The following is a 57,671-nucleotide window of genomic DNA, read 5'->3' on the forward strand; positions in this document are numbered from 1 at the left end:
CCATTAAATCTTTCCATGATTTCTGTATGATATGGAATTTCAAAATCAGGAACAACAGGCTCACCGTATCTGGTAATTTCAACATTTTCCGTATCATCCTTACCGATTGGAACACTGGGATCGATGATATTGGGAATTACCATCATGATCTTTGTTACCTTTTCTTCCAGTTTCTTTTCTTTCTCTTCCAGTTCTACCAGTCTCCTGGCACCTGCAGCAACCTCTGCCTTCCTGGCTTCGGCCTCCTCCTTCTTGCCCTGTGCCATCAATGCTCCGATTTCCTTGGAGAGCTTATTTCTGTTTGCTCTCAGGTCATCTGCTTCCTGCTTTGTCTTTCTGCTTTCCTCATCCAGAGCGATTACTTCATCAACAAGGGGAAGCTTACTGTCCTGAAACTTCTTCTTGATATTTTCTTTCACTGCCTCAGGATTTTCTCTTAAAAATTTGATGTCTATCATAATAAAGACTCCTCTCTATAAAATACGCTTTTAATATTGTAATGTTATTATGTAACCTATTTTTATTCAAGTACTTTTTCTACAAAAATGCTCGTTTTCTGCGTAAGATCTATGATTCTATCCTCTGCAGATCCATTATCACCCTGGCTTGCTTCCAGTCTGATCACCGGTCTATCCGGGAACCCTTTACTCTGCTTCAGTACTGTTCCCCTCTTTCCATTATTCAGAAGAACCTTGCTTCCTACCGGGTAAACGGCTACAAACTCCAAAAAAATATCTACGATATCTGAATCGAAAGAAACTCCTCTATATGCCTTCAGATATTCTACTGCCTGATAAACCTTTTCTCTCCGATAGCCAATCCCACAGATCATTTCATCAAAAACATCACAAACACTTACAATTCCAATTTCCTTTCGAACCTCTGCCGGTCTGATTGGAAATCCATTTCTGTCTTTTCTTTCATGATGATAAAGAACGATCTGTTTTACCAGACCTGAAATCCAATCCTCATCCTTCAGTGCCACATATCCATACACCGGATGTTTTCGATATTCTGCTGCTTCCGTTTCTGTCATCTCATGAACATTTCTGTTTACATAATTAATTGGAAGATACCTAAGTCCGATATCATGAAGAAGACATCCGGCAGCAATATCATGAACTGTACTTTTGTCAATTTTCATCCGAAGTGCTGTAAGTGTTGCAAGTGAACATACGTTCACTGAATGCTCATAGATATCTGAGCTTCTCTCCTTAATATCATAAATTTTTTCAACGATCCTGTTTTCTTCCAGCACACTCATAATAATATGATCTGCTGTTTCAGACAGTTTCATCAGTTCTTTATTTTTTGAATACAAATGTCTTTCCATGATATGCTTCACTTTATCATGGAACTCATTCTCCAGACTCGTCTTCAGAAGCAGCACTTCATTCTTCTCTTCCAGCTTTTCCTCAATATAAACCTCTGTGATTCCCAGACTGTTTATTTTTGCAATATACTCCGGTCTCAAAACAATCCCTGCTGAAAGAAGTACCTTAAGTTCTGATGTGAGAATATCCTTTGCCAGAATTTCTCCGCCTGTTAATTCTTGTATCTTACAAAGCTTCATCTTACCTCAATTACTCCGATTTACTCTGTTTTTTCCATTGCCATCTCTAATGCCTGTTTTTCTTCTTCACCAAGAGAGATTGCACATTCTCCGTTTATGATTTCTTTTGTATAGGAATAACAACCATCTGCACTGTGTACCGAATTCAGAACAAATCCGTTGTTATTCTCATCCAGAAGGGCAAGACTGAAGCTCAGCTTTCCACCCATCTGATTAAACGCATCATATTTAATTATTCCAATTTTCTGGAAGGTTGATTCCATTCTCTTATATAAAGTATGGATATCTTTTTTATTTTTTTCAATGGATGATTTCAGAAACCGGTTATCCTCAAAGAGACCTGATATTTCATCTTCAAGACTCTTCGCACTCTTACCTGTCATGAACCTTGCATATTTCTTTTTCATTTTAGAAATAGCCCGCATGTTTATAATATTCCATATGATCAACAGAATAATGACTATAAGCATGACAGTAATGACAATTCCCAGATCCAGATTTCCTAATCCCAAACTGCTTAAAAAGGAATTATTCATCTTCTTTTGTACCTTTCTCTGTCAATTTTTTCTGATATTAATTTTGTCTTGTGAGCATATCAACGAGCTTGTCCAGGTCATCATGGTTGTAGAATTCAATTTCAATTTTTCCTGCACCATTTCCTTTACCACTAATTGAAACCTTTGTACTCAGTTTTTCTTTCAGTCTGTCCTCAATATCCTGGTAAATAATTTCAAGACTCTTGTCTGTTTCATTTGGTTTTCTTAATTTTGTAGTTGATGGTTTACCAATATTCTTTACCAGCTTCTCTACGTCACGAACACTTAATTTCTCATCAAAAATTTTCTGTGCAATATTATATTGCTCTTCCGGATCCTCAATTCCAATTAAAGCTCTTGCATGACCGGTTGAGATCATGCCATTAATTATCATCTGTTGAACTTCGTCACAGAGTTTAAGCAGACGCATGGAGTTTGTAACAGCAGTTCTGCTCTTAGATACTCTGTCAGCTACTTCGTCCTGTTTCAGATTAAACTCCGTTAACAGTCTCTTGTATGCCTGTGCTTCTTCAATAGGATTCAGATCCTCTCGCTGAATATTTTCAATCAGGGATATTTCAACAATTTCCTGATCTGTTAGGTTCTTGATTATAACAGGAACCTCTTTTAACCCTGCTTTTTTTGCAGCACGCCATCTTCTCTCTCCGGCTATGATCTCATAATAGCTTTTCCTATCCTGTACAAGGATCGGTTGCAAAAGTCCAAACTGTTTGATAGATTCAGCCAGTTCTTCCAGTGCATCTTCATCAAAATTTTTCCTGGGCTGCTCTCTGTTAGGTTCCACCTTTGTAATATTTACAATCGTTTCTCCTTCCAGCTTCTCTGTCTTTTCCTGCCTTGCCTTTGGCTCTGCCTTTTTGGAACTGACACTACCGAGTGATTCCGGTATTAAAGCATCCAGTCCCTTTCCCAATCCCCTAGCTGCCATACTTTAATCTTCCTTTCTATTTATCACTTCTTCTGCTAAAGACATATATGCTTCTGCACCTGCTGATTTTGAATCATACATATTGATCGGTTGTCCATAGCTTGGTGCTTCTGCTAACCTGATATTTCTAGGAATCAATGTTTTAAAAACCTTTTGATTTAGATGACTTTTAACATTTTCAACAACCTGCATAGAAAGATTTGTTCTAGAATCATACATAGTAAATACAACTCCTTCCATATCCAGATCCGGATTCAGTCTTTCTTTAACCAGATTTACTGTATGTATTAACTGGCTTAATCCTTCCAACGCATAATACTCACATTGAATAGGAACAAGAACTGTATCTGCAGTTGTCATAGCATTAATTGTCAACATATTTAAAGAAGGAGGACAATCTATGATAATATAATCATAACTTTCTCTTATCCACTCTACTTCTCTCTTCAGTATAAATTCCTTTCTGTCTACACCTATCAATTCAATCTCGGCAGCTGCCAGATTTACATTGGAAGGAATAATTGATACTCCGGGAATAACATCATTTAAAATACATTCCTTGATAGAGCACTCACTTAAAATCAATTCATAGATTGTGTTATCAAGATCATTCTTTTCTACACCAAATCCACTTGTTGTATTTCCCTGAGGATCTGTATCTATTACCAGAACCGATTTTCCTTTCTCAGCCAGAGATGCTGATAAATTGATAGAAGTCGTAGTCTTTCCTACTCCTCCCTTTTGATTTGCGATTGCAATCACTCTTCCCATAATTAGCTTTTTGTCCTTTCTTTTGGTCAGAACTCTTCTCTCTTTTTCAATTTTTCGTACTTTATGATTATATCACTTCTTATTTTTTTATTCTACCGGATTTAAAAACTTGTATTTTTCAATTTTTTAACCCCTATATCTAGTATAGCGTTTTTGATAATAAGCTACATATAATCAATGTTTCACGACCTTTTTTCTTCTGTTTTTGATGTTTCACAGGTTCTTACTACTAGATTTTGTATTAAAATGTTTCACGTGAAACATTATCTTGTGTTTTCTTTTTTAGCTTTAGAAATGTTTCACGTGAAACATTATTATTAATCAAAATATCACTTAAAAAGGATCCGATCAATCAGGTCATTTTTCATATATATAGCAAAAAAGAGACATCTACCAGAACCCATGATAGTGTCTCTTCATTAATCATTATCTTCTATTATTAATTTTCATAAAGATTAACAATATTATTCCTGATAGCAAATACTGCAGCCTGTGTTCTATCCGAAGCATCTATCTTTTTAAAGATATTAGAGATATGATTCTTAACCGTTCTTTCACTGATATTCAAGTTCACAGCAATTTCTTTATTAAACATACCACAGGCAACCTGTGTAAGGATCTCTACCTCTCTTTTTGTAAGTGATGCAAGCTTTTCCCTATCCATATCCCTGTTGATCAATCTGGAATTAAGAGCAGGAATTAAATTAGGCTGGATATAAGATCCTTCATCAATAACAGCATTAATAGCCTGTTTTAACTCTGCAGATCCGGAATCTTTTAAAATATATCCATTAGCACCAATATCAACTGCCTTTACAAGGTACTCTACCTCACTATGTACTGTCAGTATTAAAACTTTGAGAGGATCATTCTTCTCCTTTAATTCCTTCAATACATCAATGCCATTCATATTCGGCATATTAATATCAAGAAGAAGAATATCGGGTTTTACATTCTTCAATTTTTCAAGACACTCAATTCCATCACTTGCCTCAGCAATTACTTTCATTGATCCATCAAATTCAAGCAGTTGTTTAATACCTTCTCTGATCAAAACATGATCATCTGCAAGCATTACATTAATCATATGTTTTTATTCCTCCAAGATAAGAAAAGCTAAAATTATTAAGATGAAAAATTATAAGGAAAAGAAATAAATATTCTTGTTCCTTCCCCAATATTAGAATTTATCTCAAAAATACCGCCAAGAAGAAATACTCTTTCCTGCATAACTGATATGCCAAAATGTTTATCTGCCGGACAGCCTTCTTCCTTAACGAATCCTTTTCCATTATCAATTACTTTGATAACCAGATGATCATCTGTTTTTTTAATAGATAATTCAACTTTGGAACCTTTGGAGTGTTTTACTGCATTTAACAATGCTTCATGAACTATCCTGTATACTGATACCAAAAATAACTGATAATTCTTCTGATCCTTTTCTACCTTTGTATCAAAAATATCAACATCAGATATAAAAGTAAATTCTGGGTTCTGAGTTTTCAGTGTATCAATCAGATTTTCTATACACTGATTAAAACCAAGATCATCAAAGGACATTGGTCTTAAATCAAACACCGTATCTCTAATCTCATCAATTGCCTTTTTTAGTGTCTGTGAACAGCTTTCCAATTCGAGTTTAGCCTGAATTGGATCTTTATCAATATATAAAGAAGATAATTCCAGACCATGAATTAAATGAGTAAGATTTTGAATAGAAGAGTCATGTAACTCCCTGGCAATTCTTCCTCTTTCCTTTTCCTGCATATCCAGGATAATTAAATGAAGATTACCCTTTGTCTTCTTATGCTCTTCGATTAAAAAAGAAATTCTTTCAATATCTCCTTCTATTTTTCCTATCTTTTTATAATAGGAATCATTATCGATTTCTAATTTATCTTTTTCCTCTCTGACTTCTTTGATTTCTTCCCTATGTAAACTTTCTGCTGTTCTTGGAGAAAAAACTTTAAAATCAGATGCTTCTGTCATAGAATCTAAGAAGGTATCAATTTCTTTAATACGGTTAAGATTTTTAGATAGTTCTTTTTCAATTTTCTTTTTTTCCTGAAGCCTATCTTTTAAAAGCTCATCCAAGGTCTTCAGTTGATCATCATTCATGAGATATTATCCTAATCTAAGAATATAAAAATAATATATTCTATCATATACTAATTTCGACAATAAGAAAAGAAAAATTTTTCTTATACTTACCACAGAACATATAATATGACATTAATGTCATATTTAAGAAATTGGTTCCTTTGAAGGCAGTCCTGCTTTTCTTGGATACTTTCCCGGTGTAGCTGATTTCTTTTTTATGATAAAAAGATTTCTGTAAATATCAGAATCTGGAAGTTCAAAGGTAACCTGATTTTCATACTCGCCGCCAAGAACAGAAATGGCTTTCCCCGAAACATCAAATTCTTCTGAAACCTTTTCTGACTTATAGGAAATAAATCGACCATTCTTTTTTACAAAAGGAAGACAATATTCTGACAGGGTAGCCAGATTGGCAACTGCTCTGGAAACACAGAGATCAAAGCTTTCTCTGTATTCTTTATTTTGGGCAAAATCTTCTGCTCTTCCATGCACGGCAGTAATGTTCGTAAGCTGCAGCTTACTAATCACTTCCTTCAGAAAATTTACTCTTTTATTCAATGAATCCAGGAGAACAACAGAAATATTTGGAAAAACAATTTTCAGAGGAATACCTGGAAATCCTGCCCCCGTTCCTATGTCGATCATTCTGTATTTTTTTTCTCCAAGATCCGGAATAGCACGGATCAAAGAAACACTGTCTGTAAAATGTTTCTTCAGTACTTCATCAAAATCTGTAATTGCTGTCAGATTCATAAAAGAATTCCATTCAATGAGCATATTGTAATATAAAAGAAACTGCTCTTCCATCTCTGCAGTAAGTTCTATTCCAAACTCATTCAAATCTTTTTTTAACTGTGAAAAATCTTTTTTCAAATTATTCTACCTTATCTTTCCTGTTATATTGTTCCAGATAAACCAGAAGAACAGAAACATCTGCAGGTGATACACCGGAAATCCGGGATGCCTGACCAATTGACATCGGATGAAAGCTTTTCAGCTTCTGTCTTGCTTCAATTCGAAGGCTCGGTACACTGTCATAATCGATATCAGCAGGAATCTTCTTTCTTTCCATCTTTTTAAACTGTTCTACCTGTCGAAGCTGACGTTCAATATATCCTTCATATTTAATTTCAATCTCTACCTGTTCAATTACATCTGCAGGAAGAGAAGGTCTGTCCGGATCAATTTCAGAAAGAATCTCATAGCTAAGCTCCGGTCTGCATACAAGCTCTGCCAGATTACTTCCTGTTTTCAATGTAGAGCTGTTATGTCTTATCAGAAAATCCTGATTTTCCTTAGAAGCACCTACCGTATGCTCCTTCATACGACAGATTTCTTCTTTTATCATCTGTTTCTTTTTCAGAAGTGACTGATACTGCTCTTTACTGATCAGTCCGATCTGATATCCTTTTTCCCGGAGGCGGAGATCTGCATTATCCTGGCGAAGAAGAAGTCTGTATTCAGCCCTTGAAGTCATCATTCTGTAAGGTTCATTATTTTCTTTTGTTACAAGGTCGTCGATCAGAACTCCTATGTAGGCTTCCGATCTGTCCAGGATGATCTGCTCTCTCGAAAGAAGAAACATGGCCGCATTCACACCGGCCATAAATCCCTGAACAGCAGCTTCCTCATATCCACTGCTTCCATTCAGCTGACCACCACTGTAGAGTCCTTCCACATCCTTGAAACGTAAAGTAGGATAAAGCTGCTTTGAATTGATACAATCATACTCAATCGCATAGGCATTTCTTACAATCTTGCAATGCTCCAGTCCCGGAACTGTCCGGTACATGGCAAGCTGTACATCCTCCGGCAGTGATGAGGACATACCTCCTACGTACATTTCATTTGTATGGAGTCCTTCTGGCTCCATAAATACCTGATGTCTTTCTTTTTCGGCAAATTTAACAACCTTATCTTCAATAGAAGGACAATATCTTGGTCCGGTTCCTTCTATAATTCCTGCATAAATAGGAGATCTGTCCAGGTTTGCCCTGATGATCTCATGCGTTCTTTCATTGGTATAAGTCAGATAACAGGACACCTGGTCAATCTGTACATCCTCCGGATTGGTAGAAAAAGAAAAGGGAACAACTCTCTCATCACCAAATTGTTCTTCCATTTTAGAAAAATCAATACTTCTTCGATCCATCCTGGCAGGTGTTCCTGTTTTAAACCTTCTCATCTCTATACCCATCTCTTCCAGAGAAGCTGACAGATGAGTCGCTGCCATCAGACCATTAGGTCCTGTATGAGTAATTGCTTCACCACAAAGACATCTTGCATTCAGATAAGTTCCTGTACAGAGTACCACTGCCCTGCATTCATAAATGGCACCAGTAAAGGTTTTCACACCGACAATCTTCTTCGTGGCATTGTCATCAGAATTTGTATTTTCTTCCCAGAGAAGCTCGCAGATTTCTGCCTGTTTGATAGTAAGATGATCCTGGTTCTCCAGAACCTTTCTCATAGCTCTGCTGTATTCTGCTTTATCTGCCTGGGCACGAAGAGAATGAACAGCAGGACCTTTGGAAACATTCAGCATTTTTGACTGAATAAAGGTCTTATCAATATTCTTACCCATCTCTCCGCCAAGTGCATCCAGCTCCCTGACAAGATGTCCCTTGGAGGAACCACCAATATTAGGATTGCAGGGCATCAAAGCAATACTGTCCACACTCACTGTAAAGATAACAGTCTCAAGACCAAGTCTTGCACAGGCAAGCGCTGCCTCACAGCCTGCATGACCGGCACCAACTACACATACATCAACTTTTTCTCTGATACCAGAAGTTTTTAACATGGAAATCTATATCCTCATTTCTTCCTGAAAACAAACTTGAAAACTATTTAACTTCAATGCAGGTAAAATCTTCATTTCTGCGGTTTACAGGCACAGCCCATCTTACTGCATTGGTTAAGATCCTCTGTATCTGCGGATTATAATAAGTAGGATATTCCTCATGTCCCGGCTGGAAATAAAAGATCTTTCCATTTCCTCTTAAAAATACACATCCGCTCCGGAAAACCTCCTGATTGGAAAACCATCCGAGAAATACAATATCATCAGGCTTTGGAATATCAAAATACTCTCCGTACATTTCCTCTTCCTCCAGAAATACAGGTTCTGTAATTCCTTCTGCAATAGGATGAGAGGGATTGATACAGATCAGCTTTTCCCTTTCACCATGCTTCCAGCGCAGTGTCATAGAAGTACCAAGAAGAAGCTTTAACGGTTTGCTGTAATGAGCCGCGTGAAGTGGAATGAACCCCATGCCATTCAAAACATGTCTTTTCACTCTTTCTGCATTTTCATCTGTTACCTTATCATGAGACTGATGGCCCCACCAGAGCAGTACATCTGTATTCTTCAGAATTTCTTCTGTCAGTCCCTGTCCCTCTGACTGCAGAGTCACACATCTGACCTGCATATCCTCATTTTTGGAAAGAAAATCTGAAAGACATACATGAATTCCATCCGGATAAATCTTTTTAACCTCTTCATACATTTTTTCTTCTTCAAATTCATTCCATATTGTTACTCTTATCATAACAGACAATCCTCACAATTTTATCTATTCTGACGGTCATAGGTCATAAACAGAAATTTTTTAAATAAGCTGCTGAGCTTTCCATATCTGATAACTGATCTAAGGATCCAAAATGCTCTATTGATAAATATCCATCATATCCACTTGCAATGATCTGATCCAAAATTTCCTTCATCTGGATACATCCACTTCCTACTGCACAGGAATACATTTTCTTTCCATCAACAGTTTCCTTCGGTTCCTCTCCTTCCTTTGCAGTGAAGCTTCTGTCCTTACAATGGACATGCCGGATCCTGTCAATAAACAGCGGAAGAACTTTCAGGGAATCTTCTCCGCTATAAAGAAAATTACCTGTGTCAAAGGCACAGTAAAGATCAGGAATTCTTTTAAGGAAAACAGAAAGCTGTTCTGCAGTGGCAAAAGGCGCTTCCTTTCCATCAAAATCTTCCAGTACGACCATGATATTTCTTCTCTTAGCATATTCACAGATATCCTTAAGAGCCATTATCATTTTATCTAATTTTTTCTGATAAAGAAAGGGGATAAACTCGACTTTCTTCAAAAAACCAGGAATCAGCATTATCCTTCTGATATCATGCTTTTCTGCAAAGTCAACCATTCTCCTTCCATCTTCCACTGTATTCCCATGAGCAAAATCAAAAAATCCATACATACAGCTTACAGAAAAATCTGCTTCCTTTAAATTTTTGAAAAGAGAAGCTTCCTCCTTTACAGCCCTTTCATAATCAAGCTCTACAGCATCTATGCCAAAGGATCTTACATTTTTATAAATGTTCTTTACTGGTTTAATATGATTCTGCCTTGCCGCCTCTTCAATATGATCATAAAAAACAGCTATTTTCATCTTTTTATCCTTTCTACTTACCCATACAGAATTTGGAAAATATTTCGTTTACAAGATCGTCTGAAACTTCTTCTCCAATAATAGATCCAAGAGAAGTATAAGCGCTCATCAGGTCAATGGAATAAAAATCTTCCGGCATATGATTTTCAATACTTTGCTTTACCTGCTTTAAGCTTTCCAGTGTCCGAAGCAATGCTTCCTTATGACGCATATTAGTAATGACCACTTCCTGATCCGGATTAATCTTTCCTGTGAAAAACATATCCTTTACATTATTTTCAAAAAGATCAATTCCTGTAGCATCCTTTGTTGAGGTTCTTATCATAACAGAATCCTTTCCTGTCATTTCGAGAAGATCATCCTCATTAATAACAGAAGGAAGATCTGTTTTATTCATAAGGATCACTGATTTTTTATCATGGATCATTTCAAAAATCATCTGGTCATTGCCGTCCAGGGGAACCGATGCATCTACTACATAAATAATAAGATCCGCGTCCATGGCTGCCTTTCTGGCTCTTTCCACACCGATTTTTTCCACAGTATCCTCTGTATCACGGATTCCTGCAGTATCAATCACATTCAGGCTGATTCCATGAAGATTGATATTTTCTTCCAGAACATCCCTTGTTGTTCCTGCAATATCCGTAACGATCGCTTTTTCTTCACCGGCAAGAATATTCAGAAGTGAGGACTTTCCGGCATTTGGTTTTCCAACAATGACAGTTTTGATCCCTTCCTTCATGATCCTTCCACTGTCTGCAGACTGTAGTAGGTTATCCACAGCTTTTATTAAAAAATCTGTTTTTATCAACAATTTTTCAGGATAATCATCAAGACTGATATGTTCAGGATCATCCAGTGCAGATTCTATAAATGCAATCTCATAAATAATATCAGAACGAAGCTGCTTTACCTTCTCTGATACTTTTCCCCGAAGCTGTCCTACTGAGCTTTTCAGTGCCATATCATTTTTGGAAGAAATCACATCCATAACTGCTTCTGCTTCTGAAAGATCGATCCTTCCATTTAAAAAAGCACGTTTTGTAAATTCACCCGGTTCTGCCAGTCTGGCTCCATTCGTTATCACAAGCTGCAATATCCTGTTCATCACAAGCATACCACCATGGCAGTTAATTTCTACTGTATCTTCAGTTGTGAAGCTTCTTGGACTTTTCATGACACTTACCATAGCTTCATCAACAGTTTCTTCTCCATCCTTAATAAAGCCATAATGAATCGTATGACTTTCTGCATCCTTTATTTTAATATTTTTATTTGCCGGTAAAAAAATTCTCTCAGCTACAGCAAAGGATTCTGATCCGCTGATCCTGATGATTCCAATTCCTGAATTTGTCATACCGGTTGCAATTGCCGCAATTGTATCTGAATTATACATTTTTTTCCTTTTCCATTTAAAAGAAAAAGCCGGGGCAAATATGATATCTGCCCCAGCTTTCAGCGTCTTATTTCTTTAAAGTAACAACAACTCTTCTGAAAGGCTCTTCTCCTTCACTGTGGGTTGTAACATATTTATCATTCTGAAGCGCTGAATGGATGATTCTTCTTTCATAAGGATTCATAGGCTCCAGAGATACACTTCTCTTTGTTCTCTTAACCTTATAAGCAATATTCTTTGCAAGATTTTCAAGAGTCTCTTTTCTTCTCTTTCTGTAATCCTCAGTGTCAACCTTAACTCTTATATATTCTTCAGAATCCTTATTTACAACTAAAGATACCAGATACTGCAGGGAGTCCAATGTCTGTCCTCTCTTACCGATCAGTACACCCATTTCATCTCCACTCAGCTCGATGTCAATGTTTTTATTCTCTTCATCGTATTTTACATCAACAACAACTGCCATATTCATGGCCTCAAATACATCTTTAAGGAAATCCTTTGCCACATCGGCTACAGAAGATTTTGCCTTTGCTCTGATGATAGCAGGTTTGGCACCAATTCCTAAAAAGCCTGAAGAACCTTCTTCTACTACTTCATATTCAAGTTTATCACTGGGAACCATCAGCTTCTGGCACGCTTCAGTGATAGCATCATCAACAGTTTTTGCAGAAAATTCAGTAAATTCCATATTTCCTTACCCCCTATTTATTATTCTTTTCGTTATAATCTCTTACCATATTGGCCTTGGCTGCAAGAGAACCAGGCTTTGCATTCTTTGCGTAGCTTCCTATACTGTCCTTTGCTGCCTCATTCTTTTCCTTATCTGAAACAGATTTTACAGCAGCCTTCTGTGTCATTGACTTCTTTGGAGCTGCATTTACATTTCTTGTATTGATCGTTGCATTTTTGTTTAATGTCTTAGGATCAATCCCTGCTTTTTTCAGCTTTTCTTCTCTCTTTGATTCATTTTTCTTAATAATCTCATCAATATCCATCTTATCAATGTGCTTATTGATCACTACCTGCTGGATACTTCTTACAACAGAACCCGCGATCCAGTAAAGTCCCATACCGGCAGGAAGTGTAAAGCAGAAAAATGCTGACATAAGAGGCATCATTGTATTCATCATCTTCATGGACTGTGCCATGGAATCCTGCTGTGCATTTCCACTTGTTCCTGTAGAAGCCTGTGGCATCAGCTTAGTGTTGATCCACTGTGTAAGTGCAGAAAGTACAGGAATGATCACTGCTACGATCAATCCAAGCCACTGAATTCCATCCGGATGATTCCATGCCTGGCTTACCATATAGGAAGGTGAGTTTCCAATATTGATACCAAGGAAATTATTATAAGTATCGATCAGACCTCTTGTGGAATCATTACTTAAGATCAGTTGTCCATTATAAGTAAGATCTGCAAGGTTGTAATGTGCTGAAATCTCACTCATGTCAGAAGAAGAAAGCTTATTCAGTACATCAATGATTCCATTGGAAAGGTTAGTATCCAGACTCTTACTGTACATCTTTACCGCACTGGAAATCGTACTTGTTTCTGAATTTAATAAAAAGCTTCCCTTATCTGTAGCAATAATCTGATCTGCCAGTACACGGAATGTATCTCCGATTTTTGTTACATAAGCAGGCATTGCATAGATAACACGATACAGTGCAAACAGGATAGGCATCTGAATCAGAAGCTGGACACAGCTTCCGGAAGGTGATACACCATACTTAGCATAAACTGCCTGAGTTTCCGCATTCATGGCCATCATGGAATCATTATCTTTTCTGTTCTTGTACTTGGCCTGGATTGCCTGAAGCTCAGGGTTCATCTTGGCAGAAAGCTTACTGAATTTCTGCTGCTTGATCGTAAGAGGCATTAAAAGAAGATATATAACAATGGTGAACAGGATAATGGAAAGACCTACATTGGGAATTCCAATCTTGTCCAGTACAAAGAAAATACCCTCCATAAGATAACCTAATACTTTGGCGATTGGTCCTAAAATAGCACCATCATATGGGGTTAATATAATTCCTGACAAAATTTGCTCCTCCTGATTTATTCTCCTATAGAAGCCTGTCCTTACGGAACCGGATCATAGCCTCCCTTTGAAAAGGGATTGCATCTGATAATCCTCCATAAAGCAAGAAATCCCCCCTTAAAAGCACCATATTTTTCTACAGCCTCAAGTCCATATTCCGAACAGGTAGGAAAGTAAGGGCATTTCGTACTTTTGAGAGGAGAAATATATTTTCTATAGAAAAGAATCAATAAAATCAATATTTTTTTCATTTCATTTTTCAAATATGCGGATCAACACCGTCTACTGCTTCCAGTTTCTTCATATTTATAATATGATGAAGCTTTGCAAGATGTAATAAAGCGCTTTCTGTCTCCTGATAGGTAATGGCAGAAGCACTGTTTCTGGCTATGACTACTATATCTAAACCACTATTAAATATATTTTCCTGTAGTCTGTAACTTTCTCTTATCAATCTTGTTATTCTGTGTCTTATAATACTGTTTCCTACTTTTTTACTGACAGATATTCCCAGTCTGTTTCTCTCTGAATTATTTTCCATTACATACATGACCAAATATTTGTTGGCATAAGATTTGCCATTTCTGTAAACATTCTGGAAATCACAATTTCTTTTTAATGATTCGGAAAACTGCATTATTTTTAAAGACCTCCGTGAAAAAAAAGGCCACATAATGCGGCCTTATGCTGATAATACTTTTCTTCCTTTAGCTCTTCTAGCGGCTAATACTTTTCTTCCACCGGGAGTACTCATTCTGGCTCTGAAACCATGAACCTTTGAACGCTGTCTTGTCTTAGGCTGGAATGTCATCTTCATTACGATACACCTCCTTTACGAAACCTTAATCTATTTTAAGGTAAACAAATATTTGGTTCTTGTGAAAATATCATTTAAGATTATATAAGAAGAAACTGCTTCCGTCAAGAAAAACAGCGCTTTTTTTATCCACAAAGTTATCAACAAAAAATATAGGATATCATCATATCCACAATTTGTGGATAAATTGTGGAAAACTTTGAGGATAAGATTCCCGATTGAAATTTAAACCCTTTTATATTAATATAGTATGTGAGGAAATTTGTTTCTACATTATTTTTATATGAGGGAAGTATTATGGATTTTATTGAAAAGAACTGGGATTTAATCAAAGAAACACTGAGAAATGAATATGATCTTTCCGATATTTCCTATAATACATGGGTTAAGCCTCTCTCCTTCCACAGTGTCAGAGATGATGTAGTAACGATCATGATTCCTTCTGATCAGGCACATGCCCTGAAATATATTTCTTCAAAATATAAGAGTTATTTTCAGGTAACCATCTCTGAAATGATGGATCATACCTATGATATTTCCTTTGTTCTGGAATCAGATGTTAATAATAACAATGATGAAATGATGTCCCAGCCGGGTACCGTTTACAATATCAACTATGAAAATGCCAATCTGAATCCAAAATACAGATTCGATACCTTTGTTGTAGGTAATAACAATAAATTCGCACATTCCGCTTCTCTTGCTGTAGCAGAATCACCCGGAGAAGCTTATAACCCTCTTTATTTATACGGAGGTCCCGGACTTGGCAAAACTCACCTTATGCATTCTATCGGACATTTTGTTCTTGATCAGAATCCTGATAGAAAGGTTCTTTATGTTACCTCTGAGCAGTTCACCAACGAAGTTATTGAATCTATCCGTAGTGGTAACGCTGCCAAAATGAACAAGTTCAGGGAAAAGTACAGAACAGTAGATGTGCTTCTGATCGACGACGTACAGTTCATAATAGGAAAGGAAAGTACACAGGAAGAATTTTTCCACACCTTCAATGTACTGCATTCCGCCGGCAAACAGATCATCCTTTCTTCTGATAAGCCTCCAAAGGAGCTGGAAACTCTGGAAGAACGCTTCCGTTCCCGCTTCGAATGGGGACTGATCGCCGATATACAGCCGCCTGACTATGAAACCAGGATGGCTATTCTGAAGAAAAATGCAGAGAATTATAATAAGGTAATAAGCGAAGATATATTTGACTATATTGCCACAAATATTAAATCAAACATAAGAGAACTGGAGGGTGCCTACAATAAAGTAATTGCCTATTCCAGGTTAAATAATGTAGAGATTACACTGGACAATGTAAAGGAAGCCCTGAAGGATATTATCTCACCGGATGCCTCCAGACAGGTAACACCTCAGCTTATTATTAATATAGTAGCAGAGCATTTTGGAATCAAACCGGAGGATATCGTATCCAAAAGAAGAAACTCTGAATTTGTTCTTCCAAGGCAGATCTGTATGTACCTTTGCCGTATGCTTCTTGATGAATCTCTGCAAAGTATTGCTAAATCACTGAATAAGAAAGATCATACGACAGTTATCCACGGAATTGACAAAATTACTGAGGATATCAAGACGAATGAAGAGCTTAAAAACAGAATTGATGTCATTATGAAAAAAATCAATCCTGCTTAGATGTGAATAATTAAGGGTTTATCCTCACCTTAAAAATGATTATCCCCACGGTTATCATTTCAATTTTTCCTGAAAAATAGTATAATAAAGAGGTTATACACATATTAGCATCTACTACTATTTATATTACTAAATTATTTATATATAAATAACTTAAAGCCTGTCACATTTATCAACATCTCTTGGAAAGGAAATTATACACAAATGAAATTAATATGCAGTAAATCTAATCTATTAAATGGAGTAAATATTGTAGCAAAAGCAGTTCCTAACAAAACAACGATGTCAATTCTTGAATGTATCCTGATCGATGCAACAGGAAGTGAAATAAAGCTTCTTGCCAATGATATGGAGCTTGGAATTGAGACTGTTGTTGAAGGAGAGATCCTTGAAAAAGGACAGATAGCACTTGATGCAAAGATTTTCCTTGATATTGTAAGAAAGCTTCCTGACAATGATATTACGATTGTTACAGATTCTTCTCTTAAGACAAACATTACATGTGAGAAAGCAAAATTTACCATTATTGGTAAATCAGGTGATGATTTCTCTTATCTTCCTTCCATTGAAAGAATTGATTCCATTGTATTATCTCAGTTCACACTTAAGGAAGTAATCAGACAGACGATATTCTCCATTGCGGATAATGATAATAACAAGTTAATGACAGGTGAACTATTTGAAATTGATGGTGATATACTGAAAGTGGTATCTTTGGATGGACATCGTATTTCTATCCGTAAGATTATTCTCAAGAATCATTATCCTTCCAGAAAGGTTGTTGTTCCGGGTAAGACATTGAATGAGATCAGCAAAATCCTTTCCGGAGATATGGATAAGGACGTTTCTATATTCTTTACAGGTAAACATATTGTATTTGAGTTTGATAAGACAGTTGTTGTTTCAAGACTTATTGAAGGAGAATATTTTAAGATTGACCAGATGCTTTCCAGTGATTATGAAACAAAGGTTACTGTGAATAAAAAGGAGCTTCTGGAATGTATTGACAGAGCAACTCTTCTCGTGAAGGAAGGGGACAAGAAACCTATCATCATCAGTATTTCTGACGGAAATATGGAGCTGAAAATAAATTCCACAGTAGGAAGCATGGATGAGGAAATTGATATTATCAAGCAGGGAAAGGATATAATGATAGGATTCAATCCAAAGTTTATGATAGATGCCCTGAAGGTCATCGAAGATGAGGAAATTGATATCTATCTTGTAAATCCCAAGGCTCCCTGCTTTATCAGGGATATCAAGGAGAAATATATTTATCTGATCCTGCCTGTCAACTTTACCACAGTTGCATGATCAGTAAAAGTTTAGGGTAAAAGAAAATGGAAATAATTAAATTAAAAGAAGAATATATAAAGCTTGGGCAGGCCCTGAAGGCTGCAGGACTTGTAGAATCAGGAGTAGATGCCAAGTTTGCTGTTCAGGATGGTCTTGTAAAGGTAAATGGTCAGGTCGAAACACAAAGGGGAAAGAAGCTTGTTGAAGGAGATATTGTAGAATACGACGGAAACAGTATCAAAATTACAGGTTAGGGAAAGACATGATCATAAAATCACTGGAGCTTGCAAATTTCAGAAATTATGAAGAGCTGAATATCAGCTTTGATAAGGGTACCAATATTCTTTATGGGGATAATGCCCAGGGAAAAACCAATATTCTGGAAGCTATTTATGTATCTGCTACGACGAAGTCCCATAAAGGAAGCAAGGACAAGGAAATTATAAATTTCGATAAAGAGGAAGCACATATCAGAACCTATCTTGAGAAGGAAAATGTAGAGACAAGGGTGGATATGCATCTTCGAAAAAATAAATCAAAGGGAATTGCCATTGATGGGCAGAAAATTAAGAAAGCCGCAGATTTAATGGGGCTTCTTAATGTAGTTTTCTTTTCTCCTGAGGATTTAAGCATCATCAAGGATGGACCGGCTGAAAGAAGAAGATTTGCTGATATGGAGCTATGCCAGCTCGATAGCTTTTATCTTTATAATCTGAATCATTATAACAAGATCATAGGTCAGAGAAATAAGCTTCTGAAGGATATGTATTTCCAGCCGGAATTAAAGGAAACCCTGAATATATGGGATTCCCAGCTTGTTTCCTTTGGAAGTAAGATTATTGAAAGAAGAGAACAGTTTGTAAAACAGCTTGGTGATATTATCTTTGACATACATAAAAAGCTGTCTGGTGGAAAAGAAGAGCTTGTGATTGCTTATGAGCCGGATGTCAGTATAGAAGATTTTGAGAAACAGATGAAATATAACCAGGATAAGGATATCAGGCTGAAGCAGACAACGACAGGTCCTCATAGGGATGATTTTTCTTTTGTTGTAAATGGAGTGGATATCAGAAAATACGGATCACAGGGTCAGCAGAGAACAGCTGCCTTATCTCTGAAATTATCAGAAATTGAACTGGTAAAGAAGATCAGCAAGGATACACCGGTTCTTCTGCTTGATGATGTATTGTCAGAGCTTGACAGTAACAGACAGAATTATCTGCTTAACAGTATAGGTAATATACAGACGATCATTAGCTGTACCGGTCTTGATGAATTTATTAATAACCGCTTCGAGATCAACAAGATCTTTAAGGTTACAAATGGAACAGTGAATTGTGAAAATTAGCGTAAGAACGCAGAATAGGAGTTCTTTTTATGAGTAATGAATACGGAGCTGATCAGATTCAGATATTGGAAGGACTGGAAGCAGTCAGAAAAAGACCGGGTATGTATATAGGTTCAACATCCGGAAGAGGACTTCATCACCTTGTTTATGAAATTGTGGATAACTCTGTAGATGAGGCACTTGCAGGTTATTGTGATACAATCCAGGTATTCATCAATAAAGACAATTCAATTACTGTTATAGACAACGGAAGAGGTATTCCGGTAGGGATTAACCACAAATCAGGAATTCCGGCTGTAGAGGTTGTATTTACGATCCTTCATGCCGGTGGTAAATTCGGTGGTGGAGGCTACAAGGTTTCCGGTGGACTTCATGGTGTTGGTGCTTCTGTCGTAAATGCGCTTTCTGACTGGCTTGAGGTAGAAATTTATCAGGATGGAAAAATATATAAGCAGAGATATGAAAAGGGACATGTATGTTATCCACTAAAGGTAGATGGAGAGTGTCCGGCAGATAAAACAGGAACCAAGGTAAGCTTTAAACCGGATGCTACTATTTTTCAGGAAACTACTGTTTATGAATTTGATGTTCTGAAGCAGAGACTTCGTGAAATGGCATTTCTTACCAAAGGACTTAAAATAGTACTTACCGATCTTCGTGTGGAAGAGGGAGAAGAGCCTGTTGTAAGAGAATTCCACTATGAGGGTGGAATCAAAGAATTCGTCACTTATTTAAATAAAAGCAAAACTCCTCTTTATCAGGATATTCTGTATTTTGAAGGAACAAAGAATGGTGTTTATGTGGAAGTAGCCATGCAGCATAATGATTCCTATACAGAAAGCTCTTACAGCTTTGTAAATAATATCAATACACCGGAGGGTGGTACCCATCTGGTAGGTTTCAGGAATGCACTGACCAAAACCTTTAATGATTATGCGAGAAATAATAAGCTTCTGAAGGAAAGTGAAACCAATCTTACAGGTGATGATATCAGAGAAGGTCTGACAGCTATTGTAAGCGTTAAGATAGAGGATCCTCAGTTTGAAGGACAGACCAAACAGAAGCTTGGAAATACGGAAGCAAGAAGTGCTGTTGATAATATTGTAAGTGAGCAGCTTACTTATTTCCTTGAGCAGAATCCAACAGTTGCCAAGCTGATCTGTGAAAAATCCATTCTGGCTCAGAGAGCAAGAGATGCAGCCAGAAAGGCAAGAGATCTTACAAGAAGAAAAACAGCGCTGGAGGGTATGAGTCTTCCCGGAAAGCTTGCTGACTGTTCTGATAAGGATCCTGCCAACTGTGAAATTTATATTGTTGAGGGAGATTCTGCGGGAGGCAGTGCCAAAACTGCAAGAAGCCGTGCTACACAGGCAATTCTTCCTCTTCGTGGAAAAATTCTGAATGTTGAGAAGGCAAGACTGGATAAGATTTATGCCAATGCTGAGATCAAAGCCATGATCACTGCTTTTGGTACCGGTATCCATGAGGATTTTGATATCAGCAAGTTAAGATATCATAAGATCATCATCATGACGGATGCCGATGTGGATGGTGCACATATTGCTACTCTTCTGCTGACCTTTATTTATCGTTTTATGCCGGAGCTGATCAAGCAGGGTTATGTTTATATGGCGCAGCCGCCGCTTTATAAGCTTGAGAAAAACAAGAAGGTATGGTATGCCTACAGTGATGATGAGCTGAATGCAATCCTTGCCGAAGTTGGACGTGATCAGAATAATAAGATACAGCGTTATAAGGGACTTGGAGAAATGGATCCGGAGCAGCTGTGGGAAACAACCATGGATCCGGAGAAGAGAATACTTCTCCGTGTTACCATGAACGAAGAAGCAGAATCTGAAATAGATCTTACCTTTACTACTCTGATGGGTGATAAGGTAGAGCCCAGACGTGAATTTATTGAAGAAAATGCTAAATTTGTAAAGAATCTTGATATTTAATTTTCTGCAGGCAAAGCAAGAAAGAAAGGTTTGAGATGGAAGATAATATTTTTGACAAGATACATGAGGTAGATCTGAAGAAAACAATGGAAACCTCTTATATCGATTATGCGATGAGTGTTATCGCTTCCAGAGCACTTCCTGATGTAAGAGATGGTCTGAAGCCGGTACAGAGAAGAGTCCTTTATTCCATGATTGAATTAAATAACGGACCCGATAAGCCTCACAGAAAGAGTGCACGTATCGTCGGCGATACTATGGGTAAATATCATCCCCATGGCGACAGCTCTATCTATGGAGCGCTGGTAAATATGGCACAGCCCTGGTCTCTTCGCCATCCCCTGGTAGATGGACATGGAAATTTTGGTTCTGTGGATGGTGACGGCGCCGCTGCGATGCGATATACAGAAGCAAGATTAAGCAAGATTTCCATGGAGCTTCTTGCAGATATCAATAAGGATACTGTTGATTTCGTACCTAACTTTGATGAAACAGAAAAGGAACCGACTGTTCTTCCAAGCCGTTTTCCTAATCTTCTTGTGAATGGTACGACCGGTATCGCTGTTGGTATGGCTACCAATATTCCACCTCACAACCTAAGAGAAGTCATTGCTGCCGTTGTTAAGATCATTGATAACAGAATAGAGGAAGACAGAGAAACTTCCATCGAAGAAATACTTCCAATCGTAAAGGCTCCTGATTTTCCTACAGGCGGTATCATTCTTGGTACCAGAGGAAGTGAGGAGGCTTATCGTACCGGTAGGGGAAAAATCAGAGTACGTGCAGTGACTGATATTGAAACTATGGCAAATGGTAAGAGCAGGATCATAGTAACAGAGCTTCCTTATCTGGTAAATAAAGCAAATCTGATCCAGAAGATAGCAGAGCTTGTCAAATTAAAGAAAATAGATGGTATTACAGATCTTCGTGATGAATCAGACAGAGAGGGTATGAGGATTGTCATAGAGCTCCGCCGTGATGCTAATGCCAATGTGATCATGAACCAGCTGTATAAGCATACACAGATGCAGGATACCTTTGGTGTGATCATGCTGGCTCTTGTGAACAATGAACCAAAGGTCATGAACCTTCTGGATATGCTGATCCATTATATCAGACATCAGGAAGAGGTCGTAACCAGAAGAACCAAATATGATCTGAATAAGGCAGAAGAAAGAGATCATATTTTACAGGGCTTACTGATCGCTCTTGATAATATTGATGAAGTGATTTCCATTATCAGAAGCAGTCAGAATACACAGATCGCAAAGCAGAGATTAATGGATCGATTCGGTCTGACAGATGTGCAGTCCCAGGCAATCGTAGATATGAGACTTCGTACTCTGACAGGTCTGGAAAGAGAGAAGATCGAGAATGAGCATAAAGAACTGCTTGCCAGAATCGCAGAATTAAAGGCAATTCTTGCAGATGAAAAGCTCCTTCTTGGTGTAATCAAGACAGAGATCAGTGAAATTTCTGCAAAGTATGGAGATGACAGAAGAAGTGTTATCGGTTTTGATGAATATGATATTTCCATGGAGGATCTTATCCCCAGAGATAATACGATCATCGCCATGACAAATCTCGGATATATCAAGCGTATGACTGTGGATAACTTCAAGTCACAGAACCGTGGTGGTAAGGGAATCAAGGGAATGCAGACGATTGATGAAGATTTCATTGCAGATCTTCTTATGACGACTACTCATCACTATATCATGTTCTTTACGAATTTTGGAAGGGTTTACAGACTGAAGGCCTATGAAATACCGGAAGCATCCAGAACCTCAAGAGGAACGGCGATCGTAAACCTTTTGCAGATGAATCCTGGAGAAAAGATAACAGCTATCATTCCGATCAAGGATTTTGAAGAAAATAAGAATCTCTTCATGATCACAAAAAATGGTATTGCGAAGAAGACCAGTGTTATGGAGTATATGAATGTACGTAAGAATGGTCTTGCAGCAATCAGCCTGAGAGATGATGATGAATTGATCGAGGTTAAGATCACTGATAAAAATACAGAGATTTTCCTTGTAACAAAGCATGGTATGTGTATACGCTTTAAGGAAACAGATGTCAGGGCAACAGGCAGGAGCTCTATGGGTGTTATTGGTATGAATCTGGATGATGGTGATGAGATCATTGGCATGCAGCTTGATCATCAGGGAGATTCTCTTCTTATCGTTTCTGAAAATGGTATGGGTAAGCGTACATATCTGGATGAATTCACTGTCCAAAAGCGTGGCGGTAAGGGTGTTAAATGCTATAAGATCACAGAAAAGACAGGATATGTAGTTGGTGTCAAGGCTGTGGATGATGATCATGAGATCATGATGATCACAACAGCAGGAACGATCATCCAGCTCCGTGTAGCAGAAATATCAAAGCTTGGAAGGATCACCTCTGGTGTGAAGCTTATCAATCTGGATGATGGTGTTAAGGTTGCGCAGATCGCTAAGGTAAGAGAAAGGGTTTCCAATGGGGATCAGGAATTTGAAAATCCGGATGATGCCATGGAAGAAATAACAGAAGAAGATGAAGAAGTAACGCTTCCAAAAGAAGAAGAAGATGAGTGAGGAGATGAACTATTATGGAAAGTTACTCAATTTTAAAGGATCTTGCTATTATTATCATCGCAGCAAAGCTGTTCGGGATTTTGGCGAGAAAATGCAAAGCGCCTCAGGTGGTAGGCGAGATCATAGCAGGACTTCTGATAGGACCTAGTATTCTCGGACTTGTTGACCAGTCAGATTTTATCCTGCAGATGGCAGAAATCGGTGTTATCCTGCTTATGTTTTCTGCAGGTCTTGAGACAGATCTGAAGGAACTCATGAAAACAGGACCGATCGCAGCACTGATCGCCTGTGCCGGTGTATTTATCCCATTGGTTCTTGGTGCATTGTATTATATGGTCTTTTATGGATTTGCACCCTGGGGATCCAATGAATTTTATGAGGCAGTGTTTATAGGAACTATATTAACAGCTACTTCTGTCAGCATTACCGTACAGTCTCTAAAAGAAATGGGAAAGCTGAAGGGAAGAGTAGGTACTACAATTTTAAGTGCAGCCATCATTGATGATGTTATTGGTATTATTGTACTTACATTTGTCATAGGCTTTAAAAATCCGGATTCAAAGCCTTCTACTGTTGTAATAAATACAATTCTTTTCTTTGTACTTGCTGTAGGAGTTGGTTTTATTTCTTATAAAATATTTAAATGGATAGATAAAAGATATCCGCATACCAGAAGAATCCCAATCGCAGGTCTGGCTTACTGCTTCATTATGTCCTATGTGGCAGAGCAGTATTTCGGCATTGCAGATATTACAGGGGCTTATGTGGCAGGTATCATTCTCTGTTCTATCAATGATTCTGAATATATTGAAAGAAAGATCGACATCAATTCCTATATGCTGTTTGGACCTGTTTTCTTTGCAAGTATAGGACTGAAAACAGATCTGAATGATGTAACAGGTGGTATCCTTCTGTTTGCTGTAGGATTTGTAATTGTAGGACTTATAAGTAAGATAATTGGCTGTGGACTGATGGCCAGGATATGCAGATTTAAAGGAAAGGATGCTTTGAAGATCGGTGTGGGAATGATGACCCGTGGAGAAGTAGCACTGATCGTAGCTCAAAAGGGTCTTTCCATGAACCTGATCGATCCGGTTTATTTTACAGCTGTTATCCTGCTGATCATTGTATCTTCAATCTCAACACCAATTGTTCTGAAATTCCTGTATTCCAGGGATAAGGAAGAAAATGGGGTTCAGACAGCTTAAAGGGGCTGGTGAATTAATAAAAATGAAAACCACAGGAGGGTAACAGAATGATTGGACCAATCATTGCAGCAGTAGTAATCGTTCTCATACTTGTTATCATTGTGACCGGTTACAAAAAAGCACCGCCGGATACCGCTTATATTATTTCCGGTCTTCGAAAAAAGGTTATTATTGGTAAGGCAAGTGTAAAGATTCCTTTTCTTGAAAGAATGGATAAACTGAGTCTGAAGCTGATCGCAATCGATGTCAAAACATCTAATGCCGTACCTACCGCTGATTATATCAATATTCAGGTAGATGCAGCCGTCAACATCAAGATCAGCAGTGAGAAGGATAAGCTGGCACTGGCAGCAGAAAACTTTCTGAATCAGAATACACAGTACATAGCAAGTATTGCCAGAGAGGTTCTGGAAGGTAATATGCGTGAAATAGTAGGACGCATGAGACTGGAAGAAATGGTCAGTGACCGTCAGAAGTTCGCAAACCTGGTAAAGGAAAATGCAGAGCCTGACCTGGCTGCTATGGGTCTTGATATTGTCAGCTTTAATGTGCAGAATTTTGCTGATGGAAATGGTGTTATCGATGACCTTGGTATTGATAACATTTCCCAGATCAAGAAAAAAGCAGCTATAGCCAAAGCAGAAGCAGAGAAGGAAATCGCTGTAGCAAAGGCAGAGGCTGACAAGCAGGCAAATGATGCAAGAATCAATGCTGAGCGTGAGATTGCCAAGAAGAATAATGAGCTTGCCCTTCAGAAGGCAGAGCTTCAGAAAATGGAGGATACTAAGAGAGCAGAGGCAGATGCAGCCTACAGTATCCAGGAGCAGGAACAGAGAAAGACGATCGAGGTTGCTACTCAGGAAGCAAGCATTGCAAAGCAGGAAAAGGAAGTTATCCTGAAGCAGAAAGAAGCCGAGGTTAAGGAAAAGGCTCTGGATGCAGAAGTTAAGAAGAAAGCGGAAGCAGAAAAATTCGCCCGTCAGCAGCAGTCAGAAGCAGAGCTGTATGAGAGAATGAAGAATGCAGAAGCTGAGAAGTTTGAACGTGAAAAAGAAGCAGAAGCAATGAAGGCAACTGCAGAAGCACAGAAATTCGCCAAGGAGCAGGAGGCAGCCGGTATCCGTATGGTCGGTGAAGCAGAAGCTGAGGCAATCCGTGCAAAGGGTATTGCGGAAGCAGAAGCCATGGAGAAGAAGGCACTTGCTTACCAGAAGTACAACAATGCGGCTATGGCAGAAATGCTGATCCAGGTTCTTCCTGAGATCGCCGGAAAAATTGCCGAGCCTCTTACCCAGATTGATAAGATCACAATTATCGGCGGTGATGGAGGAAATGGTGTAGGCAATGTAGCAGACAATGTTCCAAGTGTCATGGCAAAGCTTTTTGAAACTATGAAGGAAACAGTAGGTATTGATCTTGCTGATATCGTAAAGGCAGGAACCTACGATGCCAAGGTAAATAAGAACATCAATGTTACCGGACTCTCCGGTGATGATAAAAAGGATGTTGTAGCGACCGTATCCGGTGCAGTTGTGTCAGAAGCAGCAGAGAATAACGAAAGTATATAATATAAAAGGATCCGCAGAAAACTGAGTTCTGCGGATCCTTTTAGAATACATATTTTTTCTGAATATGATAGCTGGCAAAAAACAGGATCGTATCAACGATTGCCTTTGTAACTACTTCCGGTATAAATGGCAGAAGCTTTACACCGCCTGTTGCAAGCAGGGCACTCATACCCATCTGTACGACAGCAAGCAGGGCATACTGCCAGGCTGCCTTTCCCATGTTTTCCCTGCTTTTGAAAACAATCTTATAATTGACAGTATAATTATAAGCTGCTGATATGATCCTTGCCATTACGGTAGCTACTGCTACATATGCTGTAAGCTGATCCCTTAGAAAATGGCAGAGTATGGTAAACAGCAAAAGATCTACAATGCTGGATGAAAAGGATGCCAGTGTATATCTTAAAAACCATTTTCCAAGAACTGCATAGATCTTCACAGAATCCTTCAGCGGATTAAAATGAGTCTGATGATCTTCCTTGGAATCATAAATCGTCTCAATCGGTATTTCCCTGATCTTGTACTGACCGGAAGCCATAAGAAGCATCTGTGTTTCAAATTCAAAACGATCTGCAGAAATGGTAAGCAGCTCTTTCATAAACTCCCTTGGAATACCACGAAGTCCTGTCTGGGTGTCACTGATATGGACACCTGCCACATAGGTAAATACCTTTTCTGTAAGACGGTTACCAAAACGGCTTTTCCAGGGAATATCTTCTTTGTCAAAGGTACGGACGCCGAGGATAAGGTCTCCCTGATTCTGCAGCATCATTTCTGCCACATTCATGATTGATTTTTTCGTGTGCTGTCCGTCGGAATCTGCTGTTACGGCTCCGGTTGCTTTTGGCAGATGCTCCAGGATATATTGAAATGCAGTTTTTAATGCCCGTCCTTTGCCCCTGTTTACTTCATGTGTCAGGAGGATAGCTTTTTCAGAAAGCAGATTTTTTGCTGCTTTAAAAATATCTTCATAGGCTGATCCGCTTCCGTCATTAACCAGAATGACAGGGCCATAGGGATATTCTGATAATTCCTTAAGTAACCCGATCAGTCGCTGATCGGGTTCATAAGCTGGGATAATAATTGGTATCATTATTTTAGCTCTCTTTGTGAAACATGATTTATTTCTGCTCTTTCAGAATATCACACGAGAGTAGTAATCACAAGAAAACTCTTATTTATATGCTCTTTCATAAATATAGGCAACATCTTCAGATCAGTTGCACCACAGGCTTTCTGTAGATCAGTCCTGCATGGCATTGAGAATGGTGCGTATGGATTCCCCTGTTTCGCTGAGGGCATATTCTACACGGGGTGGAACCTCAGGATAAACGGTTCTTGTAATGATCCCATCTTCTTCCATGGTCTTGAAAGGAGATTTCGCATGATCAGCAGCTTCCATTTGCTTCCAATTAATTGAACTGTAGTTGCCACAGGGCAGCTGACAGCCAGAAATCCGAAGTCCATGTATGCCTGTCTGAATTATGATGAGGCATTTGCACCAGATGAGATCAGAAAGCGGTCTGTCTGTATCAGTGGGGATATTGGAGAGATTTTATTTCAGCTTTAAAGGGAATCCGTTATCCTGTAGAATACGGATGATTTGTGTGCTGGTATACAGATATTAAAATGTGCTGACGACCAGGGAAACGACGGTCTTTATGACCCCGGCCAGCACCATCACCAGGATCGGATTCATCTTAAGCTTCTGAAGCAGAATAATGCAGACAGCAAAAATCACTACAAGTAACCAGTTTGTGTTTGCAAAGGCGATCACTGCCTTACTGCCCCAAAATGCAGTGATGAGGATCGAAATCCCGGCAGAGGCGATCAAAGCAACGACCGCAGGCCTCAGGGAGTTCAGGATTCCCTGTAAAAGTGTCAGGTTCCTGTATTTTAAATACAGCCTGGCAATGCAGGTGACGATGATGCAGGACGGCAGGATGCATCCAAAGGTAGCCGCAAGAGCGCCGCCAATGCCCGCAATCTTTATTCCGACAAAGGTTGCGGAATTGATGGCAATGGGTCCCGGTGTCATCTGGGAGATTGTGATCAGATCTGTAAATTCTTCCATCGAGAGCCAGTGATGGGTGGTCACGACCTGTCCCTGGATCAGCGGCATTGCTGCGTAGCCACCGCCGAAGCTGAACATGCCTATCTGCAGAAAACTTAAGAAAAGCTGGAGATAGATCATTTTTTCATTCTCCTTTCTACCACGAATGTCCGTAGTGCGCCGATCAGACCACAGGCAATGACAATAATGATGACATTGATGTGAAAAATGCAGGAGGCAAGGAACGCAGCAGCCATGATGCACGTGGAAACAGTGTTCTTTTTGTGGATGATTTCTGCCCCCATTTCATATGTTACAGAGGCGATCACAGCTCCGACACCGGCCTGCATGCCGGAAAGCATCTGACTGATGATAAAGTTGTCACGGAACGCGTTGTAACAGATCGAGATCAGGGAGATAATGAGAAATGGAGGGATGATCGTGCCGATGATCGCTGTGATCACACCTGCCATCCCGGCTAATTTGTAACCGACTACAATTGCCCCGTTGACAGCGATGGGTCCTGGAGCTGACTGTGCAATCGCAACGAGATCCAGCATCTCGTTCTCCTCAATCCAGTGATATTCATCTACAAATTTTTTCTTCATTAAAGTCACGATCACATATCCGCCTCCGAATGTAAAAGCGCTGAGATACAGGGTCGAGATGAAAAGCTTTATAAGAATTTTCTTTTTATTTTCCATAATCATTCCTTTTAGCCGGATATGCGGCGGAATTTTCATAGATCGTCCGCAGGGAATCTGAGGCTGGCAGTACCTACCAATTCCACAGGAAGTCACAAGCTCCTTTGTAAGATTATCATACAAAAATTAGGATTTTCAACAACTTTTGCCACTTTTTAGATAAAGTTGTATGTTTCTTGACAAATCAGATGAAAGCTGTAATTAATATTGATATCGTATTCTGCTTTATATCAGTAAGATGGAGGATGACAGAGATATGAATGATAAATGGCTGGAATTTGCGATCCGGATCCAGAGCATTGCGCAGGCAGGGCTTCAGTATGGGAAGGATAAATATGATAAGGAGCGTTATGAGGAGCTGCGTGAGATCGCAGCAGAAATGATGTCTGAGAAGACAGATATCCCAGTTGATAAGATAAGGGATCTGTTCTGCAATGAAACAGGGTATCAGACACCCAAGGTAGATACACGGGCAGCTGTGTTTTCAGATGGGAAGATCCTGCTTGTACATGAAAATAATGGAACCTGGGCACTGCCGGGCGGATGGTGTGATGTGGATCAGTCTGTGGCTTCCAATACAGAAAAGGAAGTACGGGAGGAAACAGGCTTTACGGTGCATGCGGACAGGCTGATCGCGGTACAGGACTGGAGAAAGCATAATGTTCAGAATTATGCGTTTGGTGTTGTGAAGGTCTTTATCCTGTGCAGGTATGAGAGCGGCGAATTTATGAAAAACATAGAAACGACAGAGATCGGGTTCTTTGATAGGGAAAGTATTCCTGAGGTGCTTGCTGTTGAGAAAACCACGAAGGATCAGATACTGATGTGCTTTGATGCTTATGAGGATCCGGACTGGAGGACTATGTTTGATTAGAGGCAGCAGGATCAGTCAGAGTGGACAGAAGAAAAGGAGTAGATTATGAATATTACGGTATATCTTGGAGCAAATGAGGGAAATGATCCCCTTTTAAAAGAAGCAGTGCGTGAGCTTGGAACGTGGATAGGATCCAGTGGAAATACACTTATTTATGGCGGATCAAAAAACGGACTTATGGGGGAGGCTGCAGAAAGCGTGCTGGATGCCGGTGGCAGGGCGATCGGAGTGGAACCGCAGATATTTATAGACCAGGGTTTTGAGTATGACAGGCTGACAGAGCTTATCGTGACAAAGGATATGACCGAACGGAAGACAAAGATGATCGAGCTTGGAGATGCTTTTATCGCTTTTCCGGGCGGAACAGGAACACTCGAGGAAATTGCTGAGGTAATGTCCAAGGTGTCATTGAAATGGCTGTCTGCACCATGTATTCTTTATAATCTGAATGGTTATTATGATAGCCTGAAGGAGCTGCTTCTGCATATGCAGGAAAAAGGACTGTCCTCCAAGGAGCGTCAGCAAGGGATTTATTTCGCAAAAAATCTGGAGGAGATTAAGGGAATCATACAGCATGAAAATAAAAGATAAATATAAGGGGATTTTTTATATCATCCTGGCGGCCTTCGGATTCGCTTTTATGAATCTGTTTGTGAAGCTGGCGGGTGATCTGCCGGCGATTGAAAAGAGCTTTTTCCGCAATCTGGTAGCCGTTTTCTTTGCATTTACCGTTATGAAAAAGGAAAAGATCCCATTCAACATTCCGAAGGGAACCGGGAAATATATTTTTTTCCGGTCTTTGTTTGGAACAATCGGGATCTTTGCAAACTTCTATGCCATTGGAAAGCTGTATATTGCGGATGCATCCATGCTTAATAAGCTGTCACCTTTTTTTGCCATCATTTTTTCTTATTTTCTGTTAAAGGAAAAAATCAAATTATATCAGTTTGCCTGCGTATTGACAGCATTTGTGGGTGCACTATTCATTTTAAGACCCGGGTTTGACAGCGTTGCTACATTCCCGGCATTTATCGGACTGTTAGGTGGGATGGGAGCAGGCCTTGCATATACTAACGTGCGTATGGCAACAAAACTTGGTGCCCGGGGACCGCTTATAGTATTCTGCTTTTCTGTATTTTCCTGTGTATGTGCGATCCCGTTTATTATTTTTGATCATCAGCCGCTTACATGGTGGCAGCTTGTATCACTTTTAATGGCAGGTCTTTCCGCAACACTGGGACAGTTTTCCATTACAGCGGCATACACCTATGCACCTGCCAGTGAACTGTCTGTATATGATTATACGCAGATCGTATTTGCTGCCCTGCTTGGCATGATCTTTCTGGGAGAAGTGCCGGATGTCATCAGTATCCTCGGATATCTGATCATCTGTGGTGCGGGAATTGCCATGTTCCTGATCCGGCGAAAAAAAGAAAAAGATCAGACCGGTTGAAAATGTAAAAGTAGGACAGAAATGGGAGGAAAGTTATGACCCTGCAGCAGTTAAAATATGTGATAACAGTAGCGGAAACAGGAACAATTACAGAAGCGGCGAATAAGTTATATATTTCCCAGCCCAGCCTTACCAATGCCATTCATGAGCTGGAAAAGGAAATGAATATCGTCATCTTTAACAGGACCAATAAGGGAATCAGCCTTTCCAGGGAAGGTAATGACTTCCTTGGCTATGCAAGACAGGTGCTGGAGCAGGCAGCCATTCTGGAAGACAAGTATAAAAGAAATCATGGTGGGAAAAAGCAGTTCTGTGTATCCACCCAGCATTATTCCTTTGCCGTTAATGCTTTTGTTGACCTGGTCAAGGAATATGGACAGGATGAATATGATTTTAGTCTGAGAGAGACACAGACTTATGAGATCATTGAGGATGTGGTCAGAATGAAAAGTGAACTGGGAATCCTGTTTATGAATGATTTTAATGAGAAGGTGATAGGAAAGCTTCTGAAATCTCATGATCTGGAATTTCATCTGCTGTTTACAGCAAAGCCGCATGTATTTATCAGCAGAGAACATCCGCTTGCAAGGCAAAGTGTGATCACCAATAAGGAGCTGGAGCAGTATCCCTATTTATCCTTTGAGCAGGGAGAGCATAATTCTTTTTATTTTTCGGAAGAAATTTTTTCGGAATCAGAGCGGAAGAAAAATATCAGAGTGCGGGATCGGGCAACACTTTTCAATCTTCTGATCGGACTTAACGGTTATACGGTGTGCAGCGGTGTGATTGATGAAAAGCTGAATGGAAAGGATATCATAGCAGTTCCGCTGGCAGATGAGGATGATATGCATATTGGTTATATTACCCACAGAAAGGGGATCCTCAGCAGGCTGGGAGATTCCTATCTGAAAGCACTGCAGGCATACATAACAGAAAAATAAAATGTCCGGTATATTTTTAAAAAGCAGAGTTGCTATAGCTTAAAACTATGGACAACCTTTATTTTTATGTATTTTTCAGACGGGAAAGCTCCATTTATAATGAAGAAAAATATTTACTGATGGAGAAAAAAAGATGAAAAATTTGCAGACACCCTTTCGATATGATTTTGTAGGAAGCTTTTTAAGACCGGAGGAATTAAAGAAAGCAAGGACTGAGTTCGAGGCAGGAAAGATTACGGCTGAAGAATTGAGAGCAGTTGAGGATACCTGTATTCTGAAGCTTGTGGAAAAGCAGAAGGCAGCAGGATACCATGTGATCACAGATGGAGAATTCCGCAGAGCTACATGGCACCTTGATTTTATGTGGGGATTTCAGGGAGTCGGACATTCCAAAACAGAAACAGGACTGCCATTCCACGGGGAAGCAGCTATGATAGATGATACTTACCTGACAGGAAAAGTTTCTGTGGACAGACATCCTTTTGTAGAGCATTTTAAATTCATCAAGGCGCTGGAAGATGAAAATACTGTGGCAAAACAGACGATTCCTGCACCGGCACAGTTTCTGGAACAGATGATCATGCCATTTGCCCTTGATAATACAAAAAAATACTATGAAAATACAGATGAACTGGTTACTGATATTGCCAGAGGATATCAGAAGGTCATTGCGGATCTATATGAAGCAGGTTGCCGCAACATTCAGCTTGATGACTGTTCCTTTGGAATGTTGGTGGATCCGAGAGCATGTGCGCTGTTTGGAACTGATGAAGCAGGACTTGAGAAGATAAAGGAGCAGCTACTGGAGATCAATAATCTTGCCATAGAAGGAAAACCGGATGATCTGGTGATCAATACCCATGTGTGCCGTGGCAATTTTCATTCTACTTATGCGAGCAGCGGTGCTTATGACAGCGTAGCAAAAACCTTATTTGCCAGGGAAAATGTATCTGCTTACTATCTGGAATTTGATGACGAGCGTTCCGGTGGATTTGAATCATTGGCAGAGGTTTCAGGTGAGAAAAAGGTTGTTCTTGGGCTTATCACCACCAAATCTCCGGTATTGGAAGAGAAAGAAAAGGTGATCGCAAGGATCTACGAAGCAGCAAAATATGTACCGCTTGACAGACTGTACTTAAGTCCGCAGTGTGGTTTTGCTTCCTGTGAGATTGGGAATAAGCTTACGGAGGAAGAACAGTGGGCAAAGTTAAAGCTTGTCAGGGAAATTGCTGAAGAAGTCTGGGGAAAATAAAATGACAGATATTGAGAGAGTCAGGATGGATTTTCGTTCTGGCTCTTTTTCTTGTTTTCAACGGATTTCAGGGACTTGTGGGGTATACGGGATTGAAATATAATAAAAGAAAACGAGAGAAGAGGATATATAGTAATGAATATCCATGAATTTGGAAAAGAAAATAAGGAAACCATTCTGCTGATTCATCCATCAGTTGTAAAATGGGATTATTTTGAGAATGTGATTCCTCTGCTGCAGAAGAATTATCATTTGCTTGTTCCGGCGCTTCCCGGCTATGATTTTGAGAATAACAGTGATTTTACCAGCGTGGAGCAGATCGCTGCAGAATTAAATGTCTGGCTGAAGGAAGAGGGTTATACAGAATTATATGCGGTATATGGCTGCTCCATGGGAGGTTCCATTGCACTGATGACAGCGCTTGGACAAAAGATCAGAATAAAGCATTGCGTTATGGATGGCGGCATCACACCGTATCAGCTGCCGTGGATTGTGACACGGTTTATTGCCCTTAAGGATTATCTCATGATGATGATCGGAAGAACAGGCGGCGTGGGTCTGCTGGAAAAAGCATTTGCGACAGATGACTATTCTAAAGAGGATCTGCAGTATGTAGCAGATGTTCTGAGACATTGCAGCAGAAAGACATTATGGCGGACCTTTGATTCGTGCAATAACTATAAAGTTCCTGATCCTGTTCCGGAAATAAATACACAGATCCATTACTGGTATGCAAAGAACGAGGAAAAAGAGAGAAAACTGGACATAGATTATATGAAGCGTAAATTCCCTCAGACTGCGTTTACAGTATTACCGGAATTAGGACATGCGGGACTGGTTTTATTAAAACCGGAACTGTTTGAGGAAATGGTCAGCAGTCTTTGACGGATGCCCGATTTCTGATTTTGCTGTGGGTACTATGCCTGCTATATTTTCATAGCTGGAAACGAACTATTATTTATATGGTATTTGGGTTTTATTTTACTGCAGTCTTAGCACTTGTTGGCTTCCCTAATATAGCATCTCTGAAAATTGATTTTGCAGTGAACGTTATCCCGTTTTTGAATATGGTTTCGGATTTCGTTAATGCTTGTTTGAATATACTTTTATTTGTTCCATTTGGTTTCTTTTTGCCGATATTGTGGGATAAATTTAGAAACATTAAAATTACTTTTAGAACCAGTGATATAAACGATATTATTACAAATACTCTTGGTACTATAATTGGATATTTTATTGTATATAGGATAACTGATAATTTTACGAAGCGAATCTTTTCAAATTCAAAAATGAGTGACTTTTACATAATATGTGTATCTGTAGCACTTATTATGTTCTTCCTTCAACCATTTATTTCATCTTTGTTATGGGAAATTGTTCTGTAAATTCAAGTTGTGCACCAAGCCTAAGACACAGGCAGGATTTCGTAAGATTCCAATGATTAAAAAAGTCTATGATGTACTTGTATATCAACAGACCTACAGGAAAGATATTGCTACTCGTATTTCGCTGAGGAAAGGCTTTGAATCCGGATCGGTTTTTTGAACAGCTGACACCTCATGGATTGCGTCATACCTTTGCAACGAGCTGTATCGAAAACGGAATGGAGCCTAAGAACTAGAAAATAGTGAAAAAATAGTGAAATATTAATGGAAAAAGCTCTCCTTTTTGGATATAATAATATTTGAAGGGGAGGCTTTTTTATATGATAAAAGTGACTTTGACGAACGAGATTTTAAGATATATTACAGAAATTGAGCGGAACAGATATAAAGTATCGTCAGTAAAACTCTCCAAAACAGTTATGAATAAGCTTCGCAAAAATTCAAAGAAAAAAAGTTCGTATGCCTCGAACAAGATAGAGGGAAACCCCTTGTCGGAAAAACAGGTGAATGAAGTAATAGAAAGTGATGAAAGAAAGCATTATCTGAAACCGGAGCAGGAGGTCCGGAATTATTTTTTGGCGTTGAATTATCTCGAAGAAAAGGTAAAGAATAAAGAAAAATTTTCCAAGAAACTTATTTTAGATGTACAGAAACTGGTGGAAAAGGGGGCTTCCAAAGAAAAAATAGGTCTCAGAGGATCTATGCCGCCCGGAGTTCTGTTTGCAGTGTATGATTCCAAAACAGGGAATCCGGATTATATTCCCCCGGAATATTGTGACATTCCGGGACTTTTGGATGAATTAGTGGAGTATGTAAACACAACGGATGACCATCCTCTGATCGTAGCAGCCGTGGTGCATTATCAATTAGTAACAATACATCCGTTTGAAGACGGTAATGGCAGAACTGCAAGACTGTTATCCGGTTATATTATGGATTTGAACGGTTACGGATTTAATGGAATCGGATCGTTAGAAGAATATTTTGCATACGATATAGATGAATATTATAAATCCATTCAGATGGGACTTCCGGCATTGTATTATTCCGGAAGAGAGAATCCTCCGCATCCGGAGATCTGGATTAATTATTTTCTGCGAATGGTGAAACTGTATTCGGGAAAAGTCTGTGACTTACAGTTGGCTTCTGAAGAGGAAGATATTGCAGGAAGTCTATCTTTTCTGAAGGGAAAAGAAAAGGAGCTATTACTGTTTTTAATGAAAAACTATCGGGGAGAATTTACTCCGATCGAAATTAGCAGAGAATTGTCGGTAACAAATAAAACGATTATTAACAGACTAACGATACTGGTAAAAAATGGGTTTGTGATCCCTATATTAGTTAATAAGAGAATCCGATCGTATGAATTGAGTGAGTTTACTAAAGATCATGAGAAGCAAATTATAAAAGCTATCAGCTAAAAGTCTATATTTTCCAGAAAATAGTGAAAAAATAGTGAAATATTAATGGAGAAAGATCCCCATTTTGGATATAATAATATTTGAGTTTATGGAGGGTTTTATCATGAAAAAAATATGACTGCAGCGCTTTGCTTTGCGATGGTTCTTTTCTTTGTTGGATGCGGAAAAGGGGATATGGCAAAAGTACAAATTGATTATGGGATATCTTCCGTTTATTCGAAAGAGGAGATGGACTCGGCCATTAAGGTTATAGAAAAGCAGTTCAGTTTCACTTTCAAATGCTTCCATCATCTGAGAAATCTTTTTTTAAATTGGATATCTGTATAAATCATATCATTCTGCCTTTCCAAAATCTTCTATGACTAAGTTTAACTTGCTTTTAGTCATAACTCAAGCGTTCAAATGTAAAAAAGACCAACAAAAACACTCCCTAATATTCACTAGCGAGCGCCCTTGTTTCAGTTCTTCAATTCTCCATACTATTTTTTCTTTGCATCGCTCCATTTTGTTACTACCGTATGTAGAGGAGTCTGTGGCAGATTTTCTGGAAGGTATTACGAGCCTGTGAGGAAATCCCTTTCCAAGATGAAGAAAAGGCGATTATTTGGGGTCATCGTTCTCCAGGATATGGGCTATTTCAGCAGCTTCCTTGCGGATATCATGCAGATCATTCTGAATGGCCTGCTCTTCCTGCTTCAGTTCAGGGTGTTCGTCAATCTCTTCCCTGATGAACATCAGAGAGAAGCTTACAAGAAGCAAAAGACAGGATAGCCAGATTGTCTTCATGCCAAATAACAGGATAAAGCGGCTGCCAAGTCCTGCGCCAAGGGCAAATAGAAGGATCACACCGAAATAGTGGAAGGATTTGAACAGGGTCTTCCTGTTATGAGTCTTATGATAGGCGCACAGGGATTCCATACCGCTGCGGATATTTCCGATACACATAGTGCTGGCAAAGGCATAGCTGTTGACCTTACGAAAAGCCTGTACCTGCATAGCGCAGGCAAAGGATACCATAGCATTTGCAATGAGGTTCCATGCCTCAGGCAGGAATCCCACAAGAAACAGAAGAAGGATCTCTATGATCAAAACCAGCTGCCGCCAGTGGATGCGTCTGGCAAGCTGGTATTTTTGGCGGATCAGCTCTGCAGCTGCAACGCCAAGGGCAAAGAACACAAGAGGAACCAGGTAGTGCATAACAGAGCGGAAATTCCCGTCACAGATATGCTGGCTTAGCAGGACGATATTGCCTGTCTGGGCATTGGCAAATACCTTTCCGCGTGAAATATAGGTATAGGCATCCTGAAGACCGCCGGATACAGAAAGAAAGGCAGCGGTCACAAGGGATTCGGACATTTGTCTGCGTGATGTATAATGTTTTGCGAGTACAGGCATGATATTACCTCCGGATGGAAATTTCTTAATTGCATTTTACTACATTTTTGAGTTTTTGTGGAGGATTTGGATGAAATGTTGCAAAAATACAGGCAACATGATAGTATAGATACCAGTTTCATAGGAAAGGTAATTGGTGCCGGCGTGAATATCATATGGATTGGATGCATGACTGCAGAAGGATCCGGTTCACAAGGGTTAAAAGGGAAACAGGTGTAAGTCCTGTGCGATCTCGTCACTGTGAGAAGGGAGTGCGGTCATCGAGAAAGATTGCCACTGATGTGAAAAGCATTGGGAAGGTGATGGCCGGATGAGGATCTTTGAGCCAGGAAACCTGCCAGTTATTGGTACAGGAAGAGATTCCGGATCACGAGGTATTGGTCGTACTGTCAGATGCTGTCTGTATTGTCAGAAGACAATTGCAGATGGATTTATTTGCGTACAATGACTCCGTCAGGATTTCCTGACGGAGTTTTTTATGAAGATGCAGGAAGACTGCTTGTGGCAGATTTTCAGTATTTATTTTCTATGAAAATAAAAATCATACAGGAGGAGAAAGAGTATGAAAAAGAAGACATTAGCCCTGCTTCTGGCAGGGGCAATGTGCATTTCTCTTTTTGCCGGATGCGGAAGCAGCAGCGAAACAGCAGAAGGTGCACAGGCAGAGGAGGCGGCAGCGACAGAAGAGCCTGCAGCAGAAGAAGCGGACGCAACAGAGGGAGTGGATGATCAGGCAGCAGCAGATGCGGTAGCCGCACTGATCGATGCGATCTATGTCCAGGAGAGAACAGATGAAACAGATGCACAGTGTGAGGCAGCAAAGGCTGGCTGGGATGCACTGACAGATGCGCAGAAGGAGCTGGTAGAGGGTGAAAATGCGGATCCTGATTATTTCGGAAGGGATACCGGAGATGCATCCAAGGACGATCCACTGAATGAAGATGGCATCGGAGAGAATGAGCTTCTTGTTGTAAGCTTTGGTACTTCCTTTAATGACAGCAGAGCAGCTGATATTGGTGGTGTAGAAAAGGCATTGCAGGCAGCTTATCCTGACTGGTCAGTCAGAAGAGCATTTACAGCACAGATTATTATCAACCATGTACAGGCAAGAGATGGTGAGAAGATCGATAATATGGAGCAGGCACTTGAGCGTGCAGTAGACAATGGTGTTAAGAATCTGGTGATCCAGCCCACTCACTTAATGCATGGTGCTGAATATGATGAACTGACAGAAGCTGCAGAGAATTACAAAGACAAGTTTGAAAATCTTGTGATCGCAGAGCCTCTTCTTGGTGAGGTTGGAAGTGATGCATCTGTAGTAAATGAAGACAAGGCAAAGGTTGCTGAGGCCATTACAGCAGAAGCAGTTAAGACAGCAGGCTTTGATTCTCTGGAAGCAGCAAAGGAAGATGGAACAGCCTTTGTATTCATGGGACATGGTACTTCTCATACTGCAAAGGTAAGCTACAGCCAGATGGCTGCCCAGATGGCAGATCTTGGCTATGATAATGTATTTATCGGAACCGTAGAAGGTGAACCGGAAGAGACAGCATGCGAAGCTGTCATTGAGAGTGTAAAGAATGCCGGATATACCAAGGTGGTATTAAGACCTCTTATGGTAGTTGCCGGTGACCATGCCAATAATGATATGGCAGGCGATGATGATGATTCTTGGAAGAGCATGTTTGAGGCTTCCGGAGCATTCGAAAAGATCGATACACAGATCGCAGGTCTTGGTGAGATTGAAGCAATTCAGCAGATCTATGTAGATCATACCAAAGCAGCAATTGATTCACTTGGTGATGTAGTTACAGCAGAGGCTAAGGCCTCTGCTGCCTCTGTATCCGACGGCGACTATATGGCTGAGTTCAATACAGACAGCAGTATGTTCCATGCAAATGAAGCATATGACGGAAGAGGCCTTCTTACTGTAGAGAACGGAGAAATGACACTTCACGTCAGCATGCCATCCAAGAATATCGTAAATCTTTTTGTAGGCAAGGCAGAGGATGCAAAGAAGAGCGGAGCAAAGCTTCTTAAGCCTACGACAGATACTGTTACCTACAGTGATGGAACCACAGAAGAGGTTTACGGATTTGATATACCGGTAACAAGTCTGGATAAGGAATTTGATCTGGCGCTGATCGGAAAAAAGGGTGTATGGTATGATCACAGGGTAAGCGTATCTGATCCGCAGCCGCTGGAGGATTAAAGAAGATATAGGTGAAAACTGACGGTATTTGCCGAAACAAATACAAAACGTGCCATATAATATACTATACCAGATCGAAAGAAAGGATAGTATATTATATGGCACGTTTTACGAATCAGGCGCAGATCCGTTATGGAGATGCAGTCAGCAATTCCAATATTGCAGTAGGAGAAATTCTGGAGGTACTGTCAGTGACCAAAACTGCAGTAAGGAATACCTATGGACAAAATGACAGTGTGACATATATTGTCAGTATAGTAAATGCGGGTACGGTGCCCTTTACGGGGATTACTGTAACAGACAATCTGGGAGCGTATCCCTTTGGAGGGAATACACTGGTGCCTCTTACCTATATCGCCGGGACAGCCAAGTACTATGTGAATGGCGTGGTACAGGCAACACCTGCTGTTACGGCAGGACCTCCGCTTGTGGTAGCAGGTCTTACCATTCCGGCCAATGGAAATATCACTCTGATCTATGAAGCAGCTGTCAATCGCTATGCGCCGCTTTCTGTAGAGTCTTCCGTTGTGAATACCGTTACGGTTTCTGGAAATGGTATCACTGCTGTTCAGGCGGAGGAAACGATTCAGGCAGAAAGTGCTCCTGTATTGATGATCACCAAATCAGTGAGTCCGGTTCCGGTGACAGAGAACGGAACGTTGACCTATACCTTCCTGATCCAGAATATAGGTAATGTTGCGGCAGAAGAGGCAACCGGCGTGATTGTGACGGATCAGTTTGATCCGATTCTCAGTAATCTTGCTGTTTCCTTTAACGGAACAGCCTTCAGCAGTCCGGCAGGCTATACCTATAACGAAGCAACAGGAACCTTTGCAACTGTAGCCGGTCAGGTTACTGTACCTGCGGCATCTTTTGTACAGGATGCAGAAACGGGAGTATGGAGTATCAGTCCTGGTGTATCTACACTGGTCATTACAGGAACAATTTAAGTATAAATTTCACAAAAAATACCGGAGAAAAAGAATTTCAGAAAGAAATAAGAGAACAAGAAGCGCAGGGGTTACAGACTCCTGCGTTTCAGATTTTCGGCGATCTGACAGTAAAATTCCCTTACATCAAAGCCGGAAATATTTTCCCGGTAAAGATCGATCATGTCTCCGTGGGAAACACCCCGTCTGCCGGCAGGCTCGATCAGAGTGAAATGACTGCCCCATCTGGCAGAATCTACAGAAACCAGACCGTCGTTAATTCCATCAAAATGTTTTACCAGCGGATAGCTCATATTTAAGGGGAACTTTCCGCTTTTTGCCTTTTTGCAATAAGACATGACGCTTTCATAAAGAATATCCGGCATATCTGGTGTTTTCCGGTTAAAGGCTTCACAGGCAGAGGCAGTCAGGTCTGTTACGGCACACAGAAAATCGGGATCATGGTCGCCGAGCTTTTTCAGTGTGCTGTTGTAAGTTCTGGCTACCGTATTTCTTGTCTTTTCCGGAATACGGGAAAGAAGATAGTCTGCAAACAGACAGCCTCTGTGTGGTGTATTGATCGTCGTCAGTGAAGCGACATAAGGGGCTGCCCCAAAGTGTGTGATGGCACTGCGGCTGTCAAGACCGCCCTTGGAATGGGCGATAATATTTATCTTTTCACAGCCAGTTTCCTTGCAGACCTGCTGGATCCGTTCTGCAAGCTCACGGCCACATTCCTCCACAGAAGCGGCAGACTGCTGGTTGCCGAAATAAACACAGGCACCGTTCCGGATCAGTTCCGGAGCGATCCTGCCCCAGTAGTTCAGATACCGGAAATCCCGGAAGAAAACACCGTGTACCATAAGAATGGGATATTTGGTTTCACAGACTCTGCTTTCTTTTCTGGCCTGGTTCAGTTCCCATTTTTCTGTCTCCTGCTCAGCTTCCAGTGAAGTAATGTGTATCATTTTCGTCAGGTAGTAAATGTTCAGACCAGGGATCCAGGCACAGATCACAGACAGAATCCGCCGTTTGATGCCAAGCTGGGTCGAGGAAACAAAAATGCGGATCATGCCATTCCAGAAGAGGATTGTTTCTGCCAGAATGATATGGATCAGACTGATGATTCCCAATATGGCAGTGGTTTTGATATCTCTGGCAGACTGGTTTGCCCTGTACAGCCCGGGGAAAATACACAGGGTAAGAACAAGGGATGTACACAGGGAAGTCAGAAACAGGACAAGCTGGTGGCTGCCGCTGTGCAGAAGATAAATGGTCTTCGTTGGGGTCTTCTTTGTTTTGATCCAGATATTAGCCAGCAGAAAGACTGCAAGCAGCAGGTTAAAAAGAAGACTGAAATCAAAGAGGACCATGCCGGATACGGCACCGGCACCCCGGACATGATAAAAAATCTCCAGGTAAAGGGAGATGAAGTTGACGTACAGGATGATCAGAAAATTTAAAAGGATAAATGGTAGTTTTTTCATAGCTTCTATTTATTAAAAATGATTTTGCGTTTTATGTTGACAAAATACCGATAAATTGAAATAATAGATGACAGGAAAAGGTATTACACGATACGGCTGGCGGTTGCTCTCCAATCGAGAGAAAGGAGGGATGCGCTATGGTTACATATGATACGTTGATTCAGTTTGGATTACTTATTGTTGCGATCATAGGTCTTGTTTACAAGATAGCAAAAAAATAAACCGCCCTTCTCCCAAGTTGCGGTTTATTTTTTACCAACACAAGGGCAACCGTTACCGGTAATGCCTTTTCTATTATCAGAATATCCTAATTGAATCAGGAAATCAACGTTTTTTTTAGAAAAATACAGGAAATATATAAGCCATGCTCATTCATAGATGCTTCGCATCTATGAATGGACGGTTGTCGCCGTATAAAATGTAAAAAATAAACGTCCTTGCAAGTAAACTTGCAGGACGTTATTTTTGCATTTTGCATGGCTTACAGCTTAGCCAAAGTATCTCTTAAGAAGACCCTCAAATGCTTTTCCATGTCTTGCCTCGTCACGAGCCATCTCATGAACGGTATCATGGATAGCGTCAAGGTTCAGGGCTTTTGCACGCTTGGCAAGATCGAACTTACCAGCGGTAGCACCGTTCTCAGCCTCTACTCTCATTTCGAGGTTCTTCTTGGTGGAATCGGTAACAACTTCTCCAAGGAGCTCAGCAAACTTAGATGCATGCTCAGCTTCCTCAAAAGCTGCCTTCTCCCAGTAAAGACCGATTTCAGGATAGCCTTCCCTGTGAGCTACTCTTGCCATGGCGAGATACATTCCAACTTCGGAGCACTCACCTTCAAAGTTAGCACGGAGATCCTTGATGATGTCTTCAGGGGCACCCTTGGCAACACCTACCACATGTTCTGCAGCCCATGTCTTCTCGTTTTCATTCACTACAGTAAACTTGGAAGCGGGAGCCTTACAGATCGGACATACCTCCGGAGCTGCTTCACCTTCATAAACATAACCACATACCTGACATACAAATTTCATAATTCTTTCTCCTTTTCTTGTATAAAATATTTGTTTGATAACTAACCATTTGCCTGTGCTTCACAACAGGCTCCGCATTTACCGTAAAAGTAAATGGTGTGTCCCTCGATCTGACCATCAAAGTGGGCAGAGGCTGCTTCATCTACAGAAGACAGGGGGGACAGTGTAAGATCTATGACAGCACCACATTCTTTACAGACGAAGTGATGATGGGGAGAAGTGTCTGCATCAAAATGATCTACACCGTCTCCTACACGGATCTTGGCAATCTGACCGATATCAGATAAGAGTGTAAGGTTCCGGTAAACGGTTCCAAGACTGATATTCGGAAAAGATTTGCGGACATTCATGTATACCACATCTGCTGTCGGATGATCTTTTCTTGTTTTCAGAAATTCCAGAATAGAATCTCTCTGACTACTGTGTTTCAGGGTCATATTTAACTCTCTTTCTAAAAACAATAACTGTTACTGATATTAATATATCACATTTTGAAAGAAAGTCAATAGATTTTTATAAATATTTTAGATAATATCTTTATCTTTAATGATCATTTTTATGTATCTTATGATATACTTTTTACAGAATATTGGGAGAATGGCAATGAAATTTAAAACAAGACTTCTGATTACCTTTTTAACCATTATATTATTACCAATCATTCTTGCATTGACAGCATTTCTGATCATTGGGGGATATCTTTCCAAAGGGCAGGAGGATCTGGGACTGCGGGTAAATAATTATAATGTGTGGATCGATCCTGCCGAAACCTCGAGGCATCTGTCTGATGAGATATTTGTAGAGATCCGTGAGGGGCTTAAGCAGGATCCGCACCTCCTTGAAAAGACCGATATCCTTGATGCCATTAATGATGACATTGCAGATAAATCCTCCTATTTGATCGTACGGAAGGGGAACGAACTGTATTATACTGGTAATCAGCTCGCATCCGCACAGATCTTTGACAAGCTTCCAGAATTTAATGAGGAGGATATAGATTCTGAAACTGCACAGAGTATTTATTATGATGATATGAATAAGCTGGTGCGGCAGATGGATTTTTATTTTACTGATGGAAGTGAAGGAAGTCTGTTTGTCATTATGAAAGCTAATTCTACCATGTCAAGGAAGCTTTTTATAGACATGGCAGTGGCGATCACGTTGATTCTGGTGCTTACAAGTCTGTTCCTGACCAGGTGGATCAGCAGAAGTGTATTTGAACCGATCAATGAACTGAATGTGGCCATGCAGAATATTGCCGAGGGCAATCTGGAATATATACTGCCACATAAGGATGATGGCGAGATCGGGGATCTGTACCGGAATTATGAGGATATGAGGCTGCGGCTGAAGGAGTCTGCCGATGAGAAGATCCTGACGGAGAAACAGAATAAGGAGCTTGTCAGCAATATTTCCCATGATCTGAAAACACCGATCACTGCGATCAAGGGTTACGTGGAAGGAATCATGGATGGAGTGGCTGATACGCCGGAAAAGGTGAATAAGTATATTAAAACTATTTATAATAAAGCCTGTGATATGGACCGGCTGATCAATGAGCTGACAGTTTATTCCGGTATTGATTCGAACCGGATCCCCTATCATTTCCACCGGATCAATGTGGCAGAGTATTTTGGTGACTGTGTGGAGGAAGTGGGTCTGGATCTGGAATCCAAGAATATTGAGCTGAATTATTCCAATCTGGTAGCGCCTGATACACTGATCATAGCAGATCCGGAGCAGATGAAGCGTGTGATCAATAATATTATCGGAAACAGTATAAAATATATGGGTTCCAGGAAGGGTGAGATCGATATCCGTATCCTGGATGAAGTAGATTCTATCCGGGTAGAGATCGAGGATAACGGAAAAGGAATTCCATCCAAGGATCTCCCTAATATTTTTGAAAGATTTTTCCGTTCTGATATTTCGAGGAACAGTGCACAGGGAGGAAGTGGCATCGGTCTTTCTATTGTGAAGAAGATCATAGAGGATCATGGAGGTTATATCTGGGCCACAAGCAAAGAGGGAGAAGGAACCTGTATGCATTTTGTGCTTCGGAAATATCAGGAAGCAAAGGAATAGAAGAATACCTAACATAGAACAGAAGAGCAGGAGGATATTTTAATGAGCAGGATCTTGATTATTGAAGATGAGGAAGCAATTGCTGATCTCGAGAAAGATTATCTGGAGCTGAGTGGATTTGAGGTAATTATTAAGAATACGGGAGATGAAGGGTTAAAGACAGCCCTGGAAGAAAATTTTGATCTGATCGTGCTGGATCTGATGCTGCCTGGTATTGACGGGTTTGAAATCTGTAAGAAGATACGAGAAGTGAAAAATATACCGATCATCATGGTATCAGCCAAGAAGGATGATATTGATAAGATCAGAGGACTTGGACTTGGGGCAGATGATTATATGACAAAACCCTTCAGTCCCAGTGAACTGGTAGCCAGAGTTAAGGCACACATGGCAAGGTATGAGAGACTGGTCGGATCAGGACAGAAGCAGAATGATATCATTGAGATCCGGGGACTTAGGATCGACAAGACAGCAAGAAGAGTTACTGTAGATGGTGTGGAGAAGGCATTTACCGGTAAGGAATTTGATCTGCTCACATTCCTGGCAGAGCATCCGAATCATGTTTATACCAAAGAAGAACTGTTCCGTGAAATCTGGGATATGGATTCCATCGGAGATATTGCTACCGTTACAGTCCACATCAAGAAGATCCGTGAAAAGATTGAATATGATTCAGCAAAGCCCCAGTATATTGAGACGATCTGGGGAGTTGGATACCGCTTTAAAGTATAAAAATGAAAATAATATCCTAGGGCACAACACATATGAAAAAATATATTGTTTATGAGGACAGGGATATCCTGGTTGCTTACAAGCCTGCGGGGATTGCCACCCAGACAGCAAGGCTCGGGCAGCAGGATATGGTCAGTGAATTAAAGAATTATCTTTCCGGTCAGCCACAGTACAGGGGAAAGGGAGAGCCATACCTTGGCCTGGTACACAGACTGGATCAACCGGTGGCGGGGATTCTTGTATTCGGTAAGACAAAAGAGGCAGCTGCTTCCTTAAGCCGGCAGATCGCAGAAGGAAAGCTGCATAAATATTATTATGCCGTGATTTACGGTAGACCGGAGAAGGAAAAGGGAACTCTCTGTGATTATCTGTACAAGGATGGAAAGACGAATATGTCCCGTATTGTGGCAGAGGATTTTCCACAGGCAAAAAAGGCAAGACTTTCCTATCGCTGTGTGAACACGCTGATGGCACTGGAGATGCAGGAAGAGATTTCGCTCATGGAGATCGAACTGTTTACCGGCAGGCATCATCAGATACGGGTACAGATGGCTCATGCCGGGATGCCGCTTCTTGGTGACAGCAAATATGGAAGCGAAGAAGATAAGGAGTTCAGCCGGCAGATCGGGGTGAAGAATGTTGCACTCTGTGCATTCTGTCTGCAGTTTATCCACCCTGCAACAGGAAAAAATATGAAATTTGAGCGAATGCCGGAGGAAGAGATTTTTCTTCCCTTTTTTGGAAGTGGAATTTAAATAATCATCTCATATTTTCATGGAAAACATCCACACTATCTGTAGAGAAAAAGAAAGTGTGGGTGTTTTTTGAAAAAGACAGATTTTACAGCGAAGCAGAAAAATTATATAATTTTTGTACTGATCACAGCAGGGGTTTATCTTTTTATGAGGTTTATCAGTCCTTTATTTTCTCCATTTCTGGCAGCCTTCTGTATTTCAGCTTTGATGCACAGGCTGGCAGGGAAACTGCCTTTCCGTATGAAGAAAAATATTCTGGCATCCTTTCTTCTGCTGGTTCTGATAGGCATCTTATTTCTGGTATTAATGGGGATCGGTTATTCTGTACTGGAATGCTGCTGTCGTTTCAGGGAGAACTTTACAGAGTTTGAGGATGAATACAGTAGGATTTTGCAGAATTGTTGTGTATATCTTGAAGAAAATCTTGAAAGATCATTGCCCTGGGTAAAGGGCGCTGCAGGGGTGGTTTCTTTTCTGGTAATTACCATGATCGCAGTCTTCTTGATTCTGAAGGATTATGAGCAGATGGTGGAGGGCTTAAGTAAGGTCAATGAACTGAAAGGACTTTTTGCAGTAGCTGGAAAGGTGATCCGTTATCTGAAAACCTATGTAAGGGCACAGCTGATCATACTGCTTCTGATCGGCACTCTGTGTGTGGCAGTATTGTCTGCAGTCGGTATGAAGAGCAGTATTTTTTATGGTGTACTGACAGGCTTTATGGATATGCTTCCTTTCATAGGAACAGGAATTATGCTGGTTCCGCTGGCAGTTATCCGTATCCTGCACGAAGAATATGTAAGTGCAGGGATCATTTTACTGCTGTATGCGGCTTGTGCGCTGCTCAGGGAATTCCTGGAACCCAGGCTGATCGGTGATAAGGTTGGAATCTGGCCGGTAGGGATTTTGTTTTCCGTATTTGCAGGGGTGAAATTATTCGGCGTATTTGGTATGATAAAGGGGCCAATAGGGCTTGTGATACTCTGCGAAAGCTGGAAGTACCTATTTGGAGAAAAGGACGGGGGAATTCCTGATGAAACAACAGGTGATGAAGGCAGGTAATCTGCTGGCGACAGCATATATGCTGATCATGTTTGTGCTGTATCCATTTTATATGAAAAATGGGTATGCAGATCTGGGAGAAGCCAAGTATCATTTTTTCTTTTACGTAACAACAGCAGCCGTGATCCTTTTGCTGGCCCTGGCAGGTGTCACACTGCTGATATGGATCAGGGAAAAGAAAAGTGGGGAACGGAGCTATCTTTTTTCATTTGAAAAGGTTTCAGGCGTTGACCTCCTGGTTCTGCTGTATCTTTCAGAAGCATTTGTATCATTTGCATTTTCAGACTACCGGAGAGAAGCTTTTTTCGGAACAGAAGGCTGGTATATGGGATTTGCCACGATCCTGCTTCTTTGCCTTATCTATTTCCTGATCGGGGGATTCTGGAAGGATACTATTAAAATATATGCAGCACCGGTGACAGCTTCCAGTCTGGTGTTTTTGCTTGGGATTTTAAACCGGTTTTCTGTATATCTGCCGTTTCAGGAGATGGCAGGAGGAGAATTTATTTCCACACTCGGTAACATTAACTGGTTTTGTGGTTATTTTTCTGTTATCGCCCCGATCGGCTTTGCCATGTATTTTCTTTGGAGTGCAAGGACAGAGGATTCCTGTTTTGACGTCAGGAAAGGGCTGATAGGAGAATTTTTGGCAATCTTACTGCTGTGTCTTGTTTTCACGGCAGCATTCAGTCAGGGAAGCAATAGTATCTTTCTGGTGATCGCAGCCGAATTCCTGTTTTTTACCATGGTGACATTGGAAAATAAAGTACATATGATGCAGATCCCCATTTTTCTCTTTACGATGGGGGCAGGCATGATCATAAGCGGTGAACTTCGTGAATGTCTGCCGGGGCGGTTCAATTATGAGCTGGATGAGCTGAGCAGTAAGCTGCTGGATCCGGAAAAGGGGATGTGGATCTGCCTGATTGCCGTGGCTATTGGTTTTTTCTGCCATATACGAAGCGGGAAGGAAAGCCGGACGGGCATAAACCTCTTAAAGGTGATTCTGCCTGGCACCATCTGCTTTATGGTACTTTTCTTTCCGGTGACTGTCATTATGTATATGTCAGGGAGACTGCAGGGGATCGATCAGGCAGGACTTGGAAGCCTCCTTACCTTTGATGAGAACTGGGGAAATGGACGAGGCGCTTCTATGATCACCGGGATCCGGATTTTTCAGGAACTGCCATTGTCACAGAAGCTTTTTGGAGCAGGGCCTGACTGTTTCAGTACCTGTGCGTATTCAATCCCGGAGCTTACCGTTTATCTTTATGAAAATTTCGGAACGTCAAGACTGACCAATGCACATAATGAACTGATCACTACACTGGTAAATACAGGGATCGTGGGAGTGATACTTTATTATACCATGATGGCAGTTTTTATCAGAAGGTGTATGAACAGGGCAAAGGAAGATCCTGCTTTTTATATTCCGGCAGCTTGTGTGACCGGATACCTGGTCCACAATCTGATCAGTTTTTCACAGGTACTCAGCTTTCCGTATGTTTTCCTGCTTATGGGGATGGAACGTGCCATGGAGCGCAGGCTTGACAAAAATAAAAAATTTTCCTAAAATCAAAGCAACTGAATAAAAGTGGCGATGAAGAGGACTAGTAAGGATAGGCGCCTTTCAGAGAGAAGATCCCCGGTGGAAGAAGCGGGTGCTGAAAGATCTTTATGAGCAAGAATCCCGAACCTGCCTTGGAGCTCTGTATGAAAATACAGCGTAGCACCGGCGATAACGGTATGAAAAGAGAATGTTACAGCATTAAGTAGGGTGGTACCGCCGGATTCCGGTCCCTGATCGGGGTGGAAGAAGGTGTACCACCCTTTTTTGACAAAGTAAGCAGAAAGGCGCTACAGGCAGCCTGCCAGAGCAGAAAACACAGAGAAAAGGAGAAAAAAATGGCTGAGAAGAAGTTAGTCGAAGCGATTACATCCATGAGTGAGGATTTCGCCCAGTGGTATACGGATGTAGTCAAGAAAGCGGAGTTGATTGATTATTCCAATGTAAAGGGATGTATGGTGATCAAGCCTGCAGGTTATGCAATCTGGGAAAATATCCAGAGACAGCTTGATGAAAGATTCAAGGCAACCGGAGTAGAGAATGTCTATATGCCCATGTTTATTCCGGAGAGCCTGTTAAATAAGGAAAAGGATCATGTGGAAGGGTTTGCTCCAGAGGTTGCCTGGGTTACCCATGGCGGGCTGGCTCCTTTGCAGGAGAGAATGTGTGTCAGACCTACTTCCGAAACACTATTCTGCGATTTTTATAAGGGAGACATCCATTCCTACAGAGATCTTCCCAAGGTTTATAACCAGTGGTGCAGTGTGGTGCGCTGGGAAAAGGAGACAAGACCTTTCCTGCGTTCCAGAGAATTTCTCTGGCAGGAAGGCCATACTGCTCATGCAACAGCAGAAGAAGCAGAAGCAAGAACCGAGCAGATGCTGAATGTATATGCTGATTTCTGTGAGGAGGTTCTGGCAATCCCGGTTGTTAAGGGCCGTAAGACAGAGAAGGAGAAATTTGCAGGTGCAGAGGCTACCTATACCATTGAGGCACTGATGCATGATGGTAAGGCGCTGCAGTCAGGAACCAGCCACAATTTTGGGGACGGCTTCGCAAAGGCTTTTGGCATCCAGTTTACAGATAAAGATAACAAGCTGAAATATGTTTACCAGACATCATGGGGAATGTCTACCAGAATTATCGGAGCGATCATCATGGTACACGGAGATGATTCCGGTCTGGTGCTGCCTCCAAGGATCGCACCGACACAGGTTATGATCATTCCGATCCAGCAGAAAAAGGAAGGTGTTCTTGACAAGGCTTATGAACTGAGAGACAGATTAAAGGGCTTCAAGGTAAAGGTAGATGACTCTGACAAGAGTCCCGGATGGAAGTTCTCCGAGCAGGAGATGCGTGGTATTCCGCTCCGTGTGGAGATCGGACCGAAGGATATCGAGGCCGGTAAGTGCGTGATCTGCCGTCGTGATAATGGCGAGAAGATCGAAGTGGCACTGGATGAGCTGGAGAGCAAAGTAGGTGAGCTTCTTGATCAGGTACAGGCAGATATGCTTGCAAAGGCAAGAAAGCATCTGGAAAGCCATACCTATGTAGCTACAAACAGAGAAGAATTTGAAAAGCTATTTGCTGAAAAATCAGGATTTGTAAAGGCTATGTGGTGTGGAGAGAGAGCCTGCGAGGAAGAGATCAAGGAAAAGATGAGCGTTTCCAGCAGATGTATGCCGTTCCATCAGGAATGCCTCTCCGATAAATGTGCTTATTGTGGAAAGCCTGCCAAAAAGATGGTTTACTGGGGCAGGGCTTACTAAAAGAAGGAAGGAATCATGCAGAATACAACCATGATCGAATTGCCTGAAAGGGTGAAAGAGATACTGGATACGATTATGGAAGCCGGCTACGAAGCTTATGCTGTAGGCGGCTGTATTCGTGATTCGATACTTGGAAGAAAACCAAATGACTGGGATATCACTACATCTGCGTCTCCTTATGAGATCAAGGAGCTGTTCCGGCGGACGGTAGATACCGGGATCCAGCATGGAACAGTGACCGTTATGATGGATAAGGAAGGGTTTGAAGTCACCACCTACCGGATCGACGGGGACTATAAGGATGGAAGACATCCCAGTGAAGTGACTTTTACAGCAAGCCTGAAGGAAGATCTGCGCCGCAGAGATTTTACAATCAATGCCATGGCCTATAATGAGCAGAACGGGCTCGTGGATATTTTCGGTGGAATGCATGATATTGCAGATGGTGTGATACGTTGTGTCGGAGAACCCAGAGAGCGTTTTTCAGAGGATGCTCTGCGGATCATGCGGGCAGTACGGTTTTCTGCGCAGCTTGGCTACCAGATCGAAGAAAAGACTAAAGCTGCGATCAAGGAGCTCGCACCAACTCTTAAGAAGATCAGTGCAGAGAGGATTCAGGTGGAGCTTGTGAAGCTTGTCACCTCCAAGCATCCAGAAGAGCTTCTGACAGCTTATGAAACCGGGATCACATCAGTGATCCTGCCAGAGTTTGATCTTTGCATGGAAACAGAGCAGCATAATCCCCATCATCTTTACAACGTAGGGATGCACACGATCCATGCCATGGAAGTCATTCCGGCAGATAAGGTGCTTCGTCTTGCCATGCTGTTTCATGATATGGGGAAGCCGGTCTGCAGAGAGACGGATGAACGGGGCATTGACCACTTCCATGGTCATCCGCAGGTTTCTGAGGAGATTACGGGGAAGGTGCTCCGGAGACTTAAGTTTGATAATGATACTGTTTATATGGTAAAAAAACTTGTCAGATGCCACGATCAGTATATTCCGGCAGATGAAAGAGGAGTACGCCGTGCCATGTGGCGCGTGGGGGAGGATGCCTTTCCTCTGCTCCTCCAGGTAAAAAAAGCAGATATGGAGGCGCAGAGCACCTTTTTAATAGAAGAAAAAGAAAAAAATCTGCAGGCGGTAGGACGGATCTATCAGGAAATTCTGGAAAAAAAGCAGTGTGTCTCACTGAAAACGCTGGCAGTAAACGGAAAGGATCTGATGGATGAGGCCGGATATGTACCTGGCAAAGAGCTTGGCACTATCCTTCAGGAACTGCTTCATCTTGTGATAGAGGAACCGGAGCTGAATGATAAAGGGACGCTTCTGAAAGAAGCCAGGCAGAGACGAAACCGGTAATACTTTACAGATTACCCTCATAAGATAGGATATGACTTACGTCAGGGGGTAATCATTGTGAATGACAGATGTGTCAGTTTGCTGGAAAAGTATGAATTGGAGTTGCTTCGTACCTGTAAGGGGCGTGGTGCCATTCTGTGTGAAACAGATATAGGAACCCTGATCCTGAAAGAATATGCAGGTTACAGAGAGAAATGTGTATATCAGGATGCTCTGCTGCATGCTCTTGCAGATAAGGGTTTTTCTTATAAAGAAAGCATTATCAGGAATAAGGAAGGGGAGCTTCTGACAGAGGATGTGGATGGAACCTCTTATATCCTGAAAACCTGGTTTGAAGGCCGGGAATGTAATGTAAGGGACCGGGAGGACTGTGCCCTTGCCATGCAGACACTGGCATCTTATCATAAGGTCAGTGCACTCTGTCAGGAACTGACAGAGTATAGATCCCTGTCTGATGTGGAAGCAGAGTTTGAAAAACATAACAGGGAGCTGAAGAAGATATGGCGGTTCCTGAAAACAAGAGGACAGAAGAGCGATTTTGAGATTGCACTGATGCAGAGCTATGCCGGTTTTTTTGAAAAGGCACTGGCAGTCACAGAAGAATGGAAGAGCTGTAAGGGACAGGAGAAATCTGTACAGGTTGTCTGCCATGGGGATTATCAGCATCATAATCTGATCCTGTCTGGGAGCAGGTTTCATCTGGTCAATTTTGAAAAGTGCGTTCCGGACAGTCCGGTGAGAGATATTTATCTGTTTATGAGAAAGCTTCTGGAAAAGAGCGACTGGTCTTTTAGTACCGGCTCAGAGCTGCTTCTTTCCTATGAAAAAGAGAGACATCTGGAAAAGGAAGATTACAGGATGCTCTATTACCGGCTGGCATATCCTGAAAAATTCTGGAAAATTGCCAATTTTTATTATAATTCAGGTAAAGCATGGATCCCGGAGAAGTATCAGGAGAAGCTTTTAAAGGTAAACAGACAGGAACAGGAAAAAAAAGAATTTCTGAAAAAATTCCGGGAAAAGTATGGTATACTTACATCGTAACAAAACAGAAGATTTGATTGAAACAGGGATTACAGAATGAAAGAAAACAGAGAGAACAAACCGGTCTTAAAATATCTGGCAGTTTTGCTGAGCCTGGTACTGACGGGCTGCGGAACCATTGGTCTTGCCCAGGAGTCCACATTTGAAAGTGCCTATGAAAACGGAAAGGAAGAAGAACCGGCAGCACCGGCATATACATCAGCCAGCAGAGGTGTCCTTATTTCCATAAATACAGAAGATAGGAGCTTTGTCATCCACAGGACAGCGGAAGGTGATGATATAGTCCTTAACTATACCGGTGCTACAGTAGTACAGGATCAATATGAAAGTCCCCTGACCATGGAGCAGCTTTCTGCAGGAGAGATCCTGGATGTGACTTATGACAGCGAATCTGGCAGAGCGGGAGATATTGCCATATCCGGAGATGCCTTCTGCTATGAGGGACTTTCAAGGTGCCGCATAGATGAAGGTAAGGGAACACTGGAGACAGGAAGCGAGACACTGCATATCAGTAATCAGACCAGAGTCTTTTCTGAGGGACGGGAGATCGGGATAAATGAGATCCTGAATCTGGATACTGTGACGGTCAGGGGTATAGGACATGATGTCAGCAGTATCGTGATAGAAAAGGGGCATGGATATCTGAGCCTTAAGGATGCAGATGCACTGCTTGGCGGATGGATCGAGGTAGGACAGGCCGTGATCAGCCAGATCACGCAGGAGATGCTCCTCACTGTGCCGGAAGGAAGCTATCAGGTAAGACTGACAGCAGGAGATGTGGATGAAACAAGAGAGGTAACTATAAAGAGGAATGAAGAAAATGTCCTTGATCTTGGGGATATTGAACTGAAGGTGCCGGTAAACGGGCAGGTCAGCCTTGTGATATCTCCTTCTACAGCTACAGTCAGGATTGATGATGTGACCGTCAATGCAGCCTATGCGGTACGCCTTCCCTTTGGCATCCATCAGATCACAGCAAGTGCTGATGGATATGATACCGTTTCGGAATACTTCGAAGTGACAGGGGAAAATACCAGAGTAAAGCTGACACTTGGCAGGGCGGCAGAGGAAGATACAGTTTCCGGCAATTCTACAAAGGAAGAGGAAACGCCAGCTCATACAGTTACGATCAAGGCACCTGAAGATGTGGAAGTATATCAGGACAACCTGTATATGGGTATTTCACCTGTTACCTATGATAAAACCGTTGGAACGCATACGATTTCCCTGAGGAAGAGTGGTTACCAGACGAAGAGCTATCAGATCGAGGTGACGGATGATGACAGGGATCTTGTATATTCCTTCCCTGATCTGGAAAAGAATATAAATGAGAATACAGATGCATCAAATACCGTGAGTGGAAACAGTGTCAAAAACCAGACAGGCAGTACTGTCAGCGGCAATACAAATACCGTCAGCGGCAATGAAACGACTGCCAGACAGGGCACTGCCTGAAACCGCAGAAAAGTGAGGAAATACGGGGCTGAAAAGCCAAAAATTTCTTGACAAACAGTAGTAAAAAAGATATATATAGATATAGACGTTTCATTCAAGTGGAAGAAACAAGAAAATAAATAAACGCTCATAATAAGAGGAGGAGTTCGAAATGAACAAAACAGAATTAGTAGCAGCAATCGCTGATGAAGCTGGATTATCTAAGAAGGATGCTGAGAAGGCATTAAAGGCTTTCACAGATGTTGTAACAGAAGAATTAAAGAAGGGTGAGAAGGTTCAGCTTGTTGGCTTTGGTACATTTGAAGTATCTGAGAGAGCAGCAAGAGAAGGAAGAAATCCCCAGACTGGCGCAGCAATGAAGATTGCAGCTTCTAAGGCTCCTAAGTTCAAGGCTGGTAAGGCATTAAAGGATTTAATCAACGCATAAGTGAGATACGTGAGGGACCTGCTGTGGCAGGTCCTTTTTTCGTTGAAAGGGATCATAGCGGAAAGGAATAAGCAGGTATGAGATTAGATAAATATTTAAAGGTATCCAGGCTGATCAAACGCAGAACTGTAGCCAATGAGGCATGCGATGCAGGCCGCGTCATGATCAATGACAGACCGGCAAAAGCATCAGCAGATGTCAAGGCAGGGGATAAGATCACAATTTCCTTCGGTAACAAGGATGTGAGTGTGGAAGTACTCAGTGTACAGGAAACTGTCAGAAAAGAAGAAGCCAAAGAGATGTTTCGGTATTTATAAAACGCCGGAATATCCGGAAGTGTTCTCCAATATAATCTTTTATAGAAAGAGAAAAGGAGAACGGGATGGAGGATTTAAACAGTATTAACAAGAGACCTCATAAGGTGACACTTCTTGGAAGAAGGACATGTAATCTTACCGGGGTGAATGATGTGCTTTCCTTTGACGAAAGAGAAGTGATCCTGGAAACAGAGCAGGGTATGCTGATGATGAAGGGAAGCGGACTTCATGTGAACAGACTGACTCTGGATAAGGGTGAGGTAGATGTGGAAGGAAAGATAGACAGCTTCACTTATTCCGAACAGGCATCCATGACGGCAAAAAGTGAATCTCTTCTGACCCGGTTATTTAAATAATGTGGCTCAGTCAGGATATTACCAGAGAGATGGTCTTTTTGTTCCATTCCTTTCTGCTGGGAGTTGTGATCACTTCTGCTTATGATGGTTTTCTGATCATACGGAGACTGATCCGCCATTCCGGGATCATGGTGTCACTGGAAGACCTTGTTTTCTGGATTGTGTGTGCACTGGAGGTATTCAGGGTTCTCTGCAGGGAAAATAATGGAATGCTCAGATGGTTTGCAGTAGCCGGAGCCTTTGGTGGAATGCTGGTGTACAAGAAAACGGTCAGCAGATTCATAATCAGGACAATATGTCAGGTGATCACATTTTTGGGCGGAATACTGATGAAGATCGTGAGATTTCTGGCAAAGCCGGTAAAGAAGCTTGTAAGGCAAGGGGAAAAAGGGGGTAAGGTACTGGCTGGCAGGCTGTCATGGCTCTTCCGGTGCCTGAAAAAGAAGTTGACGTTATTTTTGAAAATGCTTAAAATAGTACTTAGTAAGAAATGAAAAGAGGATGCGGGATGGCAAGAAGAGCAGCTTACCGGAAAAGACGGCAGAATAAGTTCGGTATGTTTCTTGTATTCATCGTTGTGGTCATGCTTACCGTTGTAGTAGCTGTCAGAGGAATTGAGATGAAAGCGAAGCTGGCTGATAACAGGCAGAGGGAAGCTGAACTGGAGGCACAGATCGCAGCTGAAGAGGAGCGTACGCAGGAAATAGAAGAAATGGAAAAATATTCGGAAACCCTTGGATATACAGAAGAGGTAGCCAAGGAGAAGCTGGGTCTTGTCAATGAAGGTGAGATCATATTCCGGGATGAAAGTCATTAAAGATACTGTCCAGATGAAAAATGGGCAGTATTTTTTTGCGATGAGTTATGAAGGGGCAGGAACTGCTTCGACAAACAATGCACAGGCTTTCTGTTAAGATAGATAACTGCTACAGAGAGAAAGAAAGGGGCGTTATCATATGAAAAACAGGGAAGCGGATGACAGAGATGAATTTGAAAGCATATTACCGGAGTATGGAAGGCGGAAGCTTCTGACCTGTGCAGAATCCATACGGGAGCTGGCAGAAAGCTTTCAGGAAACAAGAGAAAACAGAGAGATCCTGCCGGAAGAAAACCGTAATGATTTCCTGTGTCAGAGGCGTCTTTTTGAAAATAAAAACCTGATGGCGGAGCATCTGCAGGAAATGGCACAGATCATGACAGATGTAGCACAGGAAACGAAAAGCTGCAGACCATTAAGCGTCAGAAGAGTGAAACAGATTGCCCATGCCATGAAAGAGGTCGGAGTGCAGATGAAGAATCTGTACCTGATCGAAAATGAAGAAGGGAAGAGCGAGGTTACGATCTGCCTCAGGAATGAAAAAAGGAATACGCTGTCAGC

Annotated in this window: 57 protein-coding genes, 2 pseudogenes and 1 riboswitch (2 of these 60 only partly in view); of the genes and pseudogenes, 34 read left to right on the forward strand and 25 right to left on the reverse strand. The window is 41.0% G+C overall.

All coding sequences use genetic code 11. The features are described 5' to 3' along the window. The 17 genes from serS to rpmH all read right to left on the reverse strand — a co-directional run. Positions 1-458: the 5' end (the start) of a serine--tRNA ligase gene (serS, locus tag OCV77_RS07410; protein WP_262574358.1), read on the reverse strand. The gene continues 820 nt to the left of window position 1, outside the view; the window shows 458 of its 1,278 coding nt (coding positions 1-458); it begins with the start codon at positions 456-458; the stop codon falls past the left edge of the window. Positions 459-520: 62 nt separating this feature from the next. After that, entirely contained in the window at positions 521-1,573 is a 1,053-nt protein-coding gene (locus tag OCV77_RS07415; protein ID WP_262574359.1) for an HD-GYP domain-containing protein, read from the reverse strand. Positions 1,574-1,593: 20 nt separating this feature from the next. Beyond that, positions 1,594-2,109 carry a DUF4446 family protein gene (locus OCV77_RS07420; RefSeq protein WP_118798447.1) on the reverse strand — a complete coding sequence of 172 codons (516 nt, stop codon included), beginning with the start codon at positions 2,107-2,109 and terminating at the stop codon, positions 1,594-1,596. Between the two features lie 37 nt (positions 2,110-2,146). Then, complete coding sequence (locus OCV77_RS07425; protein WP_262574360.1) at positions 2,147-3,058, reverse strand: ParB/RepB/Spo0J family partition protein; 912 nt, start codon at positions 3,056-3,058, stop codon at positions 2,147-2,149. A gap of 3 nt (positions 3,059-3,061) precedes the next feature. Then, positions 3,062-3,829 carry a ParA family protein gene (locus OCV77_RS07430; RefSeq protein WP_118798449.1) on the reverse strand — a complete coding sequence of 256 codons (768 nt, stop codon included), beginning with the start codon at positions 3,827-3,829 and terminating at the stop codon, positions 3,062-3,064. Between the two features lie 439 nt (positions 3,830-4,268). After that, positions 4,269-4,916 carry a response regulator gene (locus tag OCV77_RS07435; protein ID WP_262574362.1) on the reverse strand — a complete coding sequence of 216 codons (648 nt, stop codon included), beginning with the start codon at positions 4,914-4,916 and terminating at the stop codon, positions 4,269-4,271. A gap of 38 nt (positions 4,917-4,954) precedes the next feature. Continuing rightward, positions 4,955-5,950, reverse strand: a complete 996-nt coding sequence (locus OCV77_RS07440) for a sensor histidine kinase (RefSeq protein ID WP_262574363.1) — start codon at positions 5,948-5,950, stop codon at positions 4,955-4,957. Between the two features lie 126 nt (positions 5,951-6,076). Next, positions 6,077-6,805: a 16S rRNA (guanine(527)-N(7))-methyltransferase RsmG gene (gene rsmG / locus OCV77_RS07445; RefSeq protein ID WP_262574364.1), complete on the reverse strand. Its 729-nt coding sequence runs from the start codon at positions 6,803-6,805 to the stop codon at positions 6,077-6,079. A gap of 1 nt (position 6,806) precedes the next feature. Beyond that, complete coding sequence (gene mnmG, locus OCV77_RS07450) at positions 6,807-8,735, reverse strand: tRNA uridine-5-carboxymethylaminomethyl(34) synthesis enzyme MnmG (RefSeq protein ID WP_262574365.1); 1,929 nt, start codon at positions 8,733-8,735, stop codon at positions 6,807-6,809. 43 nt (positions 8,736-8,778) lie between these two features. Beyond that, entirely contained in the window at positions 8,779-9,483 is a 705-nt protein-coding gene (locus tag OCV77_RS07455) for a ThuA domain-containing protein (RefSeq protein ID WP_118798454.1), read from the reverse strand. Positions 9,484-9,526: 43 nt separating this feature from the next. Next, positions 9,527-10,348 carry a sugar phosphate isomerase/epimerase family protein gene (locus OCV77_RS07460; protein WP_262574366.1) on the reverse strand — a complete coding sequence of 274 codons (822 nt, stop codon included), beginning with the start codon at positions 10,346-10,348 and terminating at the stop codon, positions 9,527-9,529. 13 nt (positions 10,349-10,361) lie between these two features. Next, on the reverse strand, positions 10,362-11,747 hold the full coding sequence (mnmE, locus tag OCV77_RS07465; protein WP_262574368.1) for a tRNA uridine-5-carboxymethylaminomethyl(34) synthesis GTPase MnmE: 1,386 nt from the start codon (positions 11,745-11,747) through the stop codon (positions 10,362-10,364). Positions 11,748-11,814: 67 nt separating this feature from the next. After that, positions 11,815-12,438 (reverse strand): RNA-binding cell elongation regulator Jag/EloR, encoded by a 624-nt coding sequence (gene jag / locus OCV77_RS07470; protein WP_262574370.1) that lies wholly within the window; start codon positions 12,436-12,438, stop codon positions 11,815-11,817. Between the two features lie 13 nt (positions 12,439-12,451). Beyond that, positions 12,452-13,795, reverse strand: coding sequence for a YidC/Oxa1 family membrane protein insertase (locus OCV77_RS07475; RefSeq protein WP_262574371.1), 1,344 nt, complete (start codon positions 13,793-13,795; stop codon positions 12,452-12,454). Positions 13,796-13,836: 41 nt separating this feature from the next. After that, positions 13,837-14,046 (reverse strand): membrane protein insertion efficiency factor YidD, encoded by a 210-nt coding sequence (gene yidD, locus OCV77_RS07480; RefSeq protein ID WP_118798593.1) that lies wholly within the window; start codon positions 14,044-14,046, stop codon positions 13,837-13,839. Positions 14,047-14,054: 8 nt separating this feature from the next. Then, entirely contained in the window at positions 14,055-14,432 is a 378-nt protein-coding gene (gene rnpA, locus OCV77_RS07485; protein ID WP_262574372.1) for a ribonuclease P protein component, read from the reverse strand. 45 nt (positions 14,433-14,477) lie between these two features. Further along, entirely contained in the window at positions 14,478-14,612 is a 135-nt protein-coding gene (rpmH, locus tag OCV77_RS07490) for a 50S ribosomal protein L34 (RefSeq protein ID WP_118798459.1), read from the reverse strand. A gap of 297 nt (positions 14,613-14,909) precedes the next feature. On the opposite strand from rpmH, the gene dnaA reads away from it, so the two are divergent. The 8 genes from dnaA (at position 14,910) to OCV77_RS07530 (ending at position 26,225) form a co-directional block, all read left to right on the forward strand. Then, positions 14,910-16,268, forward strand: coding sequence for a chromosomal replication initiator protein DnaA (gene dnaA, locus OCV77_RS07495; protein ID WP_118798460.1), 1,359 nt, complete (start codon positions 14,910-14,912; stop codon positions 16,266-16,268). A gap of 204 nt (positions 16,269-16,472) precedes the next feature. Next, a complete protein-coding gene (dnaN, locus tag OCV77_RS07500) occupies positions 16,473-17,582 on the forward strand; it encodes a DNA polymerase III subunit beta (protein WP_262574374.1) in 1,110 nt (369 codons plus the stop codon). Between the two features lie 26 nt (positions 17,583-17,608). Next, positions 17,609-17,818, forward strand: a complete 210-nt coding sequence (locus OCV77_RS07505; RefSeq protein ID WP_118798462.1) for an RNA-binding S4 domain-containing protein — start codon at positions 17,609-17,611, stop codon at positions 17,816-17,818. A gap of 8 nt (positions 17,819-17,826) precedes the next feature. Then, positions 17,827-18,912: a DNA replication/repair protein RecF gene (gene recF, locus OCV77_RS07510; RefSeq protein ID WP_262574377.1), complete on the forward strand. Its 1,086-nt coding sequence runs from the start codon at positions 17,827-17,829 to the stop codon at positions 18,910-18,912. A gap of 29 nt (positions 18,913-18,941) precedes the next feature. Next, a complete protein-coding gene (gene gyrB, locus OCV77_RS07515; RefSeq protein WP_118798464.1) occupies positions 18,942-20,870 on the forward strand; it encodes a DNA topoisomerase (ATP-hydrolyzing) subunit B in 1,929 nt (642 codons plus the stop codon). A gap of 35 nt (positions 20,871-20,905) precedes the next feature. Continuing rightward, entirely contained in the window at positions 20,906-23,449 is a 2,544-nt protein-coding gene (gyrA, locus tag OCV77_RS07520) for a DNA gyrase subunit A (protein ID WP_262574379.1), read from the forward strand. Positions 23,450-23,463: 14 nt separating this feature from the next. Beyond that, positions 23,464-24,657 (forward strand): cation:proton antiporter, encoded by a 1,194-nt coding sequence (locus OCV77_RS07525; RefSeq protein WP_262574380.1) that lies wholly within the window; start codon positions 23,464-23,466, stop codon positions 24,655-24,657. 47 nt (positions 24,658-24,704) lie between these two features. Then, positions 24,705-26,225 (forward strand): flotillin family protein, encoded by a 1,521-nt coding sequence (locus tag OCV77_RS07530; RefSeq protein ID WP_262574381.1) that lies wholly within the window; start codon positions 24,705-24,707, stop codon positions 26,223-26,225. A 40-nt stretch (positions 26,226-26,265) separates the two neighbouring features. On the opposite strand, the gene OCV77_RS07535 is transcribed toward OCV77_RS07530, so the two are convergent. The 4 genes and pseudogenes from OCV77_RS07535 to OCV77_RS07550 form a co-directional block, all read right to left on the reverse strand. Beyond that, positions 26,266-27,318: a bifunctional glycosyltransferase family 2/GtrA family protein gene (locus OCV77_RS07535; RefSeq protein ID WP_262574382.1), complete on the reverse strand. Its 1,053-nt coding sequence runs from the start codon at positions 27,316-27,318 to the stop codon at positions 26,266-26,268. Positions 27,319-27,468: 150 nt separating this feature from the next. Next, positions 27,469-27,692: pseudogene (locus OCV77_RS07540) on the reverse strand (winged helix-turn-helix transcriptional regulator). A gap of 157 nt (positions 27,693-27,849) precedes the next feature. Then, complete coding sequence (locus tag OCV77_RS07545; RefSeq protein WP_262574383.1) at positions 27,850-28,419, reverse strand: chromate transporter; 570 nt, start codon at positions 28,417-28,419, stop codon at positions 27,850-27,852. Continuing rightward, on the reverse strand, positions 28,416-28,982 hold the full coding sequence (locus tag OCV77_RS07550; RefSeq protein WP_262574384.1) for a chromate transporter: 567 nt from the start codon (positions 28,980-28,982) through the stop codon (positions 28,416-28,418). The genes OCV77_RS07545 and OCV77_RS07550 overlap by 4 nt, the downstream gene beginning before the upstream one ends. A 256-nt stretch (positions 28,983-29,238) precedes the next feature. Here OCV77_RS07550 and OCV77_RS07555 point away from each other — a divergent pair, with 256 nt between their 5' ends. The 7 genes from OCV77_RS07555 to OCV77_RS07585 all read left to right on the forward strand — a co-directional run bounded on the left by OCV77_RS07555 (position 29,239) and on the right by OCV77_RS07585 (position 36,308). Next, the gene (locus OCV77_RS07555; RefSeq protein WP_262574385.1) at positions 29,239-29,856 is read left to right on the forward strand and encodes an NUDIX hydrolase; all 618 of its coding nucleotides are present in this window, start codon (positions 29,239-29,241) and stop codon (positions 29,854-29,856) included. Positions 29,857-29,901: 45 nt separating this feature from the next. After that, positions 29,902-30,447, forward strand: a complete 546-nt coding sequence (locus OCV77_RS07560) for an LOG family protein (protein WP_262574387.1) — start codon at positions 29,902-29,904, stop codon at positions 30,445-30,447. Beyond that, entirely contained in the window at positions 30,431-31,309 is an 879-nt protein-coding gene (locus tag OCV77_RS07565) for a DMT family transporter (RefSeq protein WP_262574389.1), read from the forward strand. Before OCV77_RS07560 ends, OCV77_RS07565 begins: the two co-directional genes overlap by 17 nt. A 35-nt stretch (positions 31,310-31,344) precedes the next feature. Then, positions 31,345-32,250: a LysR family transcriptional regulator gene (locus tag OCV77_RS07570; RefSeq protein WP_262574391.1), complete on the forward strand. Its 906-nt coding sequence runs from the start codon at positions 31,345-31,347 to the stop codon at positions 32,248-32,250. A 133-nt stretch (positions 32,251-32,383) separates the two neighbouring features. Beyond that, a complete protein-coding gene (locus tag OCV77_RS07575) occupies positions 32,384-33,502 on the forward strand; it encodes a 5-methyltetrahydropteroyltriglutamate--homocysteine S-methyltransferase (RefSeq protein WP_262574393.1) in 1,119 nt (372 codons plus the stop codon). 135 nt (positions 33,503-33,637) lie between these two features. Next, entirely contained in the window at positions 33,638-34,387 is a 750-nt protein-coding gene (locus tag OCV77_RS07580) for an alpha/beta fold hydrolase (protein ID WP_262574394.1), read from the forward strand. Between the two features lie 988 nt (positions 34,388-35,375). Then, positions 35,376-36,308, forward strand: a complete 933-nt coding sequence (locus tag OCV77_RS07585) for a Fic family protein (RefSeq protein WP_262574396.1) — start codon at positions 35,376-35,378, stop codon at positions 36,306-36,308. 600 nt (positions 36,309-36,908) lie between these two features. Here OCV77_RS07585 and OCV77_RS07590 read toward each other — a convergent pair. After that, a complete protein-coding gene (locus tag OCV77_RS07590) occupies positions 36,909-37,664 on the reverse strand; it encodes a YoaK family protein (protein WP_416910409.1) in 756 nt (251 codons plus the stop codon). 207 nt (positions 37,665-37,871) lie between these two features. Then, positions 37,872-38,059: riboswitch (cobalamin riboswitch) on the forward strand. Between OCV77_RS07590 and OCV77_RS07595 the strand changes: the two genes are divergently transcribed. The 3 genes and pseudogenes from OCV77_RS07595 to OCV77_RS07605 all read left to right on the forward strand — a co-directional run bounded on the left by OCV77_RS07595 (position 38,024) and on the right by OCV77_RS07605 (position 40,865). Next, a complete protein-coding gene (locus tag OCV77_RS07595; protein ID WP_262574398.1) occupies positions 38,024-38,170 on the forward strand; it encodes a hypothetical protein in 147 nt (48 codons plus the stop codon). It overlaps the preceding riboswitch by 36 nt. Positions 38,171-38,265: 95 nt before the next feature. After that, positions 38,266-39,498: pseudogene (locus OCV77_RS07600) on the forward strand (sirohydrochlorin cobaltochelatase); the annotation flags it as partial. 515 nt (positions 39,499-40,013) lie between these two features. Beyond that, complete coding sequence (locus OCV77_RS07605; RefSeq protein ID WP_262574399.1) at positions 40,014-40,865, forward strand: DUF11 domain-containing protein; 852 nt, start codon at positions 40,014-40,016, stop codon at positions 40,863-40,865. 71 nt (positions 40,866-40,936) lie between these two features. Here the strand turns inward: OCV77_RS07605 and OCV77_RS07610 are convergent, their stop codons facing one another. Next, entirely contained in the window at positions 40,937-42,331 is a 1,395-nt protein-coding gene (locus tag OCV77_RS07610; protein WP_262574400.1) for an esterase/lipase family protein, read from the reverse strand. Between the two features lie 137 nt (positions 42,332-42,468). Between OCV77_RS07610 and OCV77_RS16650 the strand changes: the two genes are divergently transcribed. Further along, a complete protein-coding gene (locus OCV77_RS16650) occupies positions 42,469-42,552 on the forward strand; it encodes a putative holin-like toxin (protein ID WP_262574494.1) in 84 nt (27 codons plus the stop codon). A 267-nt stretch (positions 42,553-42,819) separates the two neighbouring features. Here the strand turns inward: OCV77_RS16650 and OCV77_RS07620 are convergent, their stop codons facing one another. Then, positions 42,820-43,365, reverse strand: a complete 546-nt coding sequence (locus OCV77_RS07620; protein ID WP_118798553.1) for an NADH peroxidase — start codon at positions 43,363-43,365, stop codon at positions 42,820-42,822. Between the two features lie 38 nt (positions 43,366-43,403). Beyond that, positions 43,404-43,799, reverse strand: coding sequence for a Fur family transcriptional regulator (locus OCV77_RS07625; RefSeq protein WP_262574402.1), 396 nt, complete (start codon positions 43,797-43,799; stop codon positions 43,404-43,406). A gap of 166 nt (positions 43,800-43,965) precedes the next feature. On the opposite strand from OCV77_RS07625, the gene OCV77_RS07630 reads away from it, so the two are divergent. From OCV77_RS07630 to OCV77_RS07700, 15 genes are all read left to right on the forward strand, one after another. Further along, a complete protein-coding gene (locus tag OCV77_RS07630; RefSeq protein WP_262574405.1) occupies positions 43,966-45,447 on the forward strand; it encodes a sensor histidine kinase in 1,482 nt (493 codons plus the stop codon). A gap of 42 nt (positions 45,448-45,489) precedes the next feature. Then, entirely contained in the window at positions 45,490-46,179 is a 690-nt protein-coding gene (locus OCV77_RS07635; protein ID WP_262574406.1) for a response regulator transcription factor, read from the forward strand. 32 nt (positions 46,180-46,211) lie between these two features. Further along, positions 46,212-46,934: an RluA family pseudouridine synthase gene (locus OCV77_RS07640; protein ID WP_262574407.1), complete on the forward strand. Its 723-nt coding sequence runs from the start codon at positions 46,212-46,214 to the stop codon at positions 46,932-46,934. Positions 46,935-47,003: 69 nt separating this feature from the next. Further along, positions 47,004-47,993, forward strand: coding sequence for an AI-2E family transporter (locus tag OCV77_RS07645; RefSeq protein WP_262574410.1), 990 nt, complete (start codon positions 47,004-47,006; stop codon positions 47,991-47,993). Beyond that, positions 47,965-49,566, forward strand: a complete 1,602-nt coding sequence (locus tag OCV77_RS07650; protein ID WP_262574411.1) for an O-antigen ligase family protein — start codon at positions 47,965-47,967, stop codon at positions 49,564-49,566. The genes OCV77_RS07645 and OCV77_RS07650 overlap by 29 nt, the downstream gene beginning before the upstream one ends. A gap of 332 nt (positions 49,567-49,898) precedes the next feature. Beyond that, the gene (gene proS, locus OCV77_RS07655) at positions 49,899-51,329 is read left to right on the forward strand and encodes a proline--tRNA ligase (RefSeq protein WP_118798608.1); all 1,431 of its coding nucleotides are present in this window, start codon (positions 49,899-49,901) and stop codon (positions 51,327-51,329) included. A 15-nt stretch (positions 51,330-51,344) separates the two neighbouring features. Continuing rightward, positions 51,345-52,694 carry a CCA tRNA nucleotidyltransferase gene (locus OCV77_RS07660; protein WP_262574413.1) on the forward strand — a complete coding sequence of 450 codons (1,350 nt, stop codon included), beginning with the start codon at positions 51,345-51,347 and terminating at the stop codon, positions 52,692-52,694. 57 nt (positions 52,695-52,751) lie between these two features. Further along, positions 52,752-53,738 (forward strand): CotS family spore coat protein, encoded by a 987-nt coding sequence (locus tag OCV77_RS07665; protein ID WP_118798560.1) that lies wholly within the window; start codon positions 52,752-52,754, stop codon positions 53,736-53,738. A gap of 36 nt (positions 53,739-53,774) precedes the next feature. After that, positions 53,775-55,193, forward strand: a complete 1,419-nt coding sequence (locus OCV77_RS07670) for a PEGA domain-containing protein (RefSeq protein ID WP_262574416.1) — start codon at positions 53,775-53,777, stop codon at positions 55,191-55,193. A gap of 151 nt (positions 55,194-55,344) precedes the next feature. Further along, positions 55,345-55,620 (forward strand): HU family DNA-binding protein, encoded by a 276-nt coding sequence (locus OCV77_RS07675; RefSeq protein ID WP_118798562.1) that lies wholly within the window; start codon positions 55,345-55,347, stop codon positions 55,618-55,620. 77 nt (positions 55,621-55,697) lie between these two features. Continuing rightward, positions 55,698-55,937: an RNA-binding S4 domain-containing protein gene (locus OCV77_RS07680; protein ID WP_262574418.1), complete on the forward strand. Its 240-nt coding sequence runs from the start codon at positions 55,698-55,700 to the stop codon at positions 55,935-55,937. A 65-nt stretch (positions 55,938-56,002) separates the two neighbouring features. Then, positions 56,003-56,293 carry a sporulation protein YabP gene (yabP, locus tag OCV77_RS07685; RefSeq protein WP_118798564.1) on the forward strand — a complete coding sequence of 97 codons (291 nt, stop codon included), beginning with the start codon at positions 56,003-56,005 and terminating at the stop codon, positions 56,291-56,293. Continuing rightward, positions 56,293-56,787 (forward strand): spore cortex biosynthesis protein YabQ, encoded by a 495-nt coding sequence (yabQ, locus tag OCV77_RS07690; protein WP_262574420.1) that lies wholly within the window; start codon positions 56,293-56,295, stop codon positions 56,785-56,787. Before yabP ends, yabQ begins: the two co-directional genes overlap by 1 nt. A 14-nt stretch (positions 56,788-56,801) precedes the next feature. Then, positions 56,802-57,110, forward strand: a complete 309-nt coding sequence (locus OCV77_RS07695; protein WP_118798566.1) for a septum formation initiator family protein — start codon at positions 56,802-56,804, stop codon at positions 57,108-57,110. A 139-nt stretch (positions 57,111-57,249) separates the two neighbouring features. Next, positions 57,250-57,671: the 5' end (the start) of a SpoIIE family protein phosphatase gene (locus OCV77_RS07700; RefSeq protein ID WP_262574422.1), read on the forward strand. Its footprint extends 778 nt past the window's final position; the window shows 422 of its 1,200 coding nt (coding positions 1-422); it begins with the start codon at positions 57,250-57,252; its stop codon lies off the right edge, out of view.

This window comes from Suilimivivens aceti, from assembly GCF_025567405.1.
Taxonomy (GTDB): domain Bacteria; phylum Bacillota; class Clostridia; order Lachnospirales; family Lachnospiraceae; genus Suilimivivens; species Suilimivivens aceti.

Excerpts from the sequence above, each read along its gene's own strand:
- OCV77_RS07415 (WP_262574359.1), bottom strand. The coding sequence starts at position 1,573 with ATGAAGCTTTGTAAGATACAAGAATTAACAGGCGGAGAAATTCTGGCA.
- OCV77_RS07420 (WP_118798447.1), bottom strand. The coding sequence starts at position 2,109 with ATGAATAATTCCTTTTTAAGCAGTTTGGGATTAGGAAATCTGGATCTG.
- OCV77_RS07425 (WP_262574360.1), bottom strand. The coding sequence starts at position 3,058 with ATGGCAGCTAGGGGATTGGGAAAGGGACTGGATGCTTTAATACCGGAA.
- OCV77_RS07430 (WP_118798449.1), bottom strand. The coding sequence starts at position 3,829 with ATGGGAAGAGTGATTGCAATCGCAAATCAAAAGGGAGGAGTAGGAAAG.
- OCV77_RS07435 (WP_262574362.1), bottom strand. The coding sequence starts at position 4,916 with ATGATTAATGTAATGCTTGCAGATGATCATGTTTTGATCAGAGAAGGT.
- OCV77_RS07440 (WP_262574363.1), bottom strand. The coding sequence starts at position 5,950 with ATGAATGATGATCAACTGAAGACCTTGGATGAGCTTTTAAAAGATAGG.
- mnmG (WP_262574365.1), bottom strand. The coding sequence starts at position 8,735 with ATGTTAAAAACTTCTGGTATCAGAGAAAAAGTTGATGTATGTGTAGTT.
- OCV77_RS07455 (WP_118798454.1), bottom strand. The coding sequence starts at position 9,483 with ATGATAAGAGTAACAATATGGAATGAATTTGAAGAAGAAAAAATGTAT.
- OCV77_RS07460 (WP_262574366.1), bottom strand. The coding sequence starts at position 10,348 with ATGAAAATAGCTGTTTTTTATGATCATATTGAAGAGGCGGCAAGGCAG.
- mnmE (WP_262574368.1), bottom strand. The coding sequence starts at position 11,747 with ATGTATAATTCAGATACAATTGCGGCAATTGCAACCGGTATGACAAAT.
- jag (WP_262574370.1), bottom strand. The coding sequence starts at position 12,438 with ATGGAATTTACTGAATTTTCTGCAAAAACTGTTGATGATGCTATCACT.
- yidD (WP_118798593.1), bottom strand. The coding sequence starts at position 14,046 with ATGAAAAAAATATTGATTTTATTGATTCTTTTCTATAGAAAATATATT.
- rnpA (WP_262574372.1), bottom strand. The coding sequence starts at position 14,432 with ATGCAGTTTTCCGAATCATTAAAAAGAAATTGTGATTTCCAGAATGTT.
- rpmH (WP_118798459.1), bottom strand. The coding sequence starts at position 14,612 with ATGAAGATGACATTCCAGCCTAAGACAAGACAGCGTTCAAAGGTTCAT.
- dnaA (WP_118798460.1), top strand. The coding sequence starts at position 14,910 with ATGGATTTTATTGAAAAGAACTGGGATTTAATCAAAGAAACACTGAGA.
- dnaN (WP_262574374.1), top strand. The coding sequence starts at position 16,473 with ATGAAATTAATATGCAGTAAATCTAATCTATTAAATGGAGTAAATATT.
- OCV77_RS07505 (WP_118798462.1), top strand. The coding sequence starts at position 17,609 with ATGGAAATAATTAAATTAAAAGAAGAATATATAAAGCTTGGGCAGGCC.
- recF (WP_262574377.1), top strand. The coding sequence starts at position 17,827 with ATGATCATAAAATCACTGGAGCTTGCAAATTTCAGAAATTATGAAGAG.
- gyrB (WP_118798464.1), top strand. The coding sequence starts at position 18,942 with ATGAGTAATGAATACGGAGCTGATCAGATTCAGATATTGGAAGGACTG.
- gyrA (WP_262574379.1), top strand. The coding sequence starts at position 20,906 with ATGGAAGATAATATTTTTGACAAGATACATGAGGTAGATCTGAAGAAA.
- OCV77_RS07525 (WP_262574380.1), top strand. The coding sequence starts at position 23,464 with ATGGAAAGTTACTCAATTTTAAAGGATCTTGCTATTATTATCATCGCA.
- OCV77_RS07530 (WP_262574381.1), top strand. The coding sequence starts at position 24,705 with ATGATTGGACCAATCATTGCAGCAGTAGTAATCGTTCTCATACTTGTT.
- OCV77_RS07535 (WP_262574382.1), bottom strand. The coding sequence starts at position 27,318 with ATGATACCAATTATTATCCCAGCTTATGAACCCGATCAGCGACTGATC.
- OCV77_RS07545 (WP_262574383.1), bottom strand. The coding sequence starts at position 28,419 with ATGATCTATCTCCAGCTTTTCTTAAGTTTTCTGCAGATAGGCATGTTC.
- OCV77_RS07550 (WP_262574384.1), bottom strand. The coding sequence starts at position 28,982 with ATGGAAAATAAAAAGAAAATTCTTATAAAGCTTTTCATCTCGACCCTG.
- OCV77_RS07555 (WP_262574385.1), top strand. The coding sequence starts at position 29,239 with ATGAATGATAAATGGCTGGAATTTGCGATCCGGATCCAGAGCATTGCG.
- OCV77_RS07560 (WP_262574387.1), top strand. The coding sequence starts at position 29,902 with ATGAATATTACGGTATATCTTGGAGCAAATGAGGGAAATGATCCCCTT.
- OCV77_RS07565 (WP_262574389.1), top strand. The coding sequence starts at position 30,431 with ATGAAAATAAAAGATAAATATAAGGGGATTTTTTATATCATCCTGGCG.
- OCV77_RS07570 (WP_262574391.1), top strand. The coding sequence starts at position 31,345 with ATGACCCTGCAGCAGTTAAAATATGTGATAACAGTAGCGGAAACAGGA.
- OCV77_RS07575 (WP_262574393.1), top strand. The coding sequence starts at position 32,384 with ATGAAAAATTTGCAGACACCCTTTCGATATGATTTTGTAGGAAGCTTT.
- OCV77_RS07580 (WP_262574394.1), top strand. The coding sequence starts at position 33,638 with ATGAATATCCATGAATTTGGAAAAGAAAATAAGGAAACCATTCTGCTG.
- OCV77_RS07590 (WP_416910409.1), bottom strand. The coding sequence starts at position 37,664 with ATGTCCGAATCCCTTGTGACCGCTGCCTTTCTTTCTGTATCCGGCGGT.
- OCV77_RS07605 (WP_262574399.1), top strand. The coding sequence starts at position 40,014 with ATGGCACGTTTTACGAATCAGGCGCAGATCCGTTATGGAGATGCAGTC.
- OCV77_RS07610 (WP_262574400.1), bottom strand. The coding sequence starts at position 42,331 with ATGAAAAAACTACCATTTATCCTTTTAAATTTTCTGATCATCCTGTAC.
- OCV77_RS16650 (WP_262574494.1), top strand. The coding sequence starts at position 42,469 with ATGGTTACATATGATACGTTGATTCAGTTTGGATTACTTATTGTTGCG.
- OCV77_RS07625 (WP_262574402.1), bottom strand. The coding sequence starts at position 43,799 with ATGACCCTGAAACACAGTAGTCAGAGAGATTCTATTCTGGAATTTCTG.
- OCV77_RS07630 (WP_262574405.1), top strand. The coding sequence starts at position 43,966 with ATGAAATTTAAAACAAGACTTCTGATTACCTTTTTAACCATTATATTA.
- OCV77_RS07635 (WP_262574406.1), top strand. The coding sequence starts at position 45,490 with ATGAGCAGGATCTTGATTATTGAAGATGAGGAAGCAATTGCTGATCTC.
- OCV77_RS07640 (WP_262574407.1), top strand. The coding sequence starts at position 46,212 with ATGAAAAAATATATTGTTTATGAGGACAGGGATATCCTGGTTGCTTAC.
- OCV77_RS07650 (WP_262574411.1), top strand. The coding sequence starts at position 47,965 with ATGAAACAACAGGTGATGAAGGCAGGTAATCTGCTGGCGACAGCATAT.
- proS (WP_118798608.1), top strand. The coding sequence starts at position 49,899 with ATGGCTGAGAAGAAGTTAGTCGAAGCGATTACATCCATGAGTGAGGAT.
- OCV77_RS07660 (WP_262574413.1), top strand. The coding sequence starts at position 51,345 with ATGCAGAATACAACCATGATCGAATTGCCTGAAAGGGTGAAAGAGATA.
- OCV77_RS07670 (WP_262574416.1), top strand. The coding sequence starts at position 53,775 with ATGAAAGAAAACAGAGAGAACAAACCGGTCTTAAAATATCTGGCAGTT.
- OCV77_RS07675 (WP_118798562.1), top strand. The coding sequence starts at position 55,345 with ATGAACAAAACAGAATTAGTAGCAGCAATCGCTGATGAAGCTGGATTA.
- OCV77_RS07680 (WP_262574418.1), top strand. The coding sequence starts at position 55,698 with ATGAGATTAGATAAATATTTAAAGGTATCCAGGCTGATCAAACGCAGA.
- yabP (WP_118798564.1), top strand. The coding sequence starts at position 56,003 with ATGGAGGATTTAAACAGTATTAACAAGAGACCTCATAAGGTGACACTT.
- yabQ (WP_262574420.1), top strand. The coding sequence starts at position 56,293 with ATGTGGCTCAGTCAGGATATTACCAGAGAGATGGTCTTTTTGTTCCAT.
- OCV77_RS07695 (WP_118798566.1), top strand. The coding sequence starts at position 56,802 with ATGGCAAGAAGAGCAGCTTACCGGAAAAGACGGCAGAATAAGTTCGGT.